The following is a 49,233-nucleotide window of genomic DNA, read 5'->3' on the forward strand; positions in this document are numbered from 1 at the left end:
CAGGGCCGGCCGACGCGGCCATTGCGTGGACGGATGCCGTGAGACAGGGTGAATCCATGACCTCCGTCATCCCGTTCCTGTGGTTCGACGACGCCGCCGAAGCGGCCGTCACGTTCTACACCGGCCTCATCCCGGATTCTGAGATCGTGTCGATCGGCCGATACCCGGACGAAGTCCCCGGACTCGGCGGCAAGGTCACGCACGTCCACTTCCGGCTCGCCGGGCGGGACTACCACGCGATGGATGCCGGACCGCAGTTTCCCTTCACGGAGGCGATCTCGCTTTACGTGTCGTGCGCAGATCAGGCCGAGGTCGACCGCTACTGGGATGCTCTCACCGCCGACGGAGGCGAGGAGCAGCCGTGCGGCTGGCTCAAGGATCGATGGGGACTGTCATGGCAGATCATCCCGGACCGTCTCGTCGAGCTGATCCGTCATCCCGACCCCGACATCGCCCACCGCGCGGTTCAGGCGATGCTGGGCATGCGCCGGATCGACATCGCGGCTCTCGAAGCGGCTGCCTCCGCGCAGTGACCCGTCACCGTGGGACGAATCGTCGCGGCCGGGCTGCGCTGGCCTTCGCCCTCGGCGTGGCGCTGGCTGCAGCATCCGGATGCTCCGCTGCAACGCCGCCACCCGTGCCGCCTTCAGAGGCCGCGACCGACTCGGCGACGCCGACCGCCACGAGCGGGACCCCATGGTGGCGGGCCACCGAGGAGGTCTCGACGCTGGCCTCCGGGCTCACCGCGCCCTGGTCGGTCGTGCCGCTCCCGGCCGGCGGCGCGCTGATCTCGCAGCGTGACGACGGGATGATCCTCGAACTGCAGGCGGACGGCGCCCTGCGAGAGGTCGGCGCCGTCGCCGGCGTCGTTTCAGGCGGGGAGTCCGGACTGCACGGCCTGGCCCTGACCGAGCGTGACGGAGAGGCGCTGCTCTACGCATACTTCGGGGCGCAGGACGACAATCGGGTGATCCGGATGCCGCTCGCCGGCGAGCCCGGGTCGCTGACGCTCGGCGAGCCGGAGGAGATCCTCACCGGCATCCCGCGTGCCACCACCCACAACGGTGGCAGGATCGCGTTCGGTCCCGACGGGCACCTGTACATCGCGACCGGAGACGCCCAGATTCGGGATGCGGCGCAGGATCCCGACGCGCTCGGCGGCAAGATCCTCCGCGTGACCGGCGACGGGGATCCGGTGCCGGGCAATCCCTGGGGCAACGCGGTCTTCTCGATCGGCCATCGCAATGTTCAAGGCCTCGCATGGACGGGCGATGGGACGCTGTGGGCGAGCGAGTTCGGCCAGAACACCTGGGACGAGCTGAACCGCATCGAGGCGGGCGGCAACTACGGCTGGCCGCTCGTCGAGGGTGAGGGCGGACGAGCGGAGTTCATCGACCCCGTCGCCGTATGGACGACCAGTGAGGCGAGCCCGAGCGGCATCGCGGCTCGCGGTGGCACCGTGTTCATCGCAGGACTGCGGGGCGAGCGGCTGTGGGCGGTCGACACCGCAGGGGGCGAGGCCGCGTCCGCCCCTGTCGCGGCGCTGGAGGGCCAGCAAGGGCGGCTGCGGGACGCGGTCATCGCGCCGGACGGATCGTTGTGGATCTTGACGAACAACACCGACGGGCGCGGCAGCCCGCGACCTGAGGACGACCTGCTGCTGCGCGTCGAGCTCGCCCCGACGGGCTGACCGGCATGGGCGGTCCGACCCGGTGCACGTCGCGGTGATCCCGCGGCGCCGTCAGCGCTACGGTGAGAGCGTGAGTTCTCAGCCGCGATGCGCGCATTCCCGTCGCTTCATCCTTTTCGACTCGCTGACGTGCGAGGCCCGCGAAACGGAGCCGGGATGACGGCGTTCTCGCGCGGTCAGCGCGTCATCGGCGCGGCGACGCACTACGTCGAGAATCAGGCGCCGTGGCGGGTCGACGTCGATGAGTTCGCGCTCAACGCGCCGCTGGTCGCGGCCGTCGACGCCTTCGGTGCCGGGTGGGCGACGACGGCGCTCGGCGAGGCGGGAGCCGTCGTCGGCTCGGCGCGGTTCCAGCGCGATGCGCACCTCGCCAACGTCCACCCGCCGGTCGCCTATTCGCATGATCGATGGGGATACCGCCTGGACGAGGTGGAGTACGACCCGTCCTACCACCGTGTGATCTCAGAGGCGGTGGCCGGGGGTGCGCACACGTCGGCGTGGGCGGAGCCGCGAGTGGGCGCGCACACCGCGCGTGCCGCGATGTTCATGCTGTTCGCGCAGGTCGAGCCGGGGCACGCCTGCCCCGTCTCGATGACGCACGCCGCCGTCGCCTCGATCAAGGACTCGCCGTGGATCGCCGGCGAGTGGCTGCCGAAGATGTACTCGCGGGAGTACGAGCCACGGCTGCTTCCCAACGAAGACAAGCGCAGCGCCCTGATCGGCATGGCGATGACCGAGAAACAGGGCGGGTCGGATGTGCGCGCGGGGACGACGCTCGGCACCTCGATGGGCGGTCACGCGTACCAGCTGACCGGGCACAAGTGGTTCTGCTCGGCGCCGATGTCGGACGGGTTCCTCGTGCTGGCACACACGCGACGCGGGTCGACCGACGAAGGACTGTCGTGCCTGTTCGTACCCCGTACCCTGCCACACGGCATGCGCAACGTGTTCCGGATCCAGCGCCTGAAAGACAAGCTCGGCAACCGTGCCAACGCCTCTGCGGAGGTCGAGTTCGACGGTACCGTGGGCCTGGTGGTCGGCGAGCCCGGCCGGGGCGTGAGGACCATCATCGAGATGGTGCAGCGAACGCGCCTGGACTGTGTGCTGGGCACGGCCGCCGGCATGCGCCAGTCGCTCGCCGAAGCGCTGTGGCATGCTCGCGGCCGGGAGGCGTTCGGGGCGCTGCTGGTCGACCAGCCTGCCATGACGGCGGTGCTGGCGGATCTGGCTCTCGAGTACGAAGCGGCGATGCTGACCGGGCTGCGCCTCGCGCAGCTGTTCGAGGCCGAGGCCTCCGACCGCGACGTCGCGCTGCGCAGGCTGGCGACTCCGGTGTCGAAATACTGGGTGTGCAAACGGGGCCCGCATCACGCTTACGAGGCGCTCGAGTGCCTCGGTGGCAACGGCTACACCGAGTCCTTCCCCCTCGCCCGGCGATACCGCGAACAACCTGTGATGGCCATCTGGGAGGGCTCGGGCAACGTGATCGCACTCGACGTGCTGCGTGCGCTGACCCGCGACGCGGACTCCGCGGATGCCTTCGCCGACGAGCTCTCATCGACCAAAGGCCTCTCGCCTGTGCTCGACGCCCATGCCGCCCGGACTCTCGCGCTGCTGTCGCGGCTCGCGGGTGCAGACGCGTCCGATGCGCAGTCCCAGGCGCGACGGCTGACTGAAGATCTCGCCCTCGCGTTCCAGGCTTCGCTCATGCTCCGCCACGCACCCTCGCGCGACGCCGACACCTTCATCCGCGCGCGCCTGGGAGAGGATCGCGGTCGGCAGTACGGCGTGCTTCCCGCGGGAACGGATGCCGCCGCCATCGTCGCGCGGCACTGAGCACGTGGCGGCACCCGGACGCGATCTACGCTGGGTGTGTGAGGATCGCCCGGCGCGCCACCGTCATTGCGATCGCCGCGGCGATCGCAATGACAGCGTTCGCGCCACCGGTCGCCGCGTCTCAGGACGAACCGGATGCCCTTTCCCATCCCGCAGTGAGAGTCGAGCCGGCGTCCGCTGACGACGCCGCCCGCGCGGCAGAGGCAGCGGTCGCGGCGATGTCGACGAGGCAACGGGCAGCGGCCGTCGTGATGGGCCACATCCCGACCACGGACCCTGCGGCATTGCAGGCGTACATGCAGTCGAGCGGCATCGGCGGCTTCATCCTCATGGGGGCGAACATCCCCGCCGACGAGTCCGCCCTGCGGACGCTCACCGCGGCGCTCACCGTCGATCCGGCCTTCCCGCCCGTGATCGCCATCGATCAGGAGGGCGGGGATGTCTCGCGCCTGCCGTGGGACGATTTCCCGGCGGCGCGAACGCTCAAAGATGCGCCACCCGCCGCCGCGGAGGACGCCTTCGCCGCGCGAGGCGCGCTCGTGCGCCGTGCCGGCATCGGCGTCAACTTCGGCATCGTGGCCGACGAGACCGGCGATTCCTCATCGTTCATCTATCGCCGGGCGCTGGGAACCACGCCCGAGTCCGCGGCCGAGCGCGTGACGGCTGCCGTCCAAGGTGAGTCGCCGTCTGCGCTCTCGACCCTGAAGCACTTCCCCGGTCACGGCGCCGCTCCGGGTGACTCGCACTCGACGATTCCGTCGACCGCGATGCCGCGGGAGGAATGGCAGGCGTCGGATGGCGTGCCCTTCGTTGCCGGCGTGGACGCGGGAGCTCCGCTGCTGATGTTCGGTCATCTGGTGTACTCGTCGGTCGACACTGCTCCGGCGAGTCTGTCGCCGGAGTGGCACCGCATCGCGCGGGACGACCTCGGCTTCGACGGTGTGATCGTGACCGACGATCTCGGCATGCTGCAGGCGTCGGGCCTGCCGCAGTACGCCGATCCCGTTGCCAACGTCGTCACGGCTCTGACAGCGGGAAACGACCTGGTGCTCAACGTCGTCTTCTCCACCCCCGACACCGCGGGCCGCACCGTCGACGGGATCGTCGCGGCCGTCGAGTCGGGAGCTCTCCCTGCTGAGCGCCTGCAGCAGGCGGCGGAGCGCGTGACCGCCCTGCGTCTGACGCTCGCGGCCGAGGGGAGCGGTCTCACTCCGTGCACGGAATGCGCGCCCGCCGATTGACCGGGGTCAGCTCGCGATGATGGTGAGCAGACGGTCACGAATCCGCTGTCCGCGCTCGGCGAAGCCGCGCTGCTCCCTCACGTACTCAGCCTTGCCCTCCGGGGTCTCGATGGGCACCGGGTCGTACCCGATGCTGCGCAGATCGTAGGGTGAGGCACGCATATCGAGCTCGCGGATCTCTCGCGCCAGCGCGAAGGCGTCCAACAGAACCTCACCGGGCACCAGGGGCCCGAGCTTCACCGCCCACTTGTAGAGATCCATCCCGGCGTGCAGGCAACCGGATTGTTCCGTCTCGGGCCGGCGGTCGCGCGCCAGCGCCTCGCGATTGCGGGGCACAGCCTCGGGGGTGAAGAACCGGAAGGCGTCGAAGTGGGTGCACCGCAGCTCGTGCGCCTCTACGACGGCATCCGTGGCGGCCGCCCCGAGACGAAGGGGAATCGGATGCCGGTGCTCGCGCCGCCGGTAGACCATGGCCCATTCGTGCAGACCGAAGCAGCCGAAGCCCGGTGCACGATCGGCTGTCGCCTGCAATATCGTCGCGATGTTCGCGATCAGGTGACCTCGTGCGGCGCGGAATGCGTCGCCGTCGACGGCCACAGAGCCCGTGGTCAGTCCCGGCCGGTACCACTTCCACAGGGCACGGGGTGTGCCGGCGGCATCCGTCAGTTCCGTGCCCTCGCCGGGGTGCCAGCGGCGCAGCACGGACGGCTTGTACGAGTAGTACGTGAAGAGGAAGTCCTCGACCGGGTGGGACTCGCCGCGCCCGGCTCGCTCCCGGTGAGCGGCCGTGAGGGCATCGGCCCGACGCTCGTGCGCACGCTCGCGGGCTCGCCACTCGGCGGCACCGAGCACGGGCACGACAACGGAAGCGGCGATCGTCACCGTTCGAGGATACGCGCGGCGTTCGAGCGGCGACTCAGTCCTCGACGGGCTCGATGAGCTCGGGGGAGTTGTTGCGGACATTGCCGACCGCTTTGGAGACCGCGTGGTCTTCCAGCGTGTCAGCCAGCGCCGGAGCGGCGTCGATCGCGGCGTCGAGGACGTCCCTCACGTTGTCGGTCGTGGGGTCCAGCCACGCGTCGGCGTGGTCGGGGTCGAGGAACAGGGGCATCCGGTCGTGGATCGAGCCGAGGTTGCCGATCGAGTCCCGCGTGAGGATCGTGAAGCTCAGCAGCCAGCGCTCAGGGTCGTCGTCGGCCTTCGTCTTGTCGCGCCACCACTCGTACAACCCCGCGAGGAACAGGGGCTGCCCCTCGGCGGGGTGGATGTAGTGGGGTGTCTTGACGCCGTCGACGGTCTTCCATTCGTAGTACCCAGACGCGGGCACGACCGCGCGCCGCTTCTCGAGGGCGGTGCGGAACATCGGCTTGTCTTCGAGCTCCTCGGCGCGGGCGTTGAACGCGCGCGCGCCGATCTTCGGGTCCTTCGCCCACGCAGGAACGAGGCCCCAGCGCGCCGCCTCCAGTCGCCTCGTCGGGGGTTCGGTCTTGGCCGAGTCGATCACGATCGCCGCACGATCGGTCGGCGCGATGTTGTAGGAGGGCGCGGGAAGATCATCGGCTTCGACATCCACCCGGAGCACACCGACCAGTTCCGAGCCGGCATTGGCCACCACGAAGCGTCCGCACATGCCGCCAGCCTACGCCGCGCCTCCGACGTCAGCGGGGTGGCTCGGCGCTCACGACGCCGGCCTCTTCGAGCCTCTCGAGGAGTCCGGCACCGTCGTTGTCGCTCACCCACGGCACTTCCGCGGCTGCATGGTCGTTGACCGCCGTGCGACCGCCGGCGAGGACCGCCTCGGCGGGGGAGAGCCGGCGTATGGCGACCGCGACGACGTTGTTCGGATTCTCGTCCGTGAAGGTCGTGTAGATGTCGTCGTCGTGCTGACCGTCGTCGCCGATCAGGAGCCACCGGACGTTCGGGAACTCCTGCGCGAGGCGACGCAGATTGGACAGCTTGTGGTCCTTGCCGCTGCGGAACCAGCGGTCGTGTGTCGGTCCCCAGTCCGTGAGCAGCAGTGCACCCGGCGGAAACACGTGCCGCCTCAGGAACCGCATCAGGGTGGGGGCGATGTTCCATGCGCCGGTCGACAGGTAGATCAGCGGTGATCCTGGATGGTCACGCACGACGCGCTCCATCAGGACCGCCATGCCGGGCACGGGCTGGCGCGCATGCTCATCGACGACGAACGAGTTCCACGCGGCGAGGAGCGGTCGTGGCAGCGCGGTCACCATGACCGTGTCGTCCACGTCTGACACCACCCCGAACCGGATGTCGGGACCGACGACGAACGCGCGGGTCTCGACCGGCTCGCCGCCCTCGACGGACACCGCGAACGTCTGCCAGCCCGGCTCGAGGCGAGCGGGCAGGCGCGTGTCGATGACCCCGCCCCGGTCGGCCACGACGACGTGCTCAGTCCCTGCGATGGTCACGGTCACCTGTGCGTAGCCGATCGGGACGGCGACGAAGCTGCGCCAGCCGCGCACACTCGCGAACTCACCGGACTCGGTCTGCTTGACGGGCGGCACGATCATGACGCGCCCAAGGACCCGCACCCAGTCCGGCCCGGCGTAGCACGGGAACGGAGTCACCGTCGGCTTCTGACCGCGGCGACGCGCCCGGCGCTCACGCCACGCATGGAACCGGTACTCGAGGCGTGCAAGCCACAGCACCTTCGCGCGGGTGGGCGCGGCAGTGTTCTCGGGCATCCCCTCAGTCTTCCACGTCCGTCAGCCGCGCTCCGCCCTGCGGCTCGTCACCCCCGTCGTGGTCCAGGTGCTTTCGCTCGGCGCGCTCGATGACCTTCTTGCTGACGAAGACCAGGACGAGGAAGACCACGATGATCGCGACGAAGATGTAGCCGGCGTAGTGCAGCCGGTCGGCGAGTTCCCGATACGTGCCTGCGGCAAGCGATGCGACCAAGATGTACAGCGTTGCCCACACGACGCACGCCGGGACGGTCCAGGCGAGGAAGCGGCGGTACGGATAGCCGCTCATCCCCACGGTCAGCGGCACGAGCGAATGCAGGACGGGCAGGAACCGTGAGAGGAAGATCGCCGGTCCGCCCCTGCGGCGCAGATAGCGCTCCGAGCGCTCCCAGTTCTGCTCGCCGATCCGCCGTCCCAGGCGGGAGTGCTGGATCCGCGGTCCCAGGAAGCGGCCGAGCCAGAAGCCGATGCTCTCGCCGAGCAGTGCGCCGGCCACCACGGCGATCCCGAGCAGGACGCCTTCCAGGGGAGAGGCCACGGCCGTCGCCGCGACGATCACGATGGTGTCTCCGGGAACCACGAGACCGACGAGGACACTGGTCTCGAGCATCATCGCGAGACCTGCGAGCAAAGTCCTGATCACGGGGTCGACGCTTTGGACGGCATCGAGCAGCCACGTGAGGAACTCGTTCACGCCATGAGCCTAGAGGGCGCGGCGCCCTTTAGCCTGAGAACATGTCGGAGCCCCTCGTCGCCCTCGCCGTCGAGCGGTGGGTGGATCCGGCGGCCGCCTTCGCGGGCCGTTTCTCGGCCGAGGAGCACGTGTTCTGGCTGGATGCCGGGCCCGATGCCCAGGACGGCTGGAGCTGGATCGGATCGGGGTCGCCGGACGATCCTGCCGCGGTACGGAAGACCGTGTGCGGCGGGCCGGATGGGGTCGCCGGGTCCGGGCGATTCCCTGGCGGCTGGGTGGGCTGGATCGGTTACGACGAGGCCGCCGCGCGAGCCGGTGCCCCGGCATCCCGCGATGCCGGCCCGGTTCCCCACGAGCTGTGGCTGCGAACCGAGGCGATGCTCGGGTTCGACCACGCCCGACGCCGGGTGTGGGCGTTCGCATCGGCGGCTGCCGCGCCACGCCTGGCCGCCGAAGTCGCGTCACTCGATTCGTCGTCGGCGCCGGAAGTCGCCGTGCCGCCACGGCGGCACGCGTCGGCGCGCCATCGGCCCGATGAGTACGCGCAGCTGATCGAGCAATGCCGCGAGTCCATTCGCGAGGGCGACGCGTACCAGCTGTGCCTCACGACGCGGTTCGCAGTGGAGGCATCCGTGGACCCCATCGAGGCGTACGCACGGTTGCGCGCGGCGACGCCGGCGCACCACGGCGGCTTCATCCGCTCCGGCGAGATCGCGCTGCTCAGCGCGAGCCCCGAGCGGTTCCTCGAGGTGGGCGCGGACGGCGCCTCCGGCATCGTGCGCACCCGTCCGATCAAGGGGACGCGCCCGCGGGGCGCGGATCCGGCGGCGGACGCGGCTCTGGTCGCCGAGCTCACGGCGAGCGAGAAGGAGCGCGCCGAGAACATCATGATCGTCGACCTCATGCGCAACGACCTGTCACAGGTGTGCGAGGCGGGCTCGGTCGGCGTCGACGGTCTGCTGCAGGTCGAGTCGTATGCCGCGGTGCACCAGCTGGTGAGCACCGTGTCGGGCCGGCTCGTACCCGGCACGACCCTGGACGACCTGCTCGTCGCGGCGTTCCCCGCCGGCAGCATGACCGGCGCCCCGAAGCTCTCGGCCATGTCGATCCTGCACCGGCTCGAGCGCGGTCCGCGCGGCCTGTTCGCCGGGTGCTTCGGCTGGATCGGCGACGACGGAGCGCTCGACCTCGCGATGGTGATCCGGTCGATCGTGGTGGAGCCCGACCGCGCGTATGTCGGAGCCGGCGGAGGCATCACGTGGAGATCGGATGCCTCGGCCGAGGTCGCCGAAGTGGGCATCAAGGCGCGTGGACCGCTGGCCGCTCTCGGCGCCGAACTGCCCTCCGGCTGGTGAGCGCGCCGTTCCGCTAACCTGGAGGTTGCGCTGTGCGCGCCCCCCGGCATCCCACGATTGGTTCTTCCCCCGTGAGTCATACCCCCGACACTTCTGTGCCCTCCGACGGCAGCGCGCCCACGGAGGGCGGCTACGAGGCCTTCGCGATCCAGGAGAAGTGGCAGGCTCGGTGGGCCGAGGCGGACCCGTTCCGCGCCGGCGGCCAGGACGACACGCGACCGCGCAAGTACGTGCTCGGCATGTTCCCGTATCCGTCGGGCGACCTGCACATGGGACACGCCGAGAGCTATGCCTACGTCGATGTCGTGGCGCGTTTCTGGCGCCATCGGGGCTACAACGTGCTGAATCCCATCGGGTGGGACTCGTTCGGGCTTCCCGCTGAGAACGCAGCGATCCAGCGCGGCGCCGACCCGCGCGAGTGGACTTACGCCAACATCGAGCAGCACAAGAAGAGCTTCCACCAGTACGGCTCGTCGTACGACTGGAGCCGGATCCTCCACACCAGCGACCCCGAGTACTACCGCTGGAACCAGTGGCTGTTCCAGCGTCTGTTCGAACGCGGCCTCGCCTACCGCAAGGAGAGCCCGGTCAACTGGTGCCCCAACGACCAGACGGTGCTGGCCAACGAGCAGGTCATCGACGGCCACTGCGAGCGCTGCGGCGCCGAAGTGGTCAAGAAGAAGCTCACGCAGTGGTACTTCAAGATCACCGACTACGCCGACCGGCTGCTCGATGACCTCAACCAGCTCGAGGGCTTCTGGCCGCAGAAGGTCATCCGCATGCAGCGGAACTGGATCGGCCGCTCGGTCGGAGCCGACATCGACTTCGAGATCGAGGGTCGGGGCGAGAAGGTCACGGTCTTCTCCACACGGCCCGACACGCTGCACGGTGCGACGTTCATGGTCGTCGCACCCGACAGCGACCTCGCCGCAGAGCTCGCAGCCGGGTCGTCCGCCGAAGTGCGGATGCGCTTTCAGGACTATCTCGAGCGGGTCCAGCGCGAGACCGACATCGAGCGCCAGAGCACGGACCGGCCGAAGACCGGCGTCTTCCTCGACCGCTACGCGATCAACCCGATCAATGGCGAGCGACTGCCCATCTGGGCGGCGGACTACGTCCTGGCCGACTATGGCCACGGCGCCGTCATGGCCGTTCCCGCGCACGACCAGCGCGACCTCGACTTCGCACGTGCGTTCGACCTGCCGGTCAAGGTCGTCGTCGATACGACCGCGCCCATCACGGGGGCGATCCCGGTCATCGAGCTGGACGACGAAGGCGTGCCGATCGACCCCGGCGCCGGCGACTCCCTGTCGGATCTCGACCCCGCCAGGACCGGTGTCGCCCTGACGGGTGACGGCCGGATGATCAACTCCGGCTCACTGGACGGCTTGTCCAAGCGGAACGCGATCGCGCGCATCATCGAGGAACTGACCGCCGCGGGCACCGGCCGGGCCGCGAAGTCGTACCGGCTGCGCGACTGGCTCATCTCGCGCCAGCGCTTCTGGGGCACGCCCATTCCGATGATCCACACCCAGGACGGCCGCATCGTACCCGTCCCGGAGGAGCAGCTGCCGCTCCAGCTGCCGGACGCACGCGGGCTGGACCTTGCCCCCAAGGGCACGTCGCCGCTGGGCGGCGCCAGCGACTGGATGCAGACCGTCGACCCCGAGACGGGCGAGCCGGCGCTGCGCGACCCCGACACGATGGACACGTTCGTCGACAGCTCGTGGTACTTCCTGCGCTTCCTCGCCCCGAAAGACCCGACGCAGGCGTTCCCGTCGCGCGAGGCCGACCGGTGGGCGCCCGTCGACTCCTACATCGGCGGCGTGGAGCACGCGATCCTGCATCTGCTGTACGCGCGGTTCATCACCAAGGTGCTCTTCGACATGGGGCTGATCGACTTCACCGAGCCGTTCTCGAGCCTCATCAACCAGGGCATGGTGCTCCTCGGCGGCAGCAAGATGTCCAAATCCAAGGGCAACCTCGTCGAGTTCGCCGCCAGCATGGTCGACCCGGGCGCCGACGCCTCTCGCGTGGCGATCGTCTTCGCCGGACCGGTCGAGGACGACATCAACTGGGAGGATGTCTCGACCACCGGGGCCCAGAAGTTCCTCGCGCGTGCCTGGCGCGTCGCGAAGGACGTCACGAGCGCTCCCGACGTGGTGTGGGCGGAGGGCGATGCGTCGCTGCGCCGCGTCACCCATCGTCTCCTGGCGGATGCCCCGGGCCTGGTCGAGCAGACGAAGTTCAACGTCGTCGTCGCCCGCCTCATGGAGCTGGTCAACGCGACGCGAAAGGCGATCGACACCGGCGCCGGCCCGGCCGACCCTGCGGTACGCGAGGCCGCCGAGGCCACGGCGATGATCCTGGACCTGTTCGCGCCCCACACCGCGGAGGAGATGTGGGAGATCCTGGGCTACGAGGGCTTCGTCGGCGTGGTCCCGTGGCGCAATCCCGATCCGACTCTGCTGGTCGAAGAGAGCGTCACCGCAGTGGTCCAGATCGACGGCAAGGTGCGGGCGACCCTGACGGTGCCGGCGCGCATCGACGCGGCCGAGCTCGAGAAGCTCGCACGCGCGGACGAGCGAGTGACCCGGTCGCTCGCCGGACGTGAGATCACGCGAGCCGTGGTGAGGCCTCCCAAGGTCGTGAGTTTCAGCACGCACTGAGCCTCCTCCCCAGGCGCGCGCTCCGGCGGCGTCTGCACAGATGATCCGGGTCGCGATCGGACGCCGGTCTCGGCTGCCTAGCGTGGGTGCGTGACAGGTGCCGACAGCTCCGGATCCGGCGGTCGTCGGCGGTTCGGGTTCGGCGCGCTGGTCGTGCTCGTGATCGCCGCTCTCGCGGTCACGGTGGCGATCGGAATCGTCCGGGGAGCGACCGCGCCGGTCGACGAGATCGCGCTCGACACCACGCCTGGTGCGGACGCGACGATCGAGGCGAGCGCTGAGCTCTACGTCCACGTCTCGGGTGCTGTGGCGGCACCCGGGCTCTACGTCCTGCCCCCGGAAGCGCGCGTGGTGGACGCCGTGGCGGCGGCCGGTGGGTTCGCCGCGACCGCCGATCGCGCGGCGGTCAACCTCGCGCGGGCCGTCGATGACGGTGAGCAACTGCACGTGCCCGAGATCGGTGAGACGATTCCGGATGCCGTCGGCCCGGCGGCATCCGCTGACGGTCTCATCGATCTGAACGAGGCCGACGCGACGCAGCTCGAGACTCTCCCGCGCATCGGCCCCGCCCTGGCTGAGCGGATCATCGCCTGGCGCGAAGAGAACGGCGGCTTCACGAGCATCGAGGACCTGCTGGCGGTCCCGGGCATCGGCGACAAGATGCTGGAGTCCCTCCGCGACCTGGTGACCGTGTGAGCGCCCGCCGCAAGGCGTCGTTGCGCCTGGTTGCGGTCGCTGCGGCCGCGTGGGTCACCGGGGGCGCCGCGATCCTGCTGCCCGCCGCGGCTGCCGGCATGGCCGTCGCGCTGTGGATTGTCGTGCTGGCCGCGACGGCGGTCGCCGGGGTGCGCGCACTCCGCCCGGCATCTCGCGGCGACAGGCGCGCGGGCGTGCAGCGAACCGCTGTCGTTGCCGTGCTCGCCGCCGCGGCGTCGGCCGCCGTCGCATCGCATGTCGCGCTCGCAATGCCCGCGCGTGAGGCGGTCGCGGAGTTCGCGATGAGTGACGGCCGAGCCTTCGAGGTGGTCGCCGATGTCGTGGGCAAGATCGAGCGTCGCGCGGACGGCGCCCTCGCCTTCGATGCGACGGCGCTGCGCTGGACGGCGGGCACACAGGTACGCGAGACGCGAGCCGAGGTCGTCGTGCGGGTGGATCCCGGGGCGGTCGGCGCCCTGGCCGCACTCGATGTCGGCTCCCGCGTGGTGGTCCGCGGCACGGTATCGCCGGCACGCCCGGGGGAGCGCGCAGTGGCGGTGCTGTGGGCGGCACGCGGTGTCGATGTGGCGCGGCCGCCGGGCGGCGTCGCGGGTGTCACCGCGCACCTGCGTCAGGGCCTCGTCCGGTCGGTCGTCGGGCTGCCCGGTGCGGGCGCCGGACTGGTGCCGGGGCTGGCGGTCGGCGACACGTCCGCCGTGACGCCGGCGCTCGACGCGTCGATGAAGGAATCGTCGCTGTCGCATTTGACGGCGGTGTCGGGGGCGAACTGTGCTCTGGTCGTCGGGATCGCGTTCGCTGCCGCGGCGGCATGCGGGGCATCACGAGGGCTGCGGTGCGGCATCGGCGTCGTCGTGCTCGGCGGCTTCGTGCTGCTCGTGACACCGGAGCCCAGCGTCGTGCGAGCCGCCGGCATGGCTGCCATCGCGATGCTGGGCGTCCTGCTCGGCCGCACCGGAATGGGGATGACCGTGCTCTCGCTGGCGGTGACGGGCGCGCTGGTCGCCGATCCGTGGCTGGCCGCGTCACTCGGCTTCGCGCTGTCGACTGCTGCGACGGCCTCGCTCCTCGTGTGGGCGCGGCCTCTCGCCGCCGGCCTCGCCCGCGTCGTGCCACGCCCGCTCGCCCTCGCGATCTCCGTGCCGCTGGCGGCGCAGCTGGCGTGCGGGCCGCTGCTCGTGCTGATCGCGCCCCACGTGTCGCTGTACGGCGTGGCCGCCAATCTCCTCGCCGGACCGATGGCGCCCGTGACGACGGTGCTGGGACTCGCGGCCTGTCTGGCCGCGCCGGTGCCGTGGGTGCAGGCTGGCCTTTCCGCGCTCGCGTGGCTGCCGGCGTCGTGGATCGCCGCGGTAGCCGGCACGGTTTCGCAGCTGCCCGGCGATCTGCTCCCGTGGATCGAGGGGTGGCCCGGGGCTCTCGTCCTCGCGGCGGTGAGCGCTGCGATCGCCGCGATGGTCATCGTGCCCGGGTCGGGCGCGCCCGTGCGGGGGCTCCGGGTGATCTCTGCAGTCGTGGTGGCGGGTGTTGCGGGGGTAGTCCTGGGCAATGGAGCACTGAGCTCCGTCGCCGGGCGCTGGACCTTGCCTGCCGAGTGGGCGGTGATCGCATGCGACATCGGACAGGGCGATGCCGTGCTGATGCGTTCGGCGGGTGCCGTGGCGCTGGTGGATACCGGGCCGGATCCCGCAGCTCTCACCGCCTGCCTGTCGCGCACGGGCATCGAACGGATCGATCTGCTCGTGATGACGCACTACGACCTCGATCACGCCGGTGGAGTGTCCGCCGTGGCCGGACGTGTCGACACGGTGCTGCACGGCCCGCACGACGAGCGGGCACCCGCCGTGCTCTCGGTGCTCGCGGCCGCCGGAGCACACCTCGTCGAGGCATCCGCGGGCATGACCGGCTCCCTCGGAGAAGCGAGGTGGCGCGCGCTGTGGCCGCTTCCCGACAGCCACGCGTTCCCCGCAGGCAACGACGCCAGCATCGTGCTGGACGTCCGCGGCGGGGGAATCCCACCCACGCTGCTGCTGGGGGACCTGTCGGCCTCGCCGCAGCGTGCCATCGAGGCAGCGGGCTCGCTCGATCCGCCGTACGCGGTGGTCAAAGTCGCTCACCACGGCAGTGCGGACCAGGATGCCGCGCTCTATGCGGCCGCCGATCCCGGCGTCGCCGTCGTCACCGTCGGCCTCGGCAACGACTACGGCCACCCGCGCGTCGAGATCCTCGACCTGCTCACACAGATGGGCGCCGTGGTGGCGCGTACCGACCGCGACGGCATGGTCGCGATCTGGCCGGACGGAGAGCGACTCTCGGTGTGGCGCGAACGAGGCGGCGGCGTCGGAGCCGCTGGGTAGGCTGGAGCAATGCCTCCCGCCCCCCGCCGCGCGTCTGCGAAGACCGCCCGCAGCGCCATCCCGCAGCTGTCGTGGCGTGCGCCCCAGCCGGCGCCGATCGTGCTGGTGTCAGGACCCGAGGATGTCTGCGCGGAGCGCGCGATCGCGGGCGTCCGGGACTACCTGCGGGCCGAAGACCCCACGCTCGAGGTGTCGGATCTGCGTGCCGACGACTACGCCGCGGGCACCCTCCTGGCCGTCACGTCCCCGTCGTTGTTCGGAGAGCCCCGACTGGTCAGAGTGACGGGCGTCGAGAAGTGCTCGGATGCCTTCCTCGCCGAGGCGGTGTCCTATCTTGCCGGGCCGCAGGACGGCGCGACCGTGGTGCTGCGCCATACGGGCGCGAGCGTGCGGGGAAAGAAGCTCCTCGACGCCATCCGCGCGGGAGAGGGCGGCGGCGTCGAGATCGCGTGCCCGGCGATCAAGCGCGATTCCGACCGCTTCGACTTCGCGGCGGGGGAGTTCCAGACGGCGAAGAAGCGCATCGCGCCGGTCGCTCTGCGCGCCCTCGTTTCGGCATTCGCCGACGACCTCACCGAACTCGCGGCCGCGTGCCAGCAGCTGATCGCCGATGTGCCCGGGGAAGTGACCGAGCAGGTCGTCGAGCGGTATTACGGCGGACGCGTCGAGATCTCATCCTTCACCGTGGCCGACACTGCGATCGCTGGCCGATACGGCGACGCGCTCATCGCGCTCCGGCACGCTCTGGCTTCCGGTGCCGACCCGGTGCCGCTGGTGGCCGCCTTCGCGATGAAGCTGCGGACGATGGCGCGCGTCGCCGGCAACCGCGAGCCGTCCGCGGCGCTGGCAGCGCGGCTGGGCATGAAGGACTGGCAGGTGGATCGCGCGCGGCGCGATCTGGCCGGCTGGAACGAGTCGAGCCTGGGCATGGCGATCCAGGCGACGGCGAGAGCGGATGCCGAGGTCAAGGGCGGCTCGCGAGACGCGGTCTTCGCACTCGAGCGCATGGTCACCGTGATCGCGACGCGTGCGCCCTACGGCGCCTGATCACGGACGACGGTCATCGCGACGCACGCTTCCTGACACGCCGAAAGGCCCGTTCCCCGGAGGGAACGGGCCTTTTCGACGAATGTCAGAGCGCCGAGACCTGCTTGGCGATCGCCGACTTGCGGTTCGCCGCCTGGTTCTTGTGGATGACGCCCTTGCTGACGGCCTTGTCGAGCTTCTTCGCCGCCGTGGCCAGTGCCTTCTCGGCTGCGGCCTTGTCGCCCGAGGCGACGGCCTCGCGCGTGCGGCGCACGTGCGTCTTCAGCTCGCTCTTGACGGCCTTGTTGCGCTCGCGCGCCTTCTCGTTGGTCTTGTTGCGCTTGATCTGCGACTTGATGTTCGCCACGTGTCGACGTTCTTTCGTTCGGAGTGATCGGATGGAGATGCCGTTCGGCGAGAGAGGGCGCCTGGCGGCGATCGTGAGGGAAAACCCACACGCAAGCCAAACAAGGATTCTATCAGGTCTCCGGCTGGCTCCGTGCCCGCGCCCGCCCGGAGCGCGTGTTCTGCTCGATCGTCGCGATCGCCACGTCCAGGAGTGCGTTGAACACGGATGGACGCATCGCGCTCACGAGATGACTCGTCCGCGGCACGACGATGAGCTCGGCGTGCTGCGCCACACCGACGAACAGCCTCTCGTTGAGCCGCAGCTGGTCGTACTGGCCGTTGATGAACCACAGCGGCACGTCGATCCTGCGCAGCGCCGCGAGCAGGTCCAGGACCGAAAGGCTCCGCAGGGCCGCGTCTTGTGTGTCGAAGGCGTATCCGCCCGCGCCGAAGTCCTCGCGCGTCTCGGGGGGAAGGGTGCGCTCCAGCATTCGGTTCGTGAGCCACATCCCGCGATCGGGCAGTGCATCGAAGCCGCGCGCGAGCACTCGGTAGGTCCTCAGCCCGAGTCCGCGAGGGATCGCCGTGCACGATGCCGCGATGAAGCCCGCCACCGGGGGAGGAACCTCACGACCCACGTATTCGACGCTCAGCAGGCCTCCCATCGAATGCCCGGCGAGGAGCACAGGGCCACGGGCCGCGGCATCCGTCACCGCGTCATCGATGGTCGCGAAGGCTCCCTCCAGCGTGAACGTCTCCGCCATCCGAGCGCCATGCCCCGGCAGATCGATCGCGTGCACAGGGATCCCGCGTCCCTCGAGGTGTGCCACCTGCGAGCGCCACATCGTGGCAGATGTCCGGATGCCGTGTACGAGCACGACCTGAACGACCACCGTCTCAGGGTAGCCGGGCTCCCCGTGCCCACCGGGTCGGCATGCCGCTGACCCGGCAACGCGGTCAGGGGTGCGGGCGGGCCCCGTACAATCGTCTGGACATGTCACCGCGCGCCCTGAAGCCTCTCGAGCCGTCCGCGACCCCTCCTGAGCTGATCCGCAACTTCTGCATCATCGCCCACATCGACCACGGCAAGTCCACGCTGGCCGACCGCATGCTGCAGATCACCGGCGTGGTCTCGGACCGCGACATGCGCGCCCAGTACCTGGACCGCATGGACATCGAGCGCGAGCGCGGCATCACGATCAAGTCGCAGGCTGTGCGGATGCCCTGGCAGTCCGAAGGCTCGACGTTCGCGCTCAACATGATCGACACGCCCGGGCACGTCGACTTCACCTATGAGGTGAGTCGCTCGCTCGCGGCGTGCGAGGGCGCGATCCTGCTCGTCGATGCAGCGCAGGGGATCGAGGCGCAGACGCTGGCGAACCTGTACCTCGCGCTCGAGAACGACCTGCACATCATTCCCGTGCTCAACAAGATCGATCTGCCGGCGGCCGACCCCGACCGGTTCGCGAGGGAGCTCGCGGGCCTGATCGGCGGCGACCCCGACGACGTGCTCCGTGTGAGCGGGAAGACCGGACAGGGGGTGGAGGAGCTCCTGGACCGTCTGGTGCGCGAGATCCCTGCTCCCAAGGGCGATCCGGATGCCCCGGCCCGGGCGATGATCTTCGATTCGGTGTACGACTCGTACCGCGGAGTGGTGACCTACGTCCGGATGGTCGACGGCACACTCTCGCCGCGCGAGCGCATCCAGATGATGTCGACGACCGCGACGCACGAACTGCTCGAGATCGGTGTCTCGAATCCCGAGCCCACCCCGACCAGGGGTCTCGGCGTCGGCGAGGTCGGGTACCTCATCACGGGTGTGAAGGATGTGCGCCAATCCAAGGTCGGCGACACGATCACGACGCATCGCAAGCCGGCGAAGGACGCGCTGCCCGGCTACACCGACCCGAAGCCCATGGTCTTCTCGGGCATCTACCCGATCGACGGCAGTGACTACGCCGAGCTGCGCGAAGCGCTCGACAAACTGAAGCTCTCGGACGCCTCGTTGCAATACGAGCCCGAGACCTCGGTCGCCCTCGGCTTCGGCTTCCGTTGCGGATTCCTGGGCCTGCTGCACCTAGAGATCATCACCGAGCGACTCGCGCGCGAGTTCGATCTCGACCTCATCACGACGGCGCCGAGCGTCATCTACGAGGTGACGACCGACACCGGCGAGACGGTGACCGTCACCAACCCCAGCGAGTACCCCGACGGGCGCGTGGCGACGGTCAGCGAACCGGTCGTGAAGGCGGCGATCCTCACGCCGAAGGACTACGTCGGCACCGTCATGGAGCTGTGCCAGTCCCGCCGGGGCAGCCTTCTCGGAATGGAGTACTTCAGCGAAGAACGCGTGGAGCTGCGCTACAGCATGCCCCTCGGCGAGATCGTGTTCGACTTCTTCGATCAGCTGAAATCCCGCACGCAGGGATACGCGAGCCTCGACTATGAGCCGGCCGGGAGTCAGGAAGCCGATCTCGTCAAGGTCGACATCCTGTTGCAGGGCGACAAGGTCGACGCGTTCAGCTCGATCGTGCACCGCGAGAAGGCGTACGCCTACGGCACGATGATGACCGAGCGGCTGCGCAAGCTCATCCCGCGCCAGCAGTTCGAAGTCCCGATCCAGGCGGCGATCGGCGCGCGGATCATCGCACGCGAGAACATCCGTGCGATGCGCAAGGACGTGCTCGCCAAGTGCTACGGCGGCGACATCAGCCGCAAGCGGAAGCTCCTCGAGAAGCAGAAGGAGGGCAAGAAGCGCATGAAGATGGTCGGTCGCGTGGAGGTTCCCCAGGAGGCGTTCATCGCCGCGCTGTCGGGAGACGTCGAGGGGAAGGCCTCGAAGTAGGCTGGTGAGATGCGTCGAGGGACATTCCGGGACGACACCGTCGACTACGCCGCCGTCGGGGCGACGCAGGCGCCGGATCTCATGCAGTATCCGCCGGAGCGCAGCATCCCGGCGGAGCAGTCGTGGCGCATCGGCAGCGGCGAGGCTCGATTCCAGGCCGCGAGCGACGCGCTGCTCTCGTGGACCGCGCAGCGCGGAGCCGGCCTCGAGCTGAAGGACGTGCGCCCGGCGTCGGGGCCGATGTACTCGGGCGTGAGCTTCGACGCGGAGGGCAATCCGATCGCTCCGGCGAGGTCCGAGACCGACGTGCGCTACGACAGCGACGGCACGCCGTATGTCGGCGCCGGCACGACGATCCGCGTCGAGGGCCGTGTGAGGGGCCTGCGCGCGGACGCCGAGCTGCGAGTCATCTTCGCGGTGGAGGAGCCGCGCCGCGTGGGATTCGCGCTGGGGACCGTGAGCGATTCGGTCGTGAGCGGCGAGGAGTCCTTCATGCTGGACTGGCACGACAACGACGAGGTGTGGTTCACGGTTCGTGCCTTCGACGCGCCCCGCGCGATGCTGTACCGGATGCTTCCCGGGCTGACACGCCGCCGCCGCCGTGAGCTGTTCACCCGCTATCTGCGGGCGATCTCGCCGCTGTACTCCACGCCGGCCTGAGCCGCATGGGCTCCGCGCTTCCTCTCGGCGAGCCTGTGCCGACCGACGGACCGCTCCCTCCCGGGCTGCGCGTCGATCCGCACGGGCCGTTCAGCGTCTACCTGCACGTGCCGTTCTGCCGTGTGCGCTGCGGCTACTGCGACTTCAACACCTACACGGCGACCGAACTGCGCGGCGCCCGTCAGGACGAGTACGCCGACACGGTGCTGCGCGAGATCGATCTCGCAGCGACCATGCTCGACCGGGTGGGCGGCCGCCGTCCGGCAGGAACGGTCTTCTTCGGTGGCGGAACGCCGACGCTGCTCCCGGCGGGCGACCTCGCCCGCATGCTTGACGGCGTCCGCGAGGCATTCGGCCTCGCGGACGATGCCGAGATCACCGTCGAGGCGAATCCCGACACCGTCTCGGCAGCCGTGACGGCGGAGCTGGCGGCATCCGGTGTCACTCGCATGTCGATCGGGATGCAGTCCGCCGTGCCGCACGTGCTGGCCACCCTCGACCGCACGCACCGGCCCGAAAGCGTCCGCGCTGCCGTGACGGCGGCGCGCGCCGAAGGGCTGGATGTGAGCGTGGATCTGATCTACGGCGCGCCGGGGGAGTCGCTGGACGATTGGCGCCGGTCGCTCGAGGCGGCGATCTCGCTGGAACCCGACCATCTCTCGGCCTACGCCCTGATTGTCGAGGAGGGGACGAAGCTCGCGCGCCAGATCCGCCGCGGTGAGCTGGCGACCCCCGACGACGATCTGCAGGCGGACATGTACGAGCTCGCCGACGAGCTGCTGACGTCGGCGGGTTTCGACTGGTACGAGGTGTCGAACTGGGCGCGCGACGAACGACAGCGCTCTCGGCACAACCTCGCGTACTGGACAGGGGCGGACTGGTGGGGCTTCGGGCCGGGCGCCCACAGCCACATCGCCGGAGTGCGGTTCTGGAACGTCAAGCACCCGGCCGCCTACGCCCAGCGGCTGGCCCACACCGAGTCGCCCGCTGCAGGGAGGGAAGTGACGGATGCCGCGGCTCGTGGGCTCGAGACGGTACTGCTGCGCACCCGCATCCGCGACGGCCTGGCGCTGGCCGACCTGCCCGGCGACGCGCGCCGGCAGACCGCGGCGCTCATCGCGGACGGCCTCGTCGACGGCCCGGCGGCGCTGGGAGGACGCATCGTGCTGACGCGCCGCGGGCGGCTCCTCGCAGATGCGGTGGTCCGGGCGCTCACCGATTGAAGCGCCTCCGGGGCACGAGGCCGCGGATCCGGTAGAATTGGCACTCCAGTCGTGCGAGTGCCAAAGTGTGGTTCTCCACATCGGCGCCCAGGCAGCGTGAGGAGTCGGGATGGTCAGCGAACGCGGACTCGAGGTGCTGCGCGCGATCGTCCAGGACTACGTCGACACGCGTGAGCCGGTCGGCAGCAAGACGATCGTCGAGCGGCACGCCTTCGGTGTGTCGGCCGCGACGATCCGCAACGACATGGCGCTGCTGGAGGACGAGGAGCTCATCGCCGCTCCGCACACGTCGTCGGGACGCGTGCCCACCGACAAGGGCTATCGGGTGTTCGTGGACCATCTCGCCCAGCTTCGACCGCTGAGCTCTGCGCAGCGGTCCGCGATCGCGGCGTTCCTCGACGGCTCCGGCGACCTGGACGACGTGCTCGCGCGCTCCGTGCGTGCCCTCACCCGCCTCACCGGCCAGGTCGCGATCGTGCAGTATCCGTCGTTCGCCCGGGCGACGGTCACCCATGTCGAGCTGGTGCAGCTGGGCGGCGGGCGGATGCTGGTGATCGTCGTCACCGACACCGGTCGCGTCTCGCAACGGCTGACCTTCGTCCGCGACGAGTTCGATGAGGCCGACCTGGCCCGGATGCGCGCGGAACTCGGCACGCTGTTGGTGGGGCGCCCGGTGCGCGAGGGTCTCCAGCGGATCGCGGAGCGCCTCGCGGCAGCGGGTCCGGATCCGGCCGCGCGCGAAGCGGCCACCGACGAGATCGTGACGGCGGTCGCCGAGGAGCTCGAGGAGTTCCGTCAGGACAAGCTGGTCATGGCAGGCAGCGCGAACCTCGCTCGGAGCGAGGCCGACTTCCGCGGCAGCATCTACCCGCTCCTGGAGGCCATCGAAGAGCAGGTGACGCTGCTGCGGCTCATGGGCGAGATGGTCACCGATGAGCAGGGTCTCTCGGCGAGCATCGGCCGCGAGAACGAGGCGTTCGGACTGGCCGAGGCATCCGTCCTCGCCAGCGACTACGACGCGACGGGCTCGCGCGCCCGCGTCGGCGTCATGGGCCCGACGCGCATGGACTACCCCACGAACCTCGCGGCGGTGCGAGCCGTCGCGCGCTATCTCACGCGGATGCTCGAAGAAGACGAGAGCAGCCGCTGACGCGGACGCGTACACACGATCACGCGGCACTGCCGCGGCAGGAAGGCGAAAGTGGCTGACCACTACGAGGTCCTCGGCGTCTCGCGAGACGCCACCCCCGATGAGATCAAGAAGGCCTACCGACGGCTCGCTCGGGAGCTCCACCCGGACGTGAACCCGGGCGAGGACGCATCAGAGCGCTTCAAGCTCGTCACCCATGCCTACGACGTCCTGAGCGACCCCGATCAGCGGGCGCGGTACGACATGGGCGGTGACACGCCCTTCGGCGGGGCCGGCGGATTCGGCGGGTTCAACGACATCTTCGAGACCTTCTTCGGCTCGTCCGGCGGATCCCGCGGCGGCCGCCCGCGCTCGCGGCGCGAGCGCGGTCAGGATGCGCTCGTGCGGGTCACCCTCGAACTCGGCGATGTCGTCTTCGGCGTCCACCGTGACATCGATGTCGACACCGCGGTGCTGTGCGAGACCTGTCAGGGCTCGTGCTGCCAGCCGGGCACCAGCCCCGTCACGTGCGACATCTGCCACGGCACCGGCCACGTGCAGCGTCAGGTGCGGAGCCTGCTCGGCAACGTCATCACCAACCAGCCCTGCAATGTGTGCCAGGGCTACGGCACCACGATCCCGTATCCGTGCGCGACCTGCCAGGGTCAGGGCCGGGTCCGCGCGCGCCGCACGGTGTCGCTCGACATCCCTGCCGGTGTCGAGACGGGCCTGCGGCTCCAGCTTCCCGGGTCGGGAGAGGTCGGCCCCGCAGGCGGGCCGAACGGCGATCTCTACATCGAGGTCACAGTGGCACCGCACGAGGTCTTCAGCCGCGACGGCGACGACCTGCTCGCGACCCTCGAAGTGTCCATGCCGGACGCGATCCTCGGCACGACCACGACGATCCAGTCGCTCGACGGGCCGGTCGACCTCGAGGTGCGGCCCGGCGTCCAGGCCGGAGACGTGCTGACGATCAAGGGTCGCGGCATCACGCCGCTACGCGGCACCCAGCGCGGCGACCTGCGCGTCGGCGTGCACGTCGTGACGCCGACCCGGCTGGATGCGAAGGAGCGCGCGCTGATCGAGGACTTCGCCAAGCGCACCAAGGCACCCTCGCCGAGGCTGGCCGAGTTCCACCAGGGGCTCTTCGCGAAGCTGCGTGACCGCTTCCGGAACGGCTGACGGATGCCCCTGCACTTCCTGCTGGATGGCGCGTCGGCTGCGCAGCCCGGCGACGCCGTCGCGCTGACCGGCTCGGAGGCCCATCACGCGGCTGCGGTGCGTCGCGTCCGCGCCGGGGAGGAGGTGACGGTCGGAGACGGCCGGGGCGCGTGGCTCTCCGGCATCGTCGAGGCGGCCGCCCCCCGCGAGGTGGTCGTTCGCGTCACGGCGCGCGACGATGTCGCCGCGGCGCGGCCTCGCCTCGTTCTCGCGCAGGCTCTGGCGAAGGGGGACCGCGACGAACTGGCCGTGCAGGCGGCCACCGAGCTCGGCGTCGACGAGATCGTCCCGTGGCAGGCCGCGCGCAGCGTGTCCCGCTGGGATCCGGCGAAAGAGCAGAAGGGCCGCCAACGCTGGACCGGTATCGTGCGCGAAGCCGCGAAGCAGGCGCATCGCGCCTGGGTGCCTGACGTTGCGGCGCTGCACAGCACGAAGGCGCTGGCCGGCCGGGCCGCAGCATCCGTCGTCCTCGTCCTCGAGCCGTCGGCGCCGGTCGCGCTTTCGTCCGTCGCGCTGCCCGACGATCGTGACATCGTGCTCGTGGTCGGGCCGGAGGGCGGGATCGCGGCAGAGGAGCTCGAACTCCTCGAGAGTGCCGGTGCGCGGCTCGTGCGGCTCGGAACGACGGTGCTGCGCACGTCGACGGCCGGGCCTGCCGCGCTGGCGGTGGTGAGCACGTCCCTCGGGCGCTGGTGAGGCAGAACCGACTGTTCACGTCGACGTCACGCGCGGGCTGTCGGACGATCTGGCAGCCCACTCCCCGGTCGCACCGCCTGCGTGAGCTGCCCCATCGATAGACTGGGGGCATGAGCGAACCCTCGATCTTCACGCGCATCCTGGGCGGAGAGATCCCGTCCGAGATCATCGCCGAGACCGAGAACGCGTTCGCGATCCGCGACATCGCGCCGAAGGCCCCCGTGCACCTGCTCGTCATCCCCAAGAGTGAGCAGTACCGCAACGTCGTTGAGCTCGCCGCGGGCGACCCCGACCTCCTCGCCGAACTGGTCGGACTCGCGAACTCCCTCGCCGCCGAGCACGCCGACGGCGATTTCCGTCTGATCTTCAACACCGGCCCGAACGCGGGCCAGACCGTCTTCCACGTGCACGCCCACGTGCTCGCGGGAGGACTTCAGGAAGCGAGCCTTGGTGCCTGACGAACCCACAACCGACGGCGCAGGCGCCGTCGAGCGGATCTATGCCGACGGAGTTGCAATGGTCCAGCTGCTCGGCCCACAGGACCGGCTGCTGCGCGTGGTCGAGAAGGAGCATCCGGACGTCGACGTCCACGTCCGTGGGAACGAGATAACCCTGACTGGGGACCCCGCGGCCGTCGCCGCTGCGAAGTCGCTCGTCGACGAGCTCCTGGCCATGACGAAAGCCGGTCATTCCCTGGGCGAGGAGGATGTGACCTCGTCCAATCGGATCCTGCGCACCGAGGGCGGACCGCGCCCGTCCGAGGTGCTCGGCGAGGCGATCCTGTCGTCGCGGGGCAAGGTGATCCGGCCCAAGACGCTCGGGCAGAAGGCCTATGTCGACGCCATCGAAGAGAACACGATCGTGTTCGGCATCGGCCCGGCCGGCACCGGCAAGACCTATCTCGCGATGGCGAAGGCCGTACAGGCCCTGCAGCGCAAAGAGGTCAGCCGCATCATCCTGACCCGCCCGGCCGTGGAGGCGGGGGAGCGGCTCGGATTCCTTCCCGGCACGCTGACCGACAAGATCGACCCGTACCTCCGGCCGCTCTATGACGCGCTCAACGAGATGATGGACCCAGAGCTCGTGCCCAAGCTCATGGCGACCGGCACGATCGAGGTCGCACCGCTGGCGTACATGCGCGGCCGGACGCTCAACGACTCGTTCGTCGTGCTGGACGAGGCCCAGAACACCACGCCTGAGCAGATGAAGATGTTCCTCACGCGGCTCGGGTTCGGCACGAGGATGGTGGTCACCGGAGACATCACGCAGATCGATCTGCCCCAGGGAGCGTCCGGCCTGCGGCTGGTGACCCGCGTCCTGGGCAAGATCGACGACATCCATTTCGCGTACCTCACCAGCGACGACGTGGTGCGGCACACCCTCGTCGGACGGATCGTCGACGCCTACACCGAGTACGACGAGCGCCGGCTCGCTTCGCGACGCGAGCGGGACGAGGCATCCGAGTTCGCGAATCGCGCCGAACGGCGCGCGGCGGCGCGCCCCGCGGGCCCGCGCGACCATATCCCCAAGCGAGGACGCTCATGACCATCGAGATCGGCAACGAGTCGGGAGTCGACGTCGACGAGACGGTGCTGCTGCGGCTCATGGAGCACAACCTCGCCGAGCTGCACGTCAGCGCCGAGGCCGACGTGGCGATCCTGCTCGTCGACGAGGGGGCGATGGAAGCTCTTCACGTGCAGTGGATGGACGAACCCGGCCCTACCGACGTGCTGAGCTTCCCGATGGACGAACTGCGGCCGGGAACGGAGGATGCCCCGGCGCCGGCGGGGCTTCTCGGCGATATCGTGCTGTGCCCGCAGGTCGCCGAGGCCCAGGCCGTCGCCGCCAAGCACAGCACGCTCGACGAGCTGATCCTCCTGACGACGCACGGCGTGCTGCACCTCCTCGGGTTCGATCACGCCGAGCCGGAGGAGGAGCGGGAGATGTTCGGGCTGCAGCGCGAGCTCATCGCATCGTTCCAGGCGGCGGAACGGCGACGACCCCGCGCATGACCGAGGCACTCCTCCTGGTCGGTGCGGTCCTGCTCCTCGCCTTCGGCGCCCTCATGGTCGCGATCGACGCCGCACTCGGGGTGACTTCGCGCGCCGATCTCGCCGAGCTCGGCGCCGATGGTCGCAATGCACGATGGCTGCAGCGGATCGCCGCGGATCCCGAGGCGCACGCGAACGCCGTGATCTTCATCCGGGTGCTCGCCGAGACCACCGCCGCCGTGCTGGTGACCGTGGCCTTCGTGCTGCTGTTCGACAACATCGGGTGGGCGATGCTCGCCGCGGCCGTGCTGATGACCGGCGTGTCGTACGTCGTGGTGGGAGCCAGCCCTCGCACCGTCGGCCGGCTGCACGCGAAGAGCCTGCTGCGGGGCGCGGCTCCGGTGATCCGCGGTGTGCGGATCCTGCTCGGACCGCTCGCACACGGACTGGTGGCGCTCGGCACCCGGATCACTCCCGGCGCCTCGCGCGGGTCCTCGTTCGCGTCGGAGGAGCAGCTGCTCAGCATCATCGACGAGGCCGCCGAGAACGAGCTGATCGAGCAGGACGACCGCGAGCTGATCCACTCGGTGTTCGACTTCACCGACACATTCGTGCGCGCCGTCATGGTGCCGCGCACCGACATGGTCACGGTGGATGCCTCGGCCTCCACGCGCGAAGCGATGGCGACGTTCCTCGACAAGGGCATCTCGCGAGTCCCCATCGTCGATGACGATGCCGACGACGTGGTCGGCGTGCTGTACCTGAAAGATCTCGTGCAGTTCGGGTTCCGCGACGAGGACGGCTGGCGCGATGCGCCCATCAGCCGCATCGCGCGACCGGCGGTGTTCGTGCCGGAGTCGATGAAGGCCGAGACGCTGCTGCAGCAGATGAAGCGCGATGCCGTTCATGTCTGTCTCGTCGTCGACGAGTACGGTGGCGTCTCCGGCCTGGTCACGCTGGAGGACCTCATCGAGGAGCTCGTCGGCGACATCTCCGACGAATACGATCCGCGTGGCGACGAGGTCACCGAACTCGAACCCGGACACTACCGGGTGAGCGCGCGCCTGGGTCTCGACGAGGTCGGCGACCTGTTCGGCATCGAGCTCGAGGACGAGGACGTCGACTCGATCGGCGGGCTGCTCGGCAAGGCATTGGGCCGTGTGCCACAGCCGGGCGCCACCGCGGAGATCGCAGGCCTTGTGCTCACCGGCGGCGCATCGCGCGGTCGCGGGCGGGGTATCTCGACGGTCTTCGTCGAGCGCGGCGAGACACGACCAGAGGTCGGACGCTCGCCGCGAACCGGCGAGATCCGCACCGTCGGAGCCCGCACCGGCGAGGTGCGCGCTCCCAAGAAGGGGGAGAACCCATGACCGAACCGCACACCGCTGCGTCACCGGAGCAGCCCGCGGGACGCTCGGGCTTCGTCACCTTCGTGGGGCGCCCCAACGTCGGGAAGTCCACGCTCACGAACGCGCTGGTCGGCGAGAAGGTCGCCATCACGAGCGACAAGCCGCAGACGACACGGCGCGCCATCCGCGGCATCCTGAACCGGCCGTCCGGTCAGCTCGTCATCGTCGACACGCCCGGTCTGCACAAGCCGCGCACGCTCCTCGGGCAGCGGCTCAACGACCTCGTCGAGCAGGTGCTCGGCGATGTCGATGTCATCGGGTTCTGCGTGCCGGCCACCGAGAAGGTCGGCCCCGGCGACCGCCGCATCGCGGAATCGCTCGACGGCTACGGTCGCGCGAAGAAGGTCGCGATCGTGACGAAGACGGATGCCGCGACCCGCGAGCAGATCACGGAGCGGCTCATCGAGGTCGACCAGCTGCGCGAGGACTGGGCGGCCGTCATCCCGCTGTCTGCCCTCACACGCGACCAGCTCGATGTGCTGACCGACGAACTGCTGTCGCTGATGCCCGCCGGACCTCCTCTGTACCCTGAGGGAGTCGTGACGGATGAGTCGACCGAGGACCGCATCGCCGAGATCATCCGTGAGGCCGCGCTCGAGGGCGTGCGCGACGAGCTGCCGCACTCGATCGCCGTGACGATCGAGGACATGTCCGAGCGCGACACCGGCAGCATGACCGACATCTACGCGAACCTCATCGTGGAGCGCGACAGCCAGAAGGCGATCATCATCGGGCACAAGGGATCGCGACTGCGGGATGTCGGAGCGCGCGCGCGTGCTCAGATCGAACCGCTCGTCGGCACCAAGGTGTTCCTGAAGCTCCACGTGCGGGTCGCGAAGGAATGGCAGCGAGACCCGAAGCAGCTCGGGCGTCTGGGCTTCTAGGCACCGCGGTCAGGCCGGGGTCCTCCCGTCCGTGTCGGCGTCTCGCCCTCGAGCCAGTGCCGCGTCCCACGCGAGCCATGCGAGCTCGGGATGTGCCAGGTCGCTGTGAGCGCCTGCGGCGCCGTCGAGCCGTGCGATGACGTCGCTCGCGTCCACGTTGTAGATCCCGTGTCCGGAGAGCATCCGGTGATACCGCCCGCCGGGCTCGAGACGCGGCAGCTCGACCGCGCCGTCCACGCCGTGTGCGCCGTGAGCACCGAGTCCGCCGTACTTGGGCGCGCCGGCGTCGAGCAGGAACTGGCCGGCGAGCCGCACGGCCAGCGGATAGAACCGGCCGACGGCGTAGTCCCATCTCGAGCGGGTGACGACGATGGGGCCGTCCACGAATCGTGGATCGACGATGTCGGCGAAGTATCCGCGTCCGCCGCCGTACTCGAGCGGTGCCATCGCGGCGAAGGCCCACAGCGAGACCGCGCCCTGCACCAGCAGGAGCGAGCTCACCGGACGTCCGGGCGGGACCGCCCTCGCGTCGGGCCCGCGCACAGCGCCGGCCATCACGATCGTCCCGAAGCTGTGGCCCATCAGATGGACGCGAACCGAGGGTGCTGTGGCGGCCAGGATCGCGCGCACCAGGTCTGCCGCGCCGCTCTCGCCGAACTCGCGTGCCTGATTCTTGCTGTGCCAGAACGTCAGCTGTCGTAGCGGCGTCAGGATCGCTTCGCGCAGCTTGCTGAACCAGCCCTCGCCCAGGAGTCCGTCGTCCGCAACAGGCACCACCGCTTCCGCGAACGCTGCATCGGGATCCCAGCCCGACCCCAGCAGGGCGTCGTCACCGGGGTGGGTGTCGGCGGCGCCTGCGAGCACGCGGTAGGCATCTGCGACGTGGGACGGAAGCGAATCGGCGGCCGAGGCATCCCGATCCGGGTCGACCGATGCCGCATGCACCAGGATCGTCGTGAGAGCCGCACGAACCTCCGGGGTGTCGCCCAGGAGCACGGCGTACTCGTCGACCGCGTCCTCCACTGTCACTGCGCCGGCGTCATCCGTCTCGTCAGACAGCAGACCGGTCTGCACGGACTTCAGCTCCCGGTTGCTCCACGCCTTGCTGGGCCAGTGGACGCCGATCACGAACGCACGGATGCCGTCGCCCCGCGCATCGGGATCCACGGTGCCGATCCAGCTGTCGTACTGTGCGATCGCGTCGCTGTGATCACCCTGCCAGCCGTGGCTCAGCACGAAGACATCGGTGATCGCGGCGGCGGGGTCGGCGAGTGCGTCGAGCGCAACGGCGCTGCCCAGCGCGCCGTGTTCCTCTGTCAACTCGACACCGCGCTTGTCGTAGCTGATGAGATGGTAGCTCCGGCCGGAGGCGGGTATGCGACGCAATGACATGGGAACTCCTCGGCTCGGTCAGCTGCTGGGGGCGGTGAGAGCGGGGTCCACCCGCGTGTCGGCATCGCAGTGGACCCCGTACAGCAGCCCGAGTGGATTGTTGTGGGTCGCCAGGAACCGGCGCCGAAGCTCGAGCACGACCTCGCCCAGCGCCTTGCCCGCGAAGAGCTCGTCGAAGAACGCCTTGGACCACTCGCTGGCGAAGAGGCCAGGCGTCTTGCATTCGGTGCCGATGACGCCTCTGGCGCCCTTCGCGAGGAAGTACGGCACGAAGCCGTCGTAGAAGGCGGGGGTGAGCTCGCCGGATTCGCACGCGTTGAGGAACACGAGCGGACGGCCTCGCAGGGCGTCCTCGATGGGGGCGAAGACGGAGAGCTGCCCGAGCGTCACACTCTCCTTCCCACTGAGGATGAGATGCGAGTCGTCCGGATCGGCAGAAGCGGCGACGGCGTGACAGTAGAGGTACAGCACCTTGTCGCTTGCGTCCGCGCCCAGAGCCCGCGTGATGAAGTCGTCGGCGCGGGTGCCTTCGGTCACCGCCACGCCCCGTTCTGCCCAATACGCACGCTGTGCAGCGATCGGCCGTGAGGGCATCGAGTCGTCGATGCCCTCGTTGTAGATCACGCGGACCGACAGTTCGGGCGTCGAGGTGATCGTCGGCGCCGGGGGCACGACGTCGATCTCGGTCATCGGGATCTGCTCGACGACATGCCGCATCCCGATGAAGTCGTCCCAAGACAGCGCCGTCGCGTCGAAGCGCGGAGTGAGGTACATCAGAGCCCACGGCACCGGGAATCCGCTGGAGACGACCTGCAGCGTCGTGGTCTCCTCGGCGAGCGTCTCCTGCAGCCACCGCCCGATGGCTTTGAGCTGCGCAGATGCGGTAGGTCCCGCGAAGATGGCTTGGAACAGCCGGAACCCCTCGAATGCGAGCTTCTGCAGCGCCGCCGTGCCGAGGTCTGCCGGAATATCGAGGTTGAGTGCGACGCGCGGGTCCGACACTGTCGTGAGCAGCGCGTCTCGCACTCCCGCGATGCGCGCGGCGAGCTCGTCGGGGGTGATGAGCACCATGACCGGGTCTGGCGTCACAGCCTTGGCGATCACCTGGTAGCCGCCGACCGCCGGGAGGAAGTGCATCGTGGCGACGCGCTCCTGCAGCACCGCGGCAGCGCCGAGCGGACGCCCGAACGCCGTGACGTCGGGTTGCGCGCCCGTTCCGACGTCGAAGGTGACCTCGAGACGCTGGAGGAAGTTGCCCTTCACCGACACGAGCACACTCACCGTCGAGGGCCCGTCGTGCACGGGTGTGATCTCGAACAGCGCCCGGTGCGAGGAGCGTCCGTCACGCGCCACCCGCAGCAGCTGCCCGCCAGGCGGCACCGAGAAGTCCGAGCTGGCCAGCTCGACGGTGACATCCAGCGACGCATCAGCGCGGGGGATGGCGAGGGTGGTCTCGGTCGACGCCACGGCTGCCTCGCTCCTCTCGCCGAGGAAGACGGCCAGAACCCGGGGAGCGCCGACGAGTAGCGGCGCTGCGGCATCGTTCAGCTCCGCGTTCAGCCACGTGCGGATCGTGTCGGCCGGCGGCGGGCCTTCCGTGTCGGGACTCGCGTCGTCCGGCGGCGGAGTCGACGGCGCGGGAGCCGTCGGTGCTGGCATGGAGGGCGGAGGCGCCATAGCCGGAGGGCGTGGGCGCGGAGGCGATGATGAGTCATCGCTGCCGAACCCGCCGCCATCGTCTGCCTCGGGCTCGATCGAGGGCGGTGCGGTCGGCGTGATCGGTACCTCACCGGTGGGTGGCGCGCCGCTGCCCGGCGGTTCCCAGGGATCGGCTGCCCCGTTCCCGCCGAGGAGCCCGTCGTCCGGACCGGCCATCTCGGTGGTGCGCTCGAGCCGCCTGCGCAAAGCTCCGATGGCGGCTTCTACCTCGCCGTCGGCCACGGCGCCGAGCCCGAGACGTCCCGCGTCGAGGTCCGCATGCAAGCGCGCTGCGAGGGCCGCGTCAGCGGCCAGCACGCTCGCGATGATCAGCGCCCGATCGGCCAGCCCGGCTGCGGCATCCCATCGCGGATCGGCGATGCTCACGTCGTACAGCGCGACGACCGACGCAGGGAAGGCCGCTGCCACTGAGGCTCGATCGGGCGCCGTGCCGAAGGCCCTCGCGAGGACCACCGCCTCGAAGATGAACTGCTCGCCGACCGACATCGCGCCTCGCTCACGTGCACGGGCCTCCGAGGGGAAGCCCTGCCGAGGAAGAGCGTACTCCGGTCGTCCAGATACACACCGGGTCGGGCCGGGCGCCCGGACGGCGTCAGTCGACCGGACGCAGCGCCGAGCGGATCACGACCACATCGTCGCCGTACGCCTCGTCCACGGAGCTCTGCCATGTGCCGTCGTCCCACACGACGTCGACCCGGAGCCGGCCGTTCTCCGGCGACGACGACAGATAGGCGTCGCCGAGCACCTCGGGCAGCTCCTCCTGAAGGCGCTGCAGGGTGGCGTCGTCGCCCGCACCGGGCTCGCCCGCCGTCGGATCCGGCACGATCATCGGGTCGTACAGGGCCAGCATGGTGGGCGGCCCGACCGTCGTGAACGCCGCGCCGTCGTAGGTCCCGCGCACGGCATACGCGCCCCAGGTCACGTCACCCGAGGTCTCGAACCCGTCCACGCCCTCCCACGTCCAGTCCGCTATCGGGAGTCCGTCGCACTGAGGGGGATAGGACTCCGCGACCGGCCCGAGGCACAGTTCGACTTCGCCGGCATGGTCCAGGATCGTGCCGACCGCGAGCACCTCGCCCTCGGGTGGCAACGGAGACGCCGCACCGATCGTGGACCCGTCGGCCGTATTCGAGGCCGCTCCGGAGGCGCACGAGACGAGAAGGGCGACGGATGCTGCCAGCCCTCCCGCTGCGAGCACGTGGCGGCGATGACGTGTCATACCCGTGGAGTGTCGGCATCGGCAGGTTCGTCTCACTGGCCGTTTCGATTCGGTGATCGAGGTTCGCGAACGCTCCGATGCGGGTGTAACCTGATGCCATGCGTGCACGCTCGCTTCTTCTTAGCTGCCGCGGCGAGGCCTCGATCTAGGGCCCTTCTCGTCGCGGAGCTTCGTGGTGGGCCCGTTCTAAAAGACGAGGAAGAAGCGACACCATGGAGAACACCCAGAAGCCTTCGGGCATGCCGATCCACAAGTATCGGCCGTTCCACGAGTTGATCCGAGTGGATCTGCCCGACCGCACGTGGCCGTCACGGCGGATCACCGAAGCCCCGCGCTGGTGCGCCGTCGACCTCCGCGACGGCAACCAGGCACTCATCGATCCGATGAGCCCGGAGCGCAAGCGCGTCATGTTCGAGCTGCTCGTCAGCATGGGCTACAAAGAGATCGAGGTCGGCTTTCCCTCGGCCAGCCAGACGGACTTCGACTTCGTCCGTCAGCTCATCGAGGACGGACTGATCCCGGACGACGTCACCATCCAGGTGCTGACTCAGGCGCGAGAGCACCTCATCGAGCGCACTTACGAGTCGATCGCGGGCGCCAAGCAGGCGATCGTCCATCTGTACAACTCCACGAGCGTCCTGCAGCGCGAGGTCGTGTTCCGCACCGACCAGCAAGGGATCATCGACATCGCGGCGGAGGGCGCGCGCCTGTGCCGCCAGTTCGAGAAGCGAATCCCCGAGACGAAGGTGTTCTACGAGTACTCTCCCGAGAGCTACACGGGGACCGAGCTCGAATTCGCCGTCGACGTGTGCAACCAGGTGCTGGAGGTCTTCGAGCCGACGCCCGACCGCAAGGTGATCATCAACCTGCCCGCCACCGTCGAGATGGCGACGCCGAACGTCTACGCCGACTCGATCGAGTGGATGTCTCGGCACCTGAACCACCGCGAGAACGTCATCCTGTCGCTGCACCCGCATAATGATCGCGGCACCGCCGTCGCGGCTGCTGAGCTGGGCTACATGGCCGGCGCCGACCGCATCGAGGGCTGCCTGTTCGGGAACGGCGAGCGGACCGGGAACGTCGACCTGGTGGCCCTCGGCGTCAACCTGCTGACGCAGGGCATCGACCCGCAGATCGACTTCGGCGACATCGACCAGGTCAAGCGCACCGTCGAGTACTGCAACCAGCTGCCGGTCCCCGAGCGGAGCCCGTGGGCGGGCGACCTGGTCTTCACCGCCTTCAGCGGCTCTCACCAGGACGCGATCAAGAAGGGCTTCGAAGCGATGGAGGCCCGGGCCGCTGCGGCCGGGGTGACCGTCGACGACATCGAATGGGCGGTGCCGTACCTGCCGATCGATCCGAAGGACCTCGGCCGGTCGTACGAGGCCGTGATCAGGGTCAACTCGCAGTCCGGAAAGGGCGGCGTGGCGTATCTGCTGAAGACCGACCACGCACTGGATCTGCCGCGACGGCTGCAGATCGAGTTCTCCGGTGTCGTGCAGGCGAAGACCGATGCCGAGGGCGGCGAAGTGACGAGCGACCAGATCTGGGCGATCTTCACCGACGAGTACCTGCCGACGACCGTCGCCGACGACCGCTGGGGGCGCTTCGAGCTGCTCGCGACCAGCACCCGCAGTGACATGTCCGGAGACGTCTCGTTGGATGTCACGCTGCGTGACGGCGAGACGAGCTACGACGCATCGGGTCACGGCAACGGACCGGTCGCCGCCTTCCTCGAGGTCGTGCGGGCGCAGGGCTTCGACGTGACGCTGTACGACTACGTCGAGCACGCGCTGAGCGCCGGGGGCGACGCGCAGGCGGCGGCGTACGTCGAACTGCAGGTCGACGGCGAGCGGCTGTGGGGTGTCGGCATCGACGGTGACATCTCCACCGCGTCGCTCAAGGCGATCGTGTCGGGCGTGAACCGCGCCATCCGCACCCGCGAGCGGTCCGGAGCACTCGTCGGCGTCTGATCAGCAGGCGTGGCGGTGACGGCGGGTCGGTGACGGCCCGCCGTCAGCGCTTGACGATGGGGATGGCGGATGTCTCGACCGCGACCTTGCGCCGGTACAGCGCCCGCTGCTCGGGGAGGGAGATGTCGAAGATCACCGCCAGCAGCCGGATGACCGTGGTCACGGCGATGCCGATGGCCGCGGCGACGACCACGTTCGCTCCGAGCTGGTGCGCACCGGCCAGCACCAGGCATCCCGCTGCCGCAGCCACGGCGTAGAGGGAGCCGACGTGCATGATCGCCACCGGAAGTCCCATGATCATGTCGCGGAGGATGCCGCCTCCGACCGCGGCGCACACGCCGACGAACACCGCGGGGATGAGCGGCAGACCGAGCACGAGCGCCTTGCTCGTGCCGAATGCCCCGAAGAGCCCGATCACGAGGGCGTCGAGACCGACGATGACGGCGTTGAGCCGTTGGAAGAGTCCGGCCAGCAGCATCCCGAGCAGCGCCGCTCCTGTCGCCGTCAGCAGATACCAGTTGCTCTGCAGCGTGGTCGGGGTCACGTTGAGCAGCAGGTCGCGGATGAGTCCGCCGCCCATGCCCATGACGATGCCGATGATCGCGACGCCGAGCAGATCCAGGCGCCGTTCGCCGCGGAAGCCCGATGCGAACAACGCCCCTTGGATTCCGCCGAGGCCCACGGCGACCAGGTCGGCCCACAGCGGGATCACGAAGAGCGGCTCGTCCACCGTTCCATTGTCGCCGCCCGAGGCTCAGGACGCGGGATCAGGGGATGTGAGTCCGCACCGCGGACATGAACCCGTCCGGGTCGTCCACCCACAGCCGGACGGCGTCCAGCTCCGCCGGTCGGCCCGACACCTCTGTGGGCACCGGGTGCTCGAGCGTCACGAGGATGTTGGTCTCGTTCGCCATCCGGATCGCCAGCGTGCGTCCGTGCGCTTCGTCGCGGATCTTGGGGGCCTTCTCGGTGACGTCGCGGGATCGTTCGACGGACGCGACGGCCTCCCACGGCAGATCGACGTCGAGGTCGGTTCCCAGGCGGGCTCGGATGCCGTCAGGTCCGACCGAGTGAGGGCGTGTGAGGTAGCCGAGCATCAGTCCCACCATCCAGGTGACGCCCCAGATGCCCAGCGCGAGCAGGGGGATCCGCACCCACGGCCACGGATGGACGATGAGATCGACGATCGGGATCTCGACGGCGGACAGCACGATGAAGATCACGAGGATCGTCATGACGGGGGAGTGATAGGCGAAGCCGCTCGCGCCCGCCGGCACGCGCGGGCGGCGGAACAGCCAGCGATACAGGCTCTGCCACACGCCGACCTCGGCGCGCCATGCCAGGCGGGCGATCCGCGCGACGCGGTCGCGACCGGGTGCTATCTCAGTCATGACGCTCATCCGAGGTCGCTCCGCTCGGCCTGCCGGGCTGCGTGCTCGGCGATCAGGGCCTGAAGCCGCTCGAGGATGTGCTGCAGCGCCCGGGACGTGACCTGCAGTTCCTCGTCGTCGAGTCCGGCCACGAGATCGCCGCCGAGGGCGGTGTGCTCGGCGTCCATCGTCTCCATGATCGACCGGCCGCGCTCGGTGAGGGTCACGTGCACCGCGCGCCGGTCGGTCGGGTGCGGTTCTCGCCGCGCGAAGCCGGTGGCGTCCAGCGCGTCCACGAGAGCCGTGACATTGCGAGGGGTGACGCCGATGGCCTCCGCCAGCTGGATCTGCGTCGCAGGCCCCCCATGGTGGAGAACCCACAGCAGGTGCGTGCGCGAGGTCGTGAGACCGCGCCGCTCCAACTCACTCGTCTGGTCCGCCTCGAGCAGCTGCGAGATCGCAAGGAGAGTATCGAGAATCTGCGTGCCGGACATAGTGAATAGTCTACATAATGTATCCCGGTCATCGCAAAGTCGACGTGCCGCGCGTCTGGTCCGCCTCGAACCAGGGCCGCGGCGCACCGCCGCGTTCGGCCACCGCTGGAGATAATTGACGGGTGCCCACCTACCGCGATGAAGTCGTGGTCCTGCGCACCCACAAACTGGGTGAGGCCGACAGGATCGTGACGATGCTCAGCCGCCGGCACGGCAAGCTGCGTGCCGTCGCGAAGGGCGTGCGGCGCACCTCGTCGCGCTTCGGGGCACGGCTCGAGCCGTTCATGGTCGCCGATGTGCAGTTGTATCAAGGCCGCTCGCTCGACATCGTTCAGCAGGCCGAGTCGCTCGGCTCGTACGGCGCCGACATCGCCGCGCACTACGACCGCTACACGTCGGCGCACGCGATGGTCGAGACTGCCGACCGGCTGAACGAGGCCGAGGCCACACCGCAGCAGTACCTGCTCCTCGTGGGCGGGCTGCGCGCACTCGCGCGCGGCGACCACGCCTCCCGCAGCGTGCTCGACTCCTACCTGCTGCGCGCGATGGCCCTCTCGGGCTGGGCGCCGGGCCTGGGCGAATGCGCGCGGTGCGGGCGCGCAGGCACGCACGACACGTTCGTCGCCCAGCAGGGCGGGATCGTGTGCTCCGATTGCGCGCCCACCGGAGCGGCCCGCGTCGACAGGGCCACTGTCGGACTCCTCCAGTCGCTCATGGCGGGGGAGTGGGAGCGGGTCGATGCCGCATCCGCGGCGTCATCGGCGGCCGCGTCGGGGTTGATCGCGGCGTACGCTCAGTGGCACCTCGAGCGCGGCATCCGTTCGCTCTCGCACGTCGCGAGCCCGCAGGAAGGCATCCGGTGACACCGAAGCCGTACACGCATCGCGACGCGGTGGCGTATCGCCCGTTGGACTGGACGGGCGTGTATCCGCCGGCCTATCCGAAGGGTGCGGTGCCGGGGCATGTCGCTCTCGTGATGGACGGCAACGGTCGCTGGGCGAATCGCCGCGGCCTCACCCGCATCGAGGGTCACAAGGCCGGCGAGGCGGCGCTCCTCGATGTGGTCGCCGGAGCGATCCAGGCGGGCATCAAGCACCTTTCGGTCTATGCCTTCTCGACCGAGAACTGGTCGCGCTCTCCGGATGAGGTGCGCTTCCTCATGGGCTACAACCGCGACGTGCTGCACCGGCGACGGGATCAGCTGAACGAATGGGGCGTCCGAATCCAGTGGGCCGGCCGAAAGCCCCGCCTGTGGGGCTCGGTGATCAAGGAGCTCCAGTACGCCGAGCGCCTGACGGCCGGCAACGACGTGCTCACCCTGACGATGTGCGTCAACTACGGCGGACGCGTGGAACTCGTCGACGCGATGCGGTCGATCGCCGACGATGTCGCGGCGGGCCGGCTCAAGCCGTCGGCGGTGTCGGAGAAGCTCATCCAGCGCCGCCTCTACCAGCCCGGCATGCCGGATGTGGATCTCTTCATCCGCTCCAGTGGAGAGCAGCGCACCTCGAACTTCCTCTTGTGGGAGTCGGCCTATGCGGAGTTCGTCTTCCTCGACACACTGTGGCCCGACTTCACGCGCGCCGACCTGTGGCACGGCATCGATCTGTACCTCGGCCGCGAACGCCGATTCGGCGGCGCCGTCGACGCCCCGAGTGCCTGACGGTCCCGATCGCATTCGACGGAATAGATCGCCGCACTGCGCAGGTTGTGCCGGGTATGACGGATGCCATCAAGATCGACGTGTGGAGTGACATCGCCTGCCCCTGGTGCTACATCGGCAAGCGCAATCTGGAGAGGGGTCTGGCCGCGGCATCCGCCGACGACGACGCTCCCGCCGTGGAGGTGACCTTCCACTCCTTCGAGCTCTCGCCCGACACTCCCGTGGACTTCGAGGGCGATGAACTCGACTTCCTCGCCACCCACAAGGGCATGCCACGCGAGCAGGTGCAGCAGATGCTGGAGCGCGTCACAGGCGTCGCCGCAGAGGCCGGGCTGCAGTACCGCTTCGACCTGCTGCAGCACACCAACACCGTCAAGGCGCACGAGCTGCTGCACTTCGCCAAGGAGAACGGCCGCCAGAACGAGCTCGCCGAACGACTGATGTCGGCGTACTTCACCGAGGGCCGTCACCTGGGTCGCGAGGACGAGCTGGTGGAACTCGCGACGGATGCCGGTCTCGAGGCCGACGCCGCGCGCGAGGCGCTGCGCAGCGGTCGCTACCTCGCCGCGGTGCGCGCCGACCAGGCGCAGGCCCAGGCGTACGGGATCAATGGCGTGCCGTTCTTCGTCATCGACGGAAAGTACGGTGTTTCGGGGGCACAGCCCGCGGAGGCGTTCGCGCAGATCGTGCGTCAGGTGTGGGGCGAGCGCCGCGAGCCGGCGGTCGTCGACGGCTGACCCGCCGCCTCAGCGGGGGAGGTTCGCCTCGATCACCTCGACGATCGCCGGGTCGTCGGGCTTCGTCTGCGGACGGAAGCGATGGATGCCTCCCCCCGGCGTCACCACGAACTTCTCGAAGTTCCAGCGAACCGGGCCCTTCTTGCCGTCCGCGTCGCGCGTCTGCTTGAGCGACTTGTAGAGGGGTGCGGCCTTGCCGCCGTTGACCTTGACCTTGTCGAAGACGGGGAAAGTGACCCCCCATGTCGTCGCGCAGTACTCGAGGATCTCGTCCATCGAGCCGGGCTCCTGCCCCATGAACTGATTGCACGGGAAGCCGAGCACCGTGAAGCCGCGGTCCGCGTACGCGCGCTGCAGCTGCTCCAACTGTTCGTACTGCGGCGTCAGCCCGCACCGGGACGCGACGTTGACCACGAGGATCACCTGATCGCCGTAATCGGCGAGCGTCGCGGTGCCGCCGTCGGCGGTCTGGAACGGGATGGAGCGCAGATCGGTCGTGATGGCCTCGGTCATATCCCCAGGCTAAGCCCCGGCATTCAGCCGTGCATCGGATTCCTATAAGAGAATGGGACCCGTGACCATTGCCATCGCCCCCGAGCGCACTCTGCGCATCGGGCCCATCGAACTCGACGCGCCCGTCGTGCTGGCGCCGATGGCGGGCATCACCAACACCGCTTTCCGCAGGCTGTGCCGCGAATACGGCGCGGGACTGTACGTCAGCGAGATGATCACGACCCGCGCGCTGGTCGAGCGCAACGCCACCACGATGCGGCTCATCACCCACCACGAGTCCGAGACTCCGCGGTCGATCCAGCTCTACGGCGTCGACCCGGCGACGACCGAGGCCGCTGTGCGCCTCCTCGTGGAAGATGATCGCGCAGACCACATCGATCTGAACTTCGGATGCCCCGTCCCCAAGGTCACCCGCAAGGGCGGGGGCGCCGCGCTGCCGTGGAAGATCGGTCTGTTCCGTGACATCGTCACGCGGGCCGCCCGTGCCGCGGGCGACATCCCCCTGACGGTCAAGATGCGCAAGGGCATCGACTCCGACCACCTGACGTACCTGGATGCGGGCCGGATCGCCGAGGACGCGGGAGTCGCAGCCGTGGCGCTGCACGCGCGGACCGCGGCCGAGTTCTACTCCGGCACCGCGGACTGGTCGGCCATCACCGAGCTCAAAGAGACCATCACCAGCATCCCGGTGCTCGGCAACGGCGACATCTGGTCGGCGGAGGACGCCGTGCGCATGATGGACGAGACCGGATGCGACGGCGTCGTCGTCGGCCGCGGATGCCTCGGCCGCCCATGGCTGTTCGGCGACCTCGCGCGCACCCTCGGGCGACCGGGCGCCGCCCCCTCCGAACCCGTCGATGCGACCCTCGGATTCGTCGCCGCCGCGTTCCGCCGGCACGCGGAGCTGCTCGTGGACTTCTTCGAGGACGAGGTCCGAGGCTGCCGCGACATCCGCAAGCACGTCGCGTGGTATCTCAAGGGGTACCCGGTCGGCGGCGAGCTCCGGGCTGCACTGGCCACGGTGTCGAGCCTGGCCGAGATCGACGACCTTCTGTCGACCCTCGACCTCGACGCCCCGTACCCGGGGGCCGCGGCCGAGGGCCAGCGCGGACGCGCCGGCACGCCGAAGCGACCCGCGCTGCCCGAGCACTGGCTGGATTCGCGAGATCTCGCGACCGAGGAGTCGTCTGCTCTCGCCGACGCGGAACTCGACCACAGTGGTGGCTGACGCGGAGGGCGCCGCGGAGCGCCCACCGGGCTACGGCGATGCCGACGCCGCTCGCTTCCACGCCGAAGAGCACCGTTCGCAGCGTGACGACTTCGCGCGGGACCGCGCCCGCGTGCTGCACTCCGCCGCCTTGCGCCGGCTGGCGGCGAAGACCCAGGTGCTGAGCCCCGCCAGTCCGGCCGATTTCGCCCGGAACCGTCTCACGCACTCGCTGGAGGTCGCGCAGGTCGGCCGGGAGCTCGCGACATCGCTGCGTCTGGCCGCCGACGTCGTCGACACAGCGTGCCTCAGCCACGACCTGGGCCATCCGCCGTTCGGGCACAACGGCGAGCGTGCCCTGAACGAATGGGCCGAGGACTTCGGAGGGTTCGAGGGGAACGCGCAGACCCTGCGAATCCTCACCAGGCTGGAGCCGAAGGTCGTGGACGACGAAGGGCGCAGCTTCGGCCTGAATCTCACGCGCGCGAGCCTCGACGCCTCGTGCAAGTACCCGTGGACGGCCGACCACCCGCTCCCGGATCCCGGCGGTCGGCTGAAGTTCGGCGTGTACCCGGAGGACGAGGACGTCTTCGCGTGGCTGCGTTCCGATGCTCCCGGACGCGTCCGGTGCATCGAGGCCGAGGTGATGGACCTCTCGGACGACATCGCCTATTCGGTGCATGATTTCGAGGATGCCGTCGTCAACGGCTATCTCGATCCGGCTCGGCTCGCCGACCCCGCTGAGCATCAGGCACTGCTCAGCGCCATCCAGTCGTGGGTCGGTTTCGACTTCGCTCGAGACGAACTCGAGGACGCCCTGTATCGGCTCATGCGGATGCCCGAGTGGATCGACGCGTTCGACGGCACCCGCGCCTCGCTGGCGCGGCTGAAGAACCTGACCTCGGATCTGATCGGACGATTCGCCCGAGCGGCCACGACCGCGACCCGCGAGGCCTACGCCACCACGGTGCTCACCCGCTACCGGGGTCACCTGGTCGTGCCGCGGGTAGTGGAGGCCGAGATGGCCGTCCTGAAGGGCATCATCGGAGCCGTGGTGGTGTCGATCGAGGGGCGCAAGGACCTCTACAAGGAGCAGCGACGAGTCCTCAAGCGCCTCGCGTCCGCGCTGTGGGATCGGCCCGACGCCTTGGACCCGCTCCACGCGCAGGATCTGTCGCTGGCCGATACGGACCGGAAGCGTCGCCGCGTCATCGTCGACCAGGTGGCGAGCCTGACCGATCAGCTGGCGATCGCGTGGCACGGTGCCCTGGTCGGACCGGTGGACGCGTCATCCCTCGGCGTCTGGTCGCCCGGAGCGCGCCCTGTCATCGACGTCCCGCGCCCGGCATCCGTCGATTCCGTCGAGGGCCGCTGATGGCGGGGCGCATCCGGCAGGCCGACGTCGACGAGGTCAAGGCGCGGACGAACATCGCCGACATCATCGGGGAGCGCGTGGCGCTGAAGTCGGCGGGCGTGGGGTCTCTCAAGGGTCTGTGTCCCTTCCACGACGAGCGCAGCCCGAGTTTCAACGTGCGGCCGCAGGCCGGCTTCTACCACTGCTTCGGCTGCGGTGAGTCCGGCGACGTCTACTCGTTCCTGCGAGCGATGGACCACGTCACCTTCACCGAGGCCGTCGAGCGCCTCGCGGGGCGACTGGGATTCACGCTGCACTACGAGGACGGCGGCGCGGCGCCCGAGACGGCCGGCCGGTCGCGTCTCTATGCGGCCAACGCGGCCGCTGCGGAGTACTTCCGGGCACAACTGGCGACGCCGGAGGCCGAGGCGGCACGCAGCTTTCTGGGGCAGCGAGGGTTCGACGCCGGCGCGGCCGCGCACTTCGGTGTGGGCTACGCGCCGAAGGGCTGGTCGAACATGCACGGCGCCATGCGCAAGCTCGGGTTCAGCGATGAGGAGCTCAGCGCCGCCGGACTCGTCTCGCAGGGTCAGCGCGGTGTCTACGACAGATTCCGCGGGCGCGTAGTGTGGCCGATCCGCGACGTCACCGGGCAGGTGATCGGGTTCGGTGCGCGCCGGCTGTACGACGACGACAACGGGCCGAAGTACCTCAACACTCCCGAGACGACGATCTACAAAAAGGCCCAGGTCCTCTATGGACTGGATCTGGCCAAGCGCGACATCTCGCGCGAGCACCGGGTCGTCGTGGTCGAGGGCTATACCGACGTCATGGCGTGCCACCTCGCGGGGATCACCACCGCGATCGCGACGTGCGGCACGGCGTTCGGATCGGACCACATCACGGTTCTGCGGCGAGTGATGGGCGACGATTCCACCGCCGGTGAGGTGGTCTTCACCTTCGATCCGGATGCCGCAGGCCAGAAGGCGGCGCTGCGCGCCTTCGCCGACGCCAAGAGGTTCAACGCCCAGACCTACGTCGCCACCGGGCCGGAGGGCCTCGACCCCTGCGACCTCCGTCTCACCCGAGGGGACGGCGCGGTGCGCGCGCTGATGGATGCCAAGGTGCCGATGGTCGAATTCGTTCTCGACCAGCGCGTGTCCGGATTCGATCTCGCCAGCGTCGAAGGGCGCGTGGGCGCCCTGCGCTCGGCGGCGCCGGTCGTCGCGGAGTTGCGCGATCCGCTGCTGCAGCCGGAGTACGTCCGGGTGCTGGCCCGCCGGCTGGGCATGGACACCGAGGCGGTCCGCCGTGAGGTCGGCCGTGCGGGGCGCGGCGGACGCGCAGATGCGGGGGCCTCGGCCGAGCCGTCACGCGCCCCGGCCGACGAGACCGCGATGCGTGTGTCGCTCGCGTCCCTTCCGCGCAGCCCCGAAGTGGGGCTCGAGCGGGACGCGCTCATGGGCGTCTTGCAGTTCGGCCACCGCATGGACACGACACTCGTCGCACGCGCGCTCGACCTGCCCTTCCGGCATCCGGCACTGGACGCCGTCCGAGTCGCGATACAGGGTGCGCGCGATCGGCAGCGACCGGGCTGGGCGGTGGACGCCGTGGCGACGGTCCGCGAGCCGTACCGCTCGCTCGCCGCCGAGCTCCTCGCGGGGGACTTTCCCGCTCTGCACGACGACGAGGCCGTGGCGTCCGCCCATGACCTGGTGCGAAGGCTGATCATGCGCGGGCTGGACGGCGAGAAGAGCGAGCTGCTGGGCGCCATCCAGCGTGTGCCCGCCGCCTCTGAAGAGGGACGCCGCATCCGGCTGCGACTGCGCGAGCTCGACGCCGAGCGACAGGCACTGGCCGACGGCGCCTGACCGCAACACCCCTGCACGCCGTGTCGGCTGGCGCGACGACCACGTGTCACGGCAGGATGAACTCATGCCTCGCCGTCGAGATGCCGATGTCGCCGTCCGGTGCGTGGATCTCTCCCTCGCGCGATCCGGACGCGCCGGCGGCACCCAGCGAGTGGTCGACGGTGTGTCGTTCGAGCTGACGCACGGCGGCACGCTGGCGCTCATGGGCCCGACGGGCGCCGGCAAGTCGTCGCTCGCCGCCGTCCTGGCCGGTGCCGGCGAAACGGGGCTCACCGTCGTGGGCGGCACAGCCGAGGTCGAGGGCATCCCGGTGCGCAATCCCGGACGCGCCCACCGGCAGCTGACGTACTACGCCGGGTATCTCCCGCAGTCCGCGGGTGCGCACCTTCCCGCGCGACTCACCGTCGGCGATGTCATCGGCGAGCCGATCACAAGCCGCGACAAGCGCGTGAATCCTCGCGCACTCGCGGTCCGTGTGGCGACGCTGCTCGACGAGATGCTGCTTCCGCTGGGCGCGGCGGCGAAGTATCCGTACGAGCTGAGCGCGGGGATGCGGCAGCGTGTCGCGCTCGCTCGAGCGCTGGTGCTCCAGCCGCGGGTGCTGATCGCCGACGAGCCGTTCTCGAACATGGACGTCGAAGTCCGCAAGGCCGCCCGCGATGCGCTGGTGCGCCGCCGGCACGACTTCGGCATGGCGACTCTGGTCGTCACGAACGAGCCGGAGCTCGTCCGTGAGCTCGATGCCGACGTGCTCGTGCTGAGGTCGGGTCACGCGGTCGCCTTCGGCCACGGCACCCATGACCTGCTGTGGACCCCGAGCGGAGAAGCGGACCGGCGTCTGGTCAGCTGACAGGGCCCGGTGTCACGACCACCCTGCGGGCTTTGCTAATATGGACTGGTTGCCCGCGCTGCGGCGAGGGGCATTCCTCCATAGCTCAATTGGCAGAGCAATCGGCTGTTAACCGATAGGTTCTTGGTTCGAGTCCAAGTGGGGGAGCGAAGGCCTCGGGGCTCCACCCCCGGGGCCTTCATTCGTATATCGGCCGACACGAGCGCCGGATCCTCACCCCTCGAGGTCGTCGATTCCCGGTGTCCAGGATTGGCCCGGCCGACCCCACCCGCGCTTGCGGGCGATCTTCTGCACCGTCTTCCAGTCGCCGTCGCCGAGACGGTCCACGTAGAGGATGCCGTCGAGGTGATCGAACTCGTGCTGCATGATGCGGGCACGCCAGCCGTCCACCTGGATGCGCACCGGCCGGCCTTCGATGTCAAGACCCGTCACCAGCACGTCGTCGGAGCGGCGCAGCGGGAACCGCTCGCCGGGGAATGACAAGCATCCTTCGGCCTCGTCGTCAGGATCGGGTTCGCCCGGTTCGAGTGGACGTATCCACAGCTCCGGGTTGATGATCACCCCACGCCAGGGCGCGCCGTCGTCGTCGGCGTAGGAGTAGGTGTAGATCCGCAGCGGAACCCCGACCTGCGGAGCCGCCAGCCCCACGCCGGGAGCGGTATCCATCGTCTCGAACATGTCGGCGACCAGCGTGCGGATCTCATCCGTGATCTCCTCCACCGGCGCGGCGGGGGAGTGGAGGACAGGATCACCCATGATGCGAATCGGGAGAACAGCCACGCCTTGAGCCTATCGACCGGCGCTGCAGGTTAGTGTCAATACGTGGTGTGGATGGTGGCCGAGCTCGAGGACGTGGGCGATCAGCTCGTCGGCGCCTTCCAGAACCCCGGCCTTCTCATCGGCATCCCGCTGGCCCTGCTGGGTGCCGTCTTCATGTCGTTCGGCGCGCAGTACCAGCACCGCGGCGTCACCAAGGTCGAACAGCTCAGCGGCGCGACGGCGCACCAGGGACTGAGTGCAGGGCACCTTCTCAAACTCCTTTCGCGGCCCTCTTGGGTGCTCGGAACGGTCATGCTGGGCATTGCGATCATCTGCCAGCTGACCGCGCTCGCCTACGCGCCGCTGATCGTGGTGCAACCCCTCGGGGCGATCGCCCTGGTCATCACCACGCTCCTCAATGCGCAGATCAGCGGTCACAAGCCCACCAGGCGGTCGCTCATCGCGATCGCCGCGTGTGTCGGCGGCATCTTCGTCTTCGTCACGATCGCCGCCCTGTTCGCGACCGAGAAGCCGGTGTCGAACCAGCAGCTGATCACGATTCTCGTGCTCCTCGGAGTGGTCACGATCGTCTTCGCGGGGCTGTTCCTGTGGTTCCGCAAGCGCATCGGCGCGCTGTTCTACATCACCGCCGCGGGTGTCATCTACGGATTCGTGGCGACGCTGGCCAAGGTCGTCATCGTGCGCATCCAGAACGGCGACTTCGAGTGGCTGACGATGCTGTGCCTGGCCGCACTGATCCTGAGCGCGATCGTGGGCGCGTACTTCGTGCAGACCGCGTACTCGTCCGGCCCGCCCGATCTCGTCGTCGCGGGTTTGACGGTCGTCGACCCGATCGTCGCGATCCTGATCGGCCTGATCGTGCTGCAGGAGGTCGCCGGGGCGCCGCTGTGGGTCTACATCGCGTTCGGCGCGGTGGGTGCCGTGGCGGTGTGGGGCGTGTTCCAGCTCGCTCGCCATCACCCGCAGATCATCAGCGAGAGCCAGGAGCTTCCGATACAGCGGGGCAGCAGTGGCGGCGAGGTGGATGCCGCGCATCCGCGCACCAGTTCCGTCCGCGTCAGCGAAGCCGTCGCCAAGGTATGGCCCGAGCCACCCGTGAAGGACCCGGCGGACGGCTCAGAAAGCCGCTGAGACGACCCGGCCGCGGCTCGCGGTAGGCTCGTCTGCGCACGGAGACGTGCAAGGGGCGGTGGCCAAGCTGGTCAAGGCAGCGGGCTCATAACCCGACGATCGTGGGTTCAAGTCCCACCCGCCCTACCGTGAACGACGTCGCCCGCACAGGAGTGGCGGCGTTCACTCGTTGGCCGATGAGAGTTCGTTCACCATCCTTACTTTCGGAGGGGGCGCCCTGTCGCGGCCGCTTCCGTTCCGTGTAGCGTCATCGGCATCACACTGTCCCTGACTCCCCACGGAGGCGAACGATGAAGTTCTTGCAGAGGCTCGGAAGATCGATCATGCTCCCGGTGGCTGTGCTGCCGGTGGCTGCGATCCTGTCGGGCATCGGTTTCTGGATCAGCAACGGCGGGAAGAATCCCAACCTCGTCTCGACGTTCCTCGATGCCGCGGGCGGTTCGCTGCTCGGGAACATGGCCCTGCTCTTCGCGGTGGGCATCTCGATCGGTATGGCGAACAAGTCGGACGGCACCTCGGCGCTTGCCGGTCTCGTGTCGTGGCTCGTCGTCACGACGCTGCTCAAGCCCGAGACGGTGATGCTCTTCACGGGCGTCGGCGATGTCAACGAGGTGGACCCCGCCTTCCTGCGGGTGCAGAACGTGTTCGTCGGCATCATCTGCGGCCTCATCGGCGCGTGGTGCTACAACAGGTTCAAGGACACCAAGCTGCCCGACGCGCTGTCGTTCTTCTCGGGCAAGCGCTCCGTCGCGATCGTCACGGCGGGCTTCTCGCTCGTGCTCGCGATCGTCCTGTTCTTCGTCTGGCCGTTCGTCTACCAGGCGCTGGTCGGGTTCGGAGAGTGGATCGTGACACTCGGCGCGTTCGGCACCGGCATCTACGGCTTCCTCAACCGCCTGCTGATCCCGGTCGGCCTCCATCACGCGCTGAACTCGGTGTTCTGGTTCGACGTCGCCGGCATCAACGACCTCAACAACTTCCTCGACGGAACGGGCACGTACGGTGTCACGGGCCAGTACATGACGGGTTTCTTCCCGATCATGATGTTCGGGCTGCCGGGTGCCGCCCTCGCGATGTACCTGACGGCCAGGACGACACGCAAGAAGCTCGCATACGGCATCCTCCTCGGCGGCGCCATCTCGTCGTTCTTCGTGGGCGTGACCGAGCCGCTCGAGTTCGCCTTCATGTTCCTGGCGCCGGTGCTCTACCTCGTGCACGCGGTCTTCACAGGCATCTCGATGGCGATCAGTCAGATACTCCCGGTGCGAATGGGCTTCGGATTCTCGGGCGGTTTCGTCGACCTCGTCCTCGGGTGGATGAACCCGATGGCCCAGAACCCCTGGCTCATCCCCGTCATGGGCGTCTTCTGGTTCGGCATCTACTTCGTCGTCTTCTACTTCATCATCAAGCGCTTCAACCTGAAGACACCGGGTCGTGAGGACGACGACATCCTTGCCGACGACACCGAGTACGACACGCGCGCGACCGACGACAAGTACCTCGTCACGGGCGGTCGCTTCATCAACGCACTCGGCGGCAAGGACAACATCCTCGAACTCGAGAACTGCGCCACGCGCCTGCGGATGGAGATCGACGACGTCAGCAAGGTCGACGACACCGCGCTCAAGCGCGCCGGCGCGGCGGGAACCATGAAACCGGGCGGCAAGTCGGTGCAGGTGGTCTACGGCACGAACGTTCAATTCGTGAAGGACGCGATGGAGGCCATCATGACCGGACGTGCCGAAGCACCCACCGGGGCTGCTCCAGAGCCGAGCACGGCGCCCGGAGGCACCGGCGTCCTGACGGGGGCCGCCACCACCACGATCACCCTGCGCCAGCCGCTCCAGGGAAGGGTCGTGCCGCTCGCCGAGGTGCCGGACCCGACGTTCGGTCAGGGGATCATGGGCCCGGGGCTCGCGATCGAGCCGACGGGCGACACGGTCATCGCTCCGGCTGACGGAACGATCGGCGCCACGTTCGACAGCAGCCACGCGGTGGCGCTCGTGCTGGGCGACGGCACCGAGCTGCTGATCCACGTCGGCATCGACACCGTCGAGATGAAGGGCGAGGGCTTCCAGACCCTCGTCGAGAAGGGCCAGAAGGTCACCGCGGGCACTCCGCTGCTCCGGTTCGACCTCGCGAAGATCCGAGCCGCGGGGCACCCCGCGGTCACGCCGGTCATCGTCCTCAACAACGAGAACGCGCGGATCGACTTCACCTGATCCGAAGGGAATGCGGTGGCGGATGCCTCGGCCGAGGCATCC

General features: G+C 69.3%; 44 protein-coding genes and 2 tRNA genes. 32 read left to right on the top strand and 14 right to left on the bottom strand.

What is annotated here, in order from left to right; genetic code table 11:
• Positions 1 to 56: 56 nt before the first annotated feature.
• The 4 genes from ACLKM7_RS10820 (at position 57) to ACLKM7_RS10835 (ending at position 4,767) form a co-directional block, all read left to right on the top strand.
• Complete coding sequence (locus tag ACLKM7_RS10820; protein WP_436447176.1) at positions 57 to 533, top strand: VOC family protein; 477 nt, start codon at positions 57 to 59, stop codon at positions 531 to 533.
• The gene (locus ACLKM7_RS10825) at positions 530 to 1,690 is read left to right on the top strand and encodes a PQQ-dependent sugar dehydrogenase (protein WP_436447177.1); all 1,161 of its coding nucleotides are present in this window, start codon (positions 530 to 532) and stop codon (positions 1,688 to 1,690) included. Before ACLKM7_RS10820 ends, ACLKM7_RS10825 begins: the two co-directional genes overlap by 4 nt.
• Positions 1,691 to 1,846: 156 nt before the next feature.
• Positions 1,847 to 3,526, top strand: coding sequence for an acyl-CoA dehydrogenase family protein (locus tag ACLKM7_RS10830; protein ID WP_436447178.1), 1,680 nt, complete (start codon positions 1,847 to 1,849; stop codon positions 3,524 to 3,526).
• 38 nt (positions 3,527 to 3,564) lie between these two features.
• Positions 3,565 to 4,767 carry a glycoside hydrolase family 3 N-terminal domain-containing protein gene (locus tag ACLKM7_RS10835; RefSeq protein WP_436447179.1) on the top strand — a complete coding sequence of 401 codons (1,203 nt, stop codon included), beginning with the start codon at positions 3,565 to 3,567 and terminating at the stop codon, positions 4,765 to 4,767.
• A gap of 6 nt (positions 4,768 to 4,773) precedes the next feature.
• Here the strand turns inward: ACLKM7_RS10835 and ACLKM7_RS10840 are convergent, their stop codons facing one another.
• The 4 genes from ACLKM7_RS10840 to ACLKM7_RS10855 are packed head-to-tail and all read right to left on the bottom strand — an operon-like array spanning position 4,774 to position 8,169.
• On the bottom strand, positions 4,774 to 5,649 hold the full coding sequence (locus ACLKM7_RS10840; protein ID WP_436447180.1) for a 3-methyladenine DNA glycosylase: 876 nt from the start codon (positions 5,647 to 5,649) through the stop codon (positions 4,774 to 4,776).
• A gap of 34 nt (positions 5,650 to 5,683) precedes the next feature.
• Positions 5,684 to 6,397, bottom strand: a complete 714-nt coding sequence (locus ACLKM7_RS10845) for an SOS response-associated peptidase (RefSeq protein ID WP_436447181.1) — start codon at positions 6,395 to 6,397, stop codon at positions 5,684 to 5,686.
• A gap of 28 nt (positions 6,398 to 6,425) precedes the next feature.
• Positions 6,426 to 7,475: an App1 family protein gene (locus ACLKM7_RS10850; RefSeq protein ID WP_436447182.1), complete on the bottom strand. Its 1,050-nt coding sequence runs from the start codon at positions 7,473 to 7,475 to the stop codon at positions 6,426 to 6,428.
• Between the two features lie 4 nt (positions 7,476 to 7,479).
• Positions 7,480 to 8,169 (bottom strand): DedA family protein, encoded by a 690-nt coding sequence (locus ACLKM7_RS10855; RefSeq protein ID WP_436447183.1) that lies wholly within the window; start codon positions 8,167 to 8,169, stop codon positions 7,480 to 7,482.
• A 41-nt stretch (positions 8,170 to 8,210) separates the two neighbouring features.
• Between ACLKM7_RS10855 and pabB the strand changes: the two genes are divergently transcribed.
• The 5 genes from pabB (at position 8,211) to holA (ending at position 16,311) form a co-directional block, all read left to right on the top strand.
• Positions 8,211 to 9,524 carry an aminodeoxychorismate synthase component I gene (gene pabB, locus ACLKM7_RS10860; RefSeq protein ID WP_436447184.1) on the top strand — a complete coding sequence of 438 codons (1,314 nt, stop codon included), beginning with the start codon at positions 8,211 to 8,213 and terminating at the stop codon, positions 9,522 to 9,524.
• A 56-nt stretch (positions 9,525 to 9,580) separates the two neighbouring features.
• Entirely contained in the window at positions 9,581 to 12,193 is a 2,613-nt protein-coding gene (gene leuS / locus ACLKM7_RS10865) for a leucine--tRNA ligase (RefSeq protein WP_436447230.1), read from the top strand.
• Positions 12,194 to 12,283: 90 nt separating this feature from the next.
• Positions 12,284 to 12,889, top strand: a complete 606-nt coding sequence (locus tag ACLKM7_RS10870) for a ComEA family DNA-binding protein (protein ID WP_436447185.1) — start codon at positions 12,284 to 12,286, stop codon at positions 12,887 to 12,889.
• Entirely contained in the window at positions 12,886 to 15,264 is a 2,379-nt protein-coding gene (locus ACLKM7_RS10875) for a ComEC/Rec2 family competence protein (RefSeq protein WP_436447186.1), read from the top strand. Before ACLKM7_RS10870 ends, ACLKM7_RS10875 begins: the two co-directional genes overlap by 4 nt.
• A 9-nt stretch (positions 15,265 to 15,273) precedes the next feature.
• Positions 15,274 to 16,311, top strand: coding sequence for a DNA polymerase III subunit delta (gene holA, locus ACLKM7_RS10880; RefSeq protein ID WP_436447187.1), 1,038 nt, complete (start codon positions 15,274 to 15,276; stop codon positions 16,309 to 16,311).
• An 85-nt stretch (positions 16,312 to 16,396) separates the two neighbouring features.
• On the opposite strand, the gene rpsT is transcribed toward holA, so the two are convergent.
• Positions 16,397 to 16,657 (bottom strand): 30S ribosomal protein S20, encoded by a 261-nt coding sequence (rpsT, locus tag ACLKM7_RS10885; protein ID WP_168914022.1) that lies wholly within the window; start codon positions 16,655 to 16,657, stop codon positions 16,397 to 16,399.
• Positions 16,658 to 16,769: 112 nt separating this feature from the next.
• Positions 16,770 to 17,531, bottom strand: a complete 762-nt coding sequence (locus ACLKM7_RS10890) for an alpha/beta fold hydrolase (RefSeq protein WP_436447188.1) — start codon at positions 17,529 to 17,531, stop codon at positions 16,770 to 16,772.
• Positions 17,532 to 17,632: 101 nt separating this feature from the next.
• On the opposite strand from ACLKM7_RS10890, the gene lepA reads away from it, so the two are divergent.
• The 11 genes from lepA (at position 17,633) to era (ending at position 28,696) form a co-directional block, all read left to right on the top strand.
• A complete protein-coding gene (lepA, locus tag ACLKM7_RS10895) occupies positions 17,633 to 19,483 on the top strand; it encodes a translation elongation factor 4 (RefSeq protein ID WP_436447189.1) in 1,851 nt (616 codons plus the stop codon).
• A 9-nt stretch (positions 19,484 to 19,492) separates the two neighbouring features.
• Positions 19,493 to 20,143 carry a DUF1990 family protein gene (locus ACLKM7_RS10900; protein WP_436447190.1) on the top strand — a complete coding sequence of 217 codons (651 nt, stop codon included), beginning with the start codon at positions 19,493 to 19,495 and terminating at the stop codon, positions 20,141 to 20,143.
• Between the two features lie 5 nt (positions 20,144 to 20,148).
• Entirely contained in the window at positions 20,149 to 21,366 is a 1,218-nt protein-coding gene (gene hemW / locus ACLKM7_RS10905; protein ID WP_436447191.1) for a radical SAM family heme chaperone HemW, read from the top strand.
• Between the two features lie 109 nt (positions 21,367 to 21,475).
• Positions 21,476 to 22,516, top strand: coding sequence for a heat-inducible transcriptional repressor HrcA (hrcA, locus tag ACLKM7_RS10910; protein ID WP_436447192.1), 1,041 nt, complete (start codon positions 21,476 to 21,478; stop codon positions 22,514 to 22,516).
• Positions 22,517 to 22,567: 51 nt separating this feature from the next.
• The gene (gene dnaJ / locus ACLKM7_RS10915; RefSeq protein ID WP_436447193.1) at positions 22,568 to 23,677 is read left to right on the top strand and encodes a molecular chaperone DnaJ; all 1,110 of its coding nucleotides are present in this window, start codon (positions 22,568 to 22,570) and stop codon (positions 23,675 to 23,677) included.
• A 3-nt stretch (positions 23,678 to 23,680) separates the two neighbouring features.
• Positions 23,681 to 24,412 carry a 16S rRNA (uracil(1498)-N(3))-methyltransferase gene (locus tag ACLKM7_RS10920; RefSeq protein ID WP_436447194.1) on the top strand — a complete coding sequence of 244 codons (732 nt, stop codon included), beginning with the start codon at positions 23,681 to 23,683 and terminating at the stop codon, positions 24,410 to 24,412.
• Positions 24,413 to 24,522: 110 nt separating this feature from the next.
• Positions 24,523 to 24,870 carry an HIT domain-containing protein gene (locus ACLKM7_RS10925; protein ID WP_436447195.1) on the top strand — a complete coding sequence of 116 codons (348 nt, stop codon included), beginning with the start codon at positions 24,523 to 24,525 and terminating at the stop codon, positions 24,868 to 24,870.
• 58 nt (positions 24,871 to 24,928) lie between these two features.
• Positions 24,929 to 25,957, top strand: coding sequence for a PhoH family protein (locus tag ACLKM7_RS10930; protein WP_436447231.1), 1,029 nt, complete (start codon positions 24,929 to 24,931; stop codon positions 25,955 to 25,957).
• Positions 25,954 to 26,424: an rRNA maturation RNase YbeY gene (gene ybeY, locus ACLKM7_RS10935; protein WP_436447196.1), complete on the top strand. Its 471-nt coding sequence runs from the start codon at positions 25,954 to 25,956 to the stop codon at positions 26,422 to 26,424. The genes ACLKM7_RS10930 and ybeY overlap by 4 nt, the downstream gene beginning before the upstream one ends.
• The gene (locus ACLKM7_RS10940) at positions 26,421 to 27,773 is read left to right on the top strand and encodes a hemolysin family protein (protein ID WP_436447197.1); all 1,353 of its coding nucleotides are present in this window, start codon (positions 26,421 to 26,423) and stop codon (positions 27,771 to 27,773) included. Before ybeY ends, ACLKM7_RS10940 begins: the two co-directional genes overlap by 4 nt.
• Positions 27,770 to 28,696 (top strand): GTPase Era, encoded by a 927-nt coding sequence (era, locus tag ACLKM7_RS10945; protein ID WP_436447198.1) that lies wholly within the window; start codon positions 27,770 to 27,772, stop codon positions 28,694 to 28,696. The genes ACLKM7_RS10940 and era overlap by 4 nt, the downstream gene beginning before the upstream one ends.
• Before the next feature lie 9 nt (positions 28,697 to 28,705).
• Here the strand turns inward: era and ACLKM7_RS10950 are convergent, their stop codons facing one another.
• The 3 genes from ACLKM7_RS10950 to ACLKM7_RS10960 form a co-directional block, all read right to left on the bottom strand.
• Positions 28,706 to 30,088, bottom strand: a complete 1,383-nt coding sequence (locus ACLKM7_RS10950) for a hypothetical protein (RefSeq protein WP_436447199.1) — start codon at positions 30,086 to 30,088, stop codon at positions 28,706 to 28,708.
• Between the two features lie 18 nt (positions 30,089 to 30,106).
• Positions 30,107 to 32,293, bottom strand: a complete 2,187-nt coding sequence (locus ACLKM7_RS10955) for a CHAT domain-containing protein (protein WP_436447200.1) — start codon at positions 32,291 to 32,293, stop codon at positions 30,107 to 30,109.
• A gap of 106 nt (positions 32,294 to 32,399) precedes the next feature.
• Entirely contained in the window at positions 32,400 to 33,026 is a 627-nt protein-coding gene (locus tag ACLKM7_RS10960; protein ID WP_436447201.1) for a hypothetical protein, read from the bottom strand.
• Between the two features lie 212 nt (positions 33,027 to 33,238).
• Here ACLKM7_RS10960 and leuA point away from each other — a divergent pair, with 212 nt between their 5' ends.
• The gene (leuA, locus tag ACLKM7_RS10965) at positions 33,239 to 34,999 is read left to right on the top strand and encodes a 2-isopropylmalate synthase (RefSeq protein WP_436447203.1); all 1,761 of its coding nucleotides are present in this window, start codon (positions 33,239 to 33,241) and stop codon (positions 34,997 to 34,999) included.
• Positions 35,000 to 35,042: 43 nt separating this feature from the next.
• On the opposite strand, the gene ACLKM7_RS10970 is transcribed toward leuA, so the two are convergent.
• Genes ACLKM7_RS10970 through ACLKM7_RS10980 form a run of 3 tightly spaced genes read right to left on the bottom strand, consistent with a single transcriptional unit; the run spans position 35,043 to position 36,863 of the window.
• Positions 35,043 to 35,729 (bottom strand): trimeric intracellular cation channel family protein, encoded by a 687-nt coding sequence (locus tag ACLKM7_RS10970; RefSeq protein WP_436447205.1) that lies wholly within the window; start codon positions 35,727 to 35,729, stop codon positions 35,043 to 35,045.
• 37 nt (positions 35,730 to 35,766) lie between these two features.
• Positions 35,767 to 36,390: a hypothetical protein gene (locus ACLKM7_RS10975; protein ID WP_436447206.1), complete on the bottom strand. Its 624-nt coding sequence runs from the start codon at positions 36,388 to 36,390 to the stop codon at positions 35,767 to 35,769.
• Positions 36,391 to 36,395: 5 nt separating this feature from the next.
• On the bottom strand, positions 36,396 to 36,863 hold the full coding sequence (locus ACLKM7_RS10980; RefSeq protein ID WP_436447207.1) for a MarR family winged helix-turn-helix transcriptional regulator: 468 nt from the start codon (positions 36,861 to 36,863) through the stop codon (positions 36,396 to 36,398).
• A gap of 122 nt (positions 36,864 to 36,985) precedes the next feature.
• Between ACLKM7_RS10980 and recO the strand changes: the two genes are divergently transcribed.
• The 3 genes from recO to ACLKM7_RS10995 are packed head-to-tail and all read left to right on the top strand — an operon-like array spanning position 36,986 to position 39,263.
• The gene (gene recO, locus ACLKM7_RS10985; protein WP_436447208.1) at positions 36,986 to 37,726 is read left to right on the top strand and encodes a DNA repair protein RecO; all 741 of its coding nucleotides are present in this window, start codon (positions 36,986 to 36,988) and stop codon (positions 37,724 to 37,726) included.
• Positions 37,723 to 38,526: an isoprenyl transferase gene (locus ACLKM7_RS10990; protein WP_436447209.1), complete on the top strand. Its 804-nt coding sequence runs from the start codon at positions 37,723 to 37,725 to the stop codon at positions 38,524 to 38,526. Before recO ends, ACLKM7_RS10990 begins: the two co-directional genes overlap by 4 nt.
• A gap of 56 nt (positions 38,527 to 38,582) precedes the next feature.
• The gene (locus ACLKM7_RS10995; RefSeq protein WP_436447210.1) at positions 38,583 to 39,263 is read left to right on the top strand and encodes a DsbA family oxidoreductase; all 681 of its coding nucleotides are present in this window, start codon (positions 38,583 to 38,585) and stop codon (positions 39,261 to 39,263) included.
• A gap of 9 nt (positions 39,264 to 39,272) precedes the next feature.
• Here ACLKM7_RS10995 and ACLKM7_RS11000 read toward each other — a convergent pair whose 3' ends face one another.
• Positions 39,273 to 39,776, bottom strand: coding sequence for a glutathione peroxidase (locus tag ACLKM7_RS11000; protein ID WP_436447211.1), 504 nt, complete (start codon positions 39,774 to 39,776; stop codon positions 39,273 to 39,275).
• A gap of 52 nt (positions 39,777 to 39,828) precedes the next feature.
• Between ACLKM7_RS11000 and dusB the strand changes: the two genes are divergently transcribed.
• The 5 genes from dusB to ACLKM7_RS11025 all read left to right on the top strand — a co-directional run bounded on the left by dusB (position 39,829) and on the right by ACLKM7_RS11025 (position 45,205).
• Complete coding sequence (gene dusB / locus ACLKM7_RS11005) at positions 39,829 to 41,004, top strand: tRNA dihydrouridine synthase DusB (RefSeq protein ID WP_436447212.1); 1,176 nt, start codon at positions 39,829 to 39,831, stop codon at positions 41,002 to 41,004.
• Positions 40,994 to 42,358, top strand: a complete 1,365-nt coding sequence (locus ACLKM7_RS11010; protein WP_436447213.1) for a deoxyguanosinetriphosphate triphosphohydrolase — start codon at positions 40,994 to 40,996, stop codon at positions 42,356 to 42,358. The genes dusB and ACLKM7_RS11010 overlap by 11 nt, the downstream gene beginning before the upstream one ends.
• The gene (dnaG, locus tag ACLKM7_RS11015) at positions 42,358 to 44,208 is read left to right on the top strand and encodes a DNA primase (protein ID WP_436447214.1); all 1,851 of its coding nucleotides are present in this window, start codon (positions 42,358 to 42,360) and stop codon (positions 44,206 to 44,208) included. Before ACLKM7_RS11010 ends, dnaG begins: the two co-directional genes overlap by 1 nt.
• Before the next feature lie 64 nt (positions 44,209 to 44,272).
• Positions 44,273 to 45,058, top strand: a complete 786-nt coding sequence (locus ACLKM7_RS11020; protein ID WP_436447215.1) for an ATP-binding cassette domain-containing protein — start codon at positions 44,273 to 44,275, stop codon at positions 45,056 to 45,058.
• 74 nt (positions 45,059 to 45,132) lie between these two features.
• Positions 45,133 to 45,205: transfer RNA gene (locus ACLKM7_RS11025), tRNA-Asn, on the top strand.
• Between the two features lie 66 nt (positions 45,206 to 45,271).
• Here ACLKM7_RS11025 and def read toward each other — a convergent pair.
• Positions 45,272 to 45,838, bottom strand: a complete 567-nt coding sequence (gene def / locus ACLKM7_RS11030) for a peptide deformylase (protein ID WP_436447216.1) — start codon at positions 45,836 to 45,838, stop codon at positions 45,272 to 45,274.
• A 42-nt stretch (positions 45,839 to 45,880) separates the two neighbouring features.
• Between def and ACLKM7_RS11035 the strand changes: the two genes are divergently transcribed.
• From ACLKM7_RS11035 to nagE, 3 genes are all read left to right on the top strand, one after another.
• Positions 45,881 to 46,969 carry a DMT family transporter gene (locus tag ACLKM7_RS11035; protein WP_436447217.1) on the top strand — a complete coding sequence of 363 codons (1,089 nt, stop codon included), beginning with the start codon at positions 45,881 to 45,883 and terminating at the stop codon, positions 46,967 to 46,969.
• A 52-nt stretch (positions 46,970 to 47,021) separates the two neighbouring features.
• Positions 47,022 to 47,095 (top strand) — tRNA-Ile (locus ACLKM7_RS11040).
• Positions 47,096 to 47,259: 164 nt separating this feature from the next.
• Positions 47,260 to 49,191, top strand: coding sequence for an N-acetylglucosamine-specific PTS transporter subunit IIBC (gene nagE / locus ACLKM7_RS11045; RefSeq protein ID WP_436447218.1), 1,932 nt, complete (start codon positions 47,260 to 47,262; stop codon positions 49,189 to 49,191).
• The last annotated feature ends 42 nt before the right edge of the window (positions 49,192 to 49,233 follow it).

This window comes from Microbacterium sp. I2, from assembly GCF_051364985.1.
GTDB lineage: Bacteria > Actinomycetota > Actinomycetes > Actinomycetales > Microbacteriaceae > Microbacterium.

Coding starts and splice junctions, on each gene's coding strand:
- leuA (WP_436447203.1), top strand. CDS start 33,239: ATGGAGAACACCCAGAAGCCTTCGGGCATGCCGATCCACAAGTATCGG.
- lepA (WP_436447189.1), top strand. CDS start 17,633: ATGTCACCGCGCGCCCTGAAGCCTCTCGAGCCGTCCGCGACCCCTCCT.
- ACLKM7_RS11000 (WP_436447211.1), bottom strand. CDS start 39,776: ATGACCGAGGCCATCACGACCGATCTGCGCTCCATCCCGTTCCAGACC.
- dnaG (WP_436447214.1), top strand. CDS start 42,358: ATGGCGGGGCGCATCCGGCAGGCCGACGTCGACGAGGTCAAGGCGCGG.
- nagE (WP_436447218.1), top strand. CDS start 47,260: ATGAAGTTCTTGCAGAGGCTCGGAAGATCGATCATGCTCCCGGTGGCT.
- holA (WP_436447187.1), top strand. CDS start 15,274: ATGCCTCCCGCCCCCCGCCGCGCGTCTGCGAAGACCGCCCGCAGCGCC.
- era (WP_436447198.1), top strand. CDS start 27,770: ATGACCGAACCGCACACCGCTGCGTCACCGGAGCAGCCCGCGGGACGC.
- ACLKM7_RS10975 (WP_436447206.1), bottom strand. CDS start 36,390: ATGACTGAGATAGCACCCGGTCGCGACCGCGTCGCGCGGATCGCCCGC.
- ACLKM7_RS10960 (WP_436447201.1), bottom strand. CDS start 33,026: ATGACACGTCATCGCCGCCACGTGCTCGCAGCGGGAGGGCTGGCAGCA.
- ACLKM7_RS10850 (WP_436447182.1), bottom strand. CDS start 7,475: ATGCCCGAGAACACTGCCGCGCCCACCCGCGCGAAGGTGCTGTGGCTT.
- ACLKM7_RS10955 (WP_436447200.1), bottom strand. CDS start 32,293: ATGTCGGTCGGCGAGCAGTTCATCTTCGAGGCGGTGGTCCTCGCGAGG.
- ybeY (WP_436447196.1), top strand. CDS start 25,954: ATGACCATCGAGATCGGCAACGAGTCGGGAGTCGACGTCGACGAGACG.
- ACLKM7_RS10920 (WP_436447194.1), top strand. CDS start 23,681: ATGCCCCTGCACTTCCTGCTGGATGGCGCGTCGGCTGCGCAGCCCGGC.
- ACLKM7_RS10940 (WP_436447197.1), top strand. CDS start 26,421: ATGACCGAGGCACTCCTCCTGGTCGGTGCGGTCCTGCTCCTCGCCTTC.
- ACLKM7_RS10980 (WP_436447207.1), bottom strand. CDS start 36,863: ATGTCCGGCACGCAGATTCTCGATACTCTCCTTGCGATCTCGCAGCTG.
- ACLKM7_RS10930 (WP_436447231.1), top strand. CDS start 24,929: ATGGTCCAGCTGCTCGGCCCACAGGACCGGCTGCTGCGCGTGGTCGAG.
- ACLKM7_RS10845 (WP_436447181.1), bottom strand. CDS start 6,397: ATGTGCGGACGCTTCGTGGTGGCCAATGCCGGCTCGGAACTGGTCGGT.
- ACLKM7_RS10995 (WP_436447210.1), top strand. CDS start 38,583: ATGACGGATGCCATCAAGATCGACGTGTGGAGTGACATCGCCTGCCCC.
- ACLKM7_RS10950 (WP_436447199.1), bottom strand. CDS start 30,088: ATGTCATTGCGTCGCATACCCGCCTCCGGCCGGAGCTACCATCTCATC.
- pabB (WP_436447184.1), top strand. CDS start 8,211: ATGTCGGAGCCCCTCGTCGCCCTCGCCGTCGAGCGGTGGGTGGATCCG.
- ACLKM7_RS10925 (WP_436447195.1), top strand. CDS start 24,523: ATGAGCGAACCCTCGATCTTCACGCGCATCCTGGGCGGAGAGATCCCG.
- ACLKM7_RS11020 (WP_436447215.1), top strand. CDS start 44,273: ATGCCTCGCCGTCGAGATGCCGATGTCGCCGTCCGGTGCGTGGATCTC.
- hemW (WP_436447191.1), top strand. CDS start 20,149: ATGGGCTCCGCGCTTCCTCTCGGCGAGCCTGTGCCGACCGACGGACCG.
- hrcA (WP_436447192.1), top strand. CDS start 21,476: ATGGTCAGCGAACGCGGACTCGAGGTGCTGCGCGCGATCGTCCAGGAC.
- ACLKM7_RS10900 (WP_436447190.1), top strand. CDS start 19,493: ATGCGTCGAGGGACATTCCGGGACGACACCGTCGACTACGCCGCCGTC.
- ACLKM7_RS10820 (WP_436447176.1), top strand. CDS start 57: ATGACCTCCGTCATCCCGTTCCTGTGGTTCGACGACGCCGCCGAAGCG.
- ACLKM7_RS10830 (WP_436447178.1), top strand. CDS start 1,847: ATGACGGCGTTCTCGCGCGGTCAGCGCGTCATCGGCGCGGCGACGCAC.
- dusB (WP_436447212.1), top strand. CDS start 39,829: ATGGGACCCGTGACCATTGCCATCGCCCCCGAGCGCACTCTGCGCATC.